The sequence below is a fragment of the Serratia marcescens genome, from assembly GCF_001902635.1.
GTDB classification, from domain to species: domain Bacteria; phylum Pseudomonadota; class Gammaproteobacteria; order Enterobacterales; family Enterobacteriaceae; genus Serratia; species Serratia marcescens_F.
Genome location: NZ_MJAO01000012.1, coordinates 1 through 56,632, shown reverse-complemented (window position 1 = coordinate 56,632; position 56,632 = coordinate 1). Strand labels below are relative to the sequence as shown.

Below are 56,632 nucleotides of genomic sequence, written 5' to 3'. Positions count from 1 at the left end.
ACGCAGAACGAACTCACCGCCGGCATGGCGGCTGAACAACCAGGAATAAAGTGCGGTACGCGCGCCGCCGACGTGAAGATAGCCGGTCGGGCTCGGTGCAAAACGGGTTTTGATTTTCATTGGGTTCACTGCCTTATTACGCAACGCGTGTCGGCGGTTGCCGACGATTGCTCGGAATTGAAAAAAGAGTGGACGACATTGTATCACCACGCGCTAATTCCTCAACGCCGACACGATATTGCGCCGGGCGATTTCGCGCGTTTTGCGGCGAGTTCCGCATAACGTTGCGCAAAGAATCGGCGCCGCTGGCGATAATTATCGCGCCCTGCCTAAATTTGCGGCGAACGATTGAAATCATTTTAAAAACCGTTGACTCACTTTGAACTATCCCTATAATGCGACTCCAACAAGACGGGGCGATTAGCTCAGTTGGTAGAGCATCTCCTTTACACGGAGGGGGTCGGCGGTTCGAGCCCGTCATCGCCCACCATCTTGTTGAGAAAAAATGAGAACGAATGAGGGTGATTAGCTCAGTTGGTAGAGCATCTCCTTTACACGGAGGGGGTCGGCGGTTCGAGCCCGTCATCACCCACCATCATTCTCTCGTTTAGCAGTAACCTGGAAGTCCTGAAGTGGGTGATTAGCTCAGTTGGTAGAGCATCTCCTTTACACGGAGGGGGTCGGCGGTTCGAGCCCGTCATCACCCACCACTTCTGCGGGTCGTTAGCTCAGTTGGTAGAGCAGTTGACTTTTAATCAATTGGTCGCAGGTTCGAATCCTGCACGACCCACCAATTCAGAGAAAAGCGCCTTTTGGCGCTTTTTTCGTTTCTGCCGTTCACTTTCCCTTCTTCTTTATTCCCCCTTCACCACCCGCTGAGATACGAATGGTTATCATTTTTGCCTGGTGAATGGTAAATTAACGAGCAAACGCCACGTGGCCAATCCGTCGTCGGATTGATATGCCTTAGTTCAAGGAAAGAAAGAGCCCGCTCATGACCCTATCCTTACGTCAGCTGTTCATTTCATTCATTGCCGCTACCACCTTGCTGCTCAGCGGCTGCGGCCCGGACGATAACACCGAAAGCCAGAAACCGGCCGCCCCCGCAGCCGACGGCAGCTGGCCGCGCACCATCGAAAGCGCCAAAGGGCCGTTTACGTTGGAAAAACCGCCGCAGCGCATCGTCTCCACCAGCGTCACCATCACCGGCACGTTGCTGGCTATCGACGCTCCGGTGGTCGCCAGCGGCGCCACCAGTCAGAATCCCCTGGTGGCCGATAAGCAAGGCTTCTTTAATCAGTGGGGCGAAGTCGCCAAACAGCGCCACGTCGAGCGGCTGTACCAGGTTGAACCCAATGCCGAAGCCGTCGCCGCCGCGGCGCCGGATCTCATCGTCGTTGCCGCCACCGGCGGTGATTCGGCGCTGAAACTCTATGACCAGCTGTCGGCCATTGCGCCGACGCTGGTGCTCGATTATGGCGACAAGAGCTGGCAACAATTGGCCAGCGATCTCGGTGAAATCACCGGTCATGAAGAAGGCGCCAAACAGGCGGAAGCACGTTTCGAACAGCGGGTGGAGCAGGTGAAGCAAGCCATTACTCTGCCGCCACAGCCGACCACCCCGTTGGTGTATGCCGACAACGGCCGTGAAGCCATGCTGTGGACACCGGGTTCCCCCCAGGGCAAACTGCTGACCCAGCTCGGCTTCCAGCTGGCCACCCCGCCGGAAAGCGCCAAAGGCAACGCCAGCATGGGTAAACGCTATGACATCACGCAGATCTCCGGCGAGAAAATGGCCGAAGGCCTGAACGGCAAAACGCTGATCCTGTTCGCCACCGACGATCGCAAAGTACAGGAGCTGCTGGCCAACCCGTTCCTCAAGCATTTGGAACCGGTGGAACAACGGCACGTCTATGCCGTCGGCAACGACACCTTCCGCCTCGACTATTACAGCGCCACCAACATGCTGAACCGGATCGAGCAACTGTTCAAAAAGCCCTGATCCCCACCGTCGGCAGGCGATAACCCTGCCGACTTTTCCAGCAACAGGGCCTTGCCATCACATTCGGGCAATTGAAATATCAATAGTTATCAATCTTATGAATGCGAAATGCCGCCGAGTCGACGGATGCAAGCAGGCGTAAACCCGTGCTACTATGGCGCCTTTCACAAACGCAAATAGCAATGAGAATAAAAATCATAAAGGAGTTACCAGTGTGAACGTACCCACTCCGACTGAGCAGACGCTTCCTTCGTCTGCGCCGCACGCAGCTTACGCCAGTGGTTTCAAACGCATTGCCGGGTTCGGCATCGGTTTGGCGCTGTTGCTGCTGTGCATCATTGCCAGCCTGATGCTGGGTTCCAAATCCATTCCCTTTCATACCGTCTGGCTCAGCCTGCAAGGTGCCGCAAGCGGTTCCGACAGCACCATCATTCTCAACGCCCGGGTGCCCCGCACCCTGGCGGGCATTTTGGCCGGCATGGCGTTAGGCGCCGCCGGCGCGCTTATTCAGGCATTGACGCGCAACCCGCTGGCCGATCCCGGCGTGCTCGGCATCAACGCCGGCGCCAGCTTCGCCGTGGTCATTGGCATCATGTTTTTCGGCGCCGCCACCACGGAAAGCTATATGGCTTTCGCCTTCGCCGGTGCCGCCATCACCACCCTGCTGGTCTACCTGATCGGCACGCTGGCGGGCGGGCGCATCAACCCGGTGCGGCTGACGCTGGCCGGCGTGGCGATCGGCGCGGTGCTGCTCGGCATCACCACCGGCCTGTCGCTGATCGATCCGCAGACTTTCGACCAACTGCGCTTCTGGCAAGCCGGCACGCTGGATATCCGCACCCTGTCCACGCTGCCGGTCACCGCCCCCGCCATTTTACTTGGCTGCCTGCTGACGCTGCTCATCGCCCGGCCGCTGAATACTATCGGCATGGGAGAAGACCTGGCTATCGCGCTCGGCGCGCGCGTGGTGCTGACCCAAGTCGTCGCAGTGATCGCCATCACGCTGCTGTGCGGCGCGGCGACCGCCACCGTCGGCCCGATCAGCTTCATCGGTCTGATGGTGCCGCATATCGCCCGTTGGTGGGTCGGCCCCGACCAGCGTTGGATCCTGCCCTACTCCATGCTGCTGGCGCCGATTTTGCTGCTGTGCGCCGACGTGGTCGGGCGTCTGTTGGCGGCCAGTGAACTGCGAGTTTCCATCGTCGCCGCCTTTATCGGCGCGCCGGTGCTGATCTGGTTGGTGCGCCGCAAGAAAACGCTGGGGGGACTATGATGAATCTGCCTCACACTCTGCATGTCGGCCGCCCGGACGGCGTGATCAACTGGCGCATGCCCTTACGCCTGCTGCTGGTCAATCTTGCGCTGCTGGCGTTGTGCCTGTCGATGGCCGTTGCCGCACTGTGCTACGGCACGTTGCAGCTCTCGTTGGAACAGGTCTTTGCCGCACTCAGCGGCGAGGCGCCGAAAAACCTGGTGACCGTAGTCACCCAATGGCGCTTACCGCGCATCGCCATGGCACTGTTATTAGGTGCCGCGCTCGGCATGAGCGGCGCCATCTTCCAGTCGATTATCCGCAATCCGCTCGGCAGCCCGGACGTGATCGGCTTTAACATGGGGGCTTACACCGGCGCGCTGATCGCCATCACCCTGTTCAACGGCGGCTATTACTACACCGCCGGCGGCGCGCTGGCCGGTGGCATTCTCTCCGCGCTGGCCATCTACCTGCTCGCCTGGCGGCAGGGTATCGCCGGCTTCCGGCTGATCATCGTCGGTATCGCCATCAGCGCGGTGTTGGTCTCCACCAATACCTGGCTAATCATCACCGCCTCGCTGGAGCGTGCCATGGACGCCGCCATGTGGCAGGCCGGCTCGCTCAACGGCATGACCTGGCAGAAAGCCCAACCCGCCACGGCGTTTATCGTTCTGGCGGCCGCGGCCGCGCTGCTGATGGGCAAACGGCTGCAGTTGCTGGAAATGGGCGATGACACGGCGCGCGCCCTGGGCGTCAACGCCGAAGGCAGCCGGCTATGGCTGATGCTGTTCGGCGTGACCCTCACCGCCGCCGTCACCGCCACCGCCGGGCCGATTTCCTTTATCGCGCTGGCGGCGCCGCAGATCGCCCGCCGCCTGGCCGGGCAATCCTCGGTCACCCTGACGTCCTCAGCGCTGATGGGCGCAACGCTGCTGCTCGGTGCTGACGTAGTGTCCCAACATCTTTTCGCGCCGCTCCAGCTGCCGGTCGGGGTCGTGACCGTCTGTATCGGCGGCCTGTACCTGATTTGGTTGCTAATTCGTGAGGCCCGCAGATAGATAATGAAGAGTGATAACACCATGAGCCACCGCTTGCACGCCTCGCACCTGAAGCTGGGCTACGACCATAAAATCATCGCCAACGACCTGAGCGTGGCGATCCCCGACGGGGCCTTCACGGTGATCGTCGGCCCGAACGCCTGCGGCAAATCGACGCTGTTGCGCGCCCTGTGTCGCCTGCTGAAACCCAGCGCCGGCGAGGTGATGCTGGACGGCAAAAACATCAGCAGTTTCGCCACCAAAGCGCTGGCGCGCGAACTCGGCCTGTTACCGCAAACCTCGATCGCGCCGGACAGCATTACCGTTGCGGATTTGGTATCGCGCGGCCGCTACCCGCACCAGAGCCTGCTGAAACAGTGGACGCTGGCCGACAAACAGGCGGTAGAAACCGCCATGGCGGCCACCAACGTCAGCCAACTGGCGGAGCGCAGCGTCGACGAGCTGTCCGGCGGGCAGCGCCAACGCGTCTGGGTAGCGATGGCGCTGGCGCAGCAGACGCCGCTGCTGCTGCTGGATGAGCCGACCACCTATCTGGACATCGCGCACCAAATCGAGCTGCTGGATCTGTTCCGCCAGCTCAACCGCGAGCGCGGTCAAACCCTCATCGCGGTACTGCACGATCTCAACCACGCCTGCCGCTATGCCGACCATATCATCGCCATGCGCGACGGCAAGATCGTGGCGGAGGGGAAACCGGCGGACATCATCACCGCCGAATTGGTGGAACGGGTGTTCGGCATGCCGTGTATGATCATCGACGATCCGCTGTCCCATACGCCGCTGGTGATCCCGCGCGGGCGCTACCACTGCGACGCGCCGCAGGCATGAAATAGGATCTTCCCATCGATGGCGGCTCTTGCCCTTCATGCAGAAATATCCGCGTGAAGAGGCCAGAGACGCCATGCGATGGCTCACCTGCCCGCGTCTCTTTAACCTGCGCCGTTTTCCCCCATGTGCTGAAGGATGAACCGGAAGTCTTTTTCAGTAATAGACAGAATGCCAAATCGCAGCTGATACCCCCAATTGCTTTGCAAGGATGTAAAATCCAGCTCTCGCAAAAATGGTGCTATCGGCAATGTCTTATGATGCACCCAGCGCACGTCTCGGCGAAAAGGGATGAACCCCTCCCCCATATCATATTGATATGGCTCTCCTTCATCGACAAAGCCGGCGGCAGTAAACGCCATCAAACCATCTCTTTTCCCATAACTGCTTGAGGGGGAATAATAGACAACGCCGTCACCGGGTTTGATTTTATTCAATGGGCCTTTCTTTCCATGACAAACCTGCATGAAACCGCCCTCAACGCCCGTTGCAACATGATCTGCCGAAGCCACTGCCAGCCAATGGTTCATGCTTCATCCTCCAAAAAACAGACTCGCAATCGATGGCCATCAACATCCTGTACGGAGAAGGTATAACCAAAATCCAACCTGACCGGTTTTTGAATAACGGTAATTTGGCGGTTAAAGCCCCACTCCCGATAGAGCGCATCCACGGAAGCCAAATCAGGCACCGAGAACACGATTTCGCCCTGAGCCTGTGGCTGGGCGGCCGTTGGTGGCACGCCAGGCTCAACGGTATGGCTGGACCATAAGCCCAGCTTAAAACCATTCTTCAGGATAAAAAGCGCAAAGGTCGGGCTTTTTTCCACGGGTTCCAGGTTAAGCAAAGAAGAATAGAAATCAGCACTCTTCATGACGTTGGCGACATACAGGATTGAAATTTCAGCGGTTAACATGGCTCTTCCTCCTTAAGTGGATTACCGCTTACTCTGGCAGCAAGCGGTGACAGTTTTTGTCAGCAGAGCGCTCAAATACCGCCAGCCCCATTACTTCTCCAGCGACACCTGTTTGAAGATGTGCTTGCCGAACGGGTCGACCTCGTAACCTTTCACTTCCTTGCGCACCGGTTCGAAGAGGGTCGAATGCGCGATCATCAGCGCCGGCATCTGATCGTGCATCATCACCTGCGCCTGCTGGTACATCGCCACCCGCTTGGCGTGATCGTTCTCTTCACGCGCCTGCAGGATCAGTTGGTCGAACGGTTTGTAGCACCATTTCGCCGAGTTGGAGCCACCGAGCGAAGCGCAGGTGAACAGTGGGCCGAAGAAGTTGTCCGGATCGCCATTGGCGGTGGTCCAGCCCATCAGCGCAGTCTGGTGCTCGCCGTTTTTAATCCGCTGCAAATATTCGCCCCACTCGAAGGTGACGATTTTGGCACGCACGCCGATGTTGGCCCAATCGGCCTGGATCATCTCCGCCATGCGTTTGGCGTTGGGGTTATAGGGTCGCTGCACCGGCATCGCCCACAGATCGATGTCGAACCCCTGCCCCAGCCCGGCTTCCTGCAACAGCTGTTTCGCCCGCTCCGGCGAATACGGGTAGTCTTCAAGCTGCGCGTTGCTGCCCCACTGGGTCGGCGGCAGCAGGTTCTTGGCCGGCTGGCCGGCGCCGTGGAACACCGCGTCGATAATCGCCGGCTTGTTGACCGCCAGTGCCAACGCCTGGCGTACCTTGACGTTATCCAACGGTTTTTTCTGGGTGTTGAACGCCAGGAAGCCGATATTCAAGCCGGATTTTTCCATCACCTGAATGTTGCCGTCCTGGCGCATCCGCGCCAGATCCGCCGGGTTGGGGAACGGCATCACCTGGCACTCGTTCTTTTGCAGCTTGGCGTAACGCACCGTCGCATCCGGCGTGATCGAAAACACCAGCCGGTCGATCTGCGGTTTGCCTTCCCAGTAACGATCGAACGCCTTATAGAGGATTTTCGCGTCCTTCTGGTACTGCACCAGCTGGAACGGCCCGGTGCCGATCGGATCGTTGTCCACCCGCTGCGGCGTGCCGGCTTTCAGCATCGCGTCGGCATATTCCGCTGAAAAAATAGTGGCAAAATACATGCCCAGATCGGCGACGAACGGCGCCTCGGCGCGGGAGAGCTCAAAGCGCACGGTGTGCTCGTCCACCTTGACGATCCGGTCGATCAGCGTGCCGAACTCCATCGACTCGAAGTTGGTGTAGGCGCCGTTGGAAACCTTGTGATACGGGTTGTTGGCGTCCTTCTGCCGCATAAACGAGAAGATGACGTCATCGGCGTTGAAATCGCGGGTAGGCGTGAAATATTTATTGCTCTGGAATGCCACACCCTTGCGCAGATGGAAGGTATAGCGCTTGCCGTCTTCACTCACTTCCCAGCTTTCTGCCAGGCTGGGTTGCAGCTCGACGGTGCCGGGTTTGAAGTCCACCAGCCGGTTGTAGATCGCCGCCGAACTGGCGTCTACCGTGGTGCCGGAGGTGAACAGCTGCGGGTTGAAACCTTCCGGCGAGCCTTCGGAACAGTAGACCAGCGTATTGGCCCGCGCGCCGCCGGCAATCGCCAACGCCAGCAGCCCGATCGTTATTGCTTTTCTTTTCATTGTGCTATCCCCAGTGGTGAAAAAACAGCCCAACGGATAGCAATAAATCATGCAGTTAGCGATGTAAAGGACAAAATCCGCGCATAAAAGCGGGCAGGCGCGCAAGCGGCCTGCCCCGGTGAAACGGCACGATGATGATGAAATTAAATCATCTGGCTGAAGTTCATCTGCGCCATCAGCTTATAGTTGTCGGCATAGTCGACCGGGATGGCCACCACTACCGGCCCCTGGATCGCCATCGCCTTGCGCAGCATCGGCCGCAGATCCTCCACCGACTGCACGGCGAAACCCACCGCGCCGCAGGATTCCGCGTAGGCCTTGAAGTCAATCGGCCCAAACTCCACGCCGGATTTGCGCCGGTATTTGTTCACTTCCTGCATCTCCACCATGTTGTAGGCGTTATCGACCCAAATCACGTGCACGATGTTGTTTTTCAGCCGCACCGCAGTCTCCAACTCCATGCTCGACTGCATGAACCCGCCGTCGCCGGAGATCGACACCACCTTGTCGCCCGGGCGTACCAACGCCGCGCCGATAGCCCACGGCAACGCCACCCCCATGGTTTGCTGGCCGTTGGAGATCAACAGCTGGCGGGCACGGAAGCTGTAAAGATAGCGGGCGATCCAGATGTGGAAGCTGCCCATGTCCACGCACAGGGTTACGTCGTCGCTGACGATATCCTGCAGCTCCTTGACGATGCGCAGCGGGTGGATCGGCATGCCGCCGCGGCGCGCGGCGCGCTCCGCCAGTTCAGTACGCTGGCGGCCGAGATCGGTGAGGATCAGTTCCACCTCCGGCGGCACGCATACCGCCTCATTGAACGTTTCGGTCATCATGTTCAGCGTGGCGCTGATGTTGCCCACCAGCTCGACGTCCGGCCGATAGCAGGTATCGATATCCGCCGGCAGCACGTCGATGTGCACCAGCTTCAGCCGCCCGTGGCTGTTCCACATGCAGGGATCGTATTCGATCGGATCATAGCCGACGCTCACTACCAGATCGGCCTTCTGCAACAGCTGATCGGCCGGCTGGTTGTTGAACAGGCCGACGCGGCCGGCAAAACGGGCGAAGTGGTTGACGTCGATCACCCCCGCCGCCTGATAGGTGCCGACCACCGGCATATGGGTACGGTACAGCAGATGGCGCACCGCCTCGCTGTTCTCAGGCCGGCTGGCCTGCAAGCCGAGCAGCAATACCGGGCATTTGGCCTGCCGGATCAGTTTCACCGCTGCCTGAATGTCGTCCGCCGCCGCGGCGCCCATGCGCGGCAAGCGGCAACCGGCCAGCACCGGCGCGCTAACCGGTTCATTGACGATATCCATCGGCAGGCTGACGAACGATGCTCCCGGCCGACCAAACTCGGCGCGGCGAAAGGCGTTGGCGATCACCTCGGAAATCGCCGAACCGGCATGCACTTCGGCGCAATACTTGGTCACCGGCCGGAACATGCTGACGGTATCCATGCTCTGGTGCGTCTGCTTCAGGCTGTCGGCGCGCTTCACCGCCCCGCCGAAGGCCACCACCGCGTCCCCTTCCGACGTGGCGGTGGCCAGCCCGGTGATCAGGTTGGAGCTGCCCGGCCCGGAGGTGACCAGCGCCACCCCGGCCTTGCCGGTCAGGCGGCCGACCGCCGCCGCCATAAAGGCCGCGTTGGCCTCATGCCGCACCACCACCGTTTCGATCGACGGCGCGTCCTCCAGCGAGTCGAACACCCGGTCGATCTTGGCGCCCGGAATGCCGAAAACGTGTTTGACGCCCTGCGCTTCCAGATTTTTCACCACCAAATCGGCGCCGCATTGCCAATCATTGCCTGTTTTTTCCTGTGCCATGGTTCCACCTCCTAAGAAAACGATCGCCGGGGTTAGCCCTCGGCGGAACGAATCGCGCGATCCAAATCCTCTGGGCAGAGGTTGGCGCGCAAGAAATCCGCATCATGCGGCAACTGAAGATTGAGACGAGTGATGACGCCGAACTGCAGACGGCCATGATCGAGCTGGTAGTCCAGCACGTGGCCGCCGCCGCTGCGGTCGTCGGTAACGAAGTGTTCGTGGTAACCGGCCACGCCGATGCCCTGCATATAGTCCGGCGAGCGGAAGCCGACCAGCGTGCCGCGCCGCTGGTGGAACGAGAACGTCGGCTGCTCGGCTATCGCCTCCAGCATCGGGCGGTAAGGCCGCTCCTGGCGCGGCACGGTGCGGGTTTCCACATGGCTGAACTCGCCATCGACCCGCACCGCGCAAAACAGATTCGGCGAGGCGACCTGCTCGTCGATGCACTGGTGCAGCTGCGCCTTGGTGATCGGCCGCTCGAACTGCTGGCTGACGCTGGGCTGGAAAAAGGTGACGACGGCGAAGGGGGTTTTCTGTTGCAGGCCGGCTGGGCGGGCGCTGCCGTCGGCGCGCAGCTGGTGTATTTCCTGGTCGAAAGCGATCAGTTCGCCGTCCAGATGATTGAAGGTGCCGAGGCCGAAATCGCCGTGCTTGAGCAGTTCGGCAATGGTGGTCTCCCCTTCATAGACCCCATCGATGAGCGCACTCATCAGCGAGATTTGATAGATTTCGCCCTCCCCGGCGTTGATCGACTGCCTGGCGAAACCCTGCGCCAAATGGCGCGCACAGGAACACCCGTGTTTTTCGTACATGACTGACTCCTCCACCAGCGCGGAACTGCGGTTCCGCGCGTTCAAAAGGCTCACCGCCGGTGAGCCAAGATGCCGCCCAGGGCGCGTTCATCAGTTGGAACGATTCAGCCTGAAGCGACAAAAAAACCGGCACGGCTGGCCGGCCGATAACCAGGCATCAGATCAGAATGACGTAAAGTAAAGGCTTACTAATCATTGAGACTGAACCAGTTATCAAATTGAACGGTTAATCTGGTGTTGGAGCGACAATCAACTCCGCAGGCGGCTCGCGCGGCCTGGGAAAAACATCTGCTATTTGGTGCTAAAGGCCGCGAGGTTTATGCGTTTTCTCTCTATACGGCCAGGATGAGGCGGCGTTGAAGCCCGTCGTCAACCCGCAGTCAGAGTAGCCGCCGCGCCGTCGGCAGAGAAGCAGGTATTCATAAGAAACGCTTTTGCATATAATGCAAAAATGAATGACGCCCGTTATGTTGAACATCTGCCGATCTTTCTCGACGTGGCCCGCTTGGGCAGCTTTTCCGCCGCCGCGCGCCGGCTGGGCATGGTGCCCTCCTCGCTGGTGCGCCACATCGACGCGCTGGAAAGCGCGCTCGGCGCCGCGCTGTTCGTCCGCTCCACCCGCGGCCTGTTGCTGACCGACGCCGGTGAGCTGCTGCTGACGCGTGCCGCCACGCTGATGACGGACATTACCGGCATTCGCGCCGAGCTGAACGCGCTGAACGAAACGCCGCAGGGCACGCTGCGCATCAGCTGCCTACCGACCTTCGGCAAAACCTATGTACTGCCGCTGCTGCCAACGCTGGCGGAACGCTATCCGCAGCTGTCGGTCGACCTCGATCTGACCGAACGCCAGACCGATCCGACACAGGAACGGCTGGACGCCGCCATCCGCATCGGCGAGCAGAAGGACAGCTCACTGTACGCCAGCCGCATCGCCACCCAACGCTGGGTGATGTGCGCCAGCCCCGCCTACGTTGCCCGCTATGGCCTGCCGCCCGATCTGGAGGCGCTGCCACAGCATCGGCTGATCGCCCGCTACCACAAACAGCAGCCGGCCTGCTGGGCGCAGATCCTCGACGCGGCGCTGATGAGCCGCTGCACCATGGCGCTGCGCTGTGACGACTTTACCGCGCAGCGTCAGGCGGCGCTGCTCGGCCTCGGCATCGCCTTTCTGCCCAACTGGGTGGTGGGGCCAGACGTACAGGGTGGGCGACTGGTGCAAATGCTGGAAGATCCGCGCCATGAGCAGCAAGGCATCTATCTGCTGCGACCGATGGCGAAGGTGTCCGCCCGGCTGGCGGCCTTCACCGCCCTGCTGCAGCAAACCATCGGTCAGCCGCCCAGCTGGGCGTAATGCGGTGTCACCCGGCCGTGCAGCGCCGGGTTGTCGCTCTCGTCCTTGAGCTCGACGCCGGTCAATCGCCGCCGGAACGCCTGCTCCAACAACCAGGCCAGGCGAAACGCCGCCTGCGGGTAATCCAGTCCCTCAGGCCGCACGTTGGAGATACAGTTGCGCTCGGCGTCCGTTCTGCCCGCGCTCGGCCCCCAGGTCAAATAGACGCCCAGGCTATCCGGCGACGACAGCCCCGGCCGCTCGCCGATCAGGACAGCCACCGCCTGGGCTTGCAGGCATTCGCCGATCTCATCCCCCAGCGCCACCCGCGCCTGATGCGCCAGCACTACCGGCGCGACGGCCAGTCCCAGCGTCGCGAGATAAGGCCGCAGCGCCTGCAGCAGCGGCAGCGCCTGGCGGTGCACCGCTTTAGAAGAGAGGCCGTCCGCCACCACCAGCAGCAGATCGATGCGGCGCGGCGGCAGAGCGAGCAGCTGGCGGCGGCTGTCCGTCGCCAGTCGCCGCCCCAGATCCGGCCGACGCAGATAGGCGGCACGATCGGCGGCCTGGCTGTGCACCGCCCGCGTGGGCCAACCGACATCGTGCAGATCCGCCGCCAGCCGTTCGCTGTCGAAAGGCTGATGCACCGCGTCGCGCGCCTGGGCATGGGCCAGGCCGAAGCGCAGTAGCTCGTCGGTCGGCAGGCTGGCGCCGGTGCGCCCCAGCGCGATGCGCGCATCGGTAAAGGCGCGCAGCGCGTCCCAGCTGTTGACGTGAACCGGTTTGCTCATGTGCGTTCTCCCTGTAGCGCCAGCAACAGCGGATGATTGGCGGCGGCGTCACGCAGCCGCCCACGTTCGTCGGTAATGTTCATCGCCGCCAGCCAGGCGGCGAACTCCGGCGCGTGCTTCAGCCCCAGCAGCTCGCGGATATAGAGCGCGTCATGGAACGAGGTGCTTTGGTAGTTGAGCATGATGTCGTCTGCGCCCGGCACGCCGATCAGGAACGTCAGCCCGGCGGCGGCCAACAGCGTCAGCAGCGTGTCCATGTCGTCCTGATCGGCTTCGGCATGGTTGGTATAGCAGACGTCGCAGCCCAGCGGCAGGCCGAGCAACTTGCCGCAGAAGTGGTCCTCCAACCCGGCGCGGATAATTTGCTTGCCGTCATACAGGTATTCGGGGCCGATAAACCCCACCACGGTGTTGATCAGCAGCGGCGAGAAATGGCGTGCCACCGCATAGGCGCGCGCCTCGCAGGTTTGCTGATCGACGCCGTGATGGGCGTTGGCCGACAGGCAGCTGCCCTGCCCGGTTTCGAAATACATCACGTTGTCGCCCAGCGTGCCGCGCTTGAGGCTTAGCGCCGCCTGCTGCGCCTCCGCCAGCAGCGCCAAACTGATGCCGAAGCCGCGGTTGGCGGCCTCGGTACCGGCGATCGACTGAAACACCAGATCCACCGGCGCGCCGCGCTCCATCAGCCGCAGCGTGTTGGTCACGTGGGTCAGCACGCAGGATTGGGTGGGAATGGCGAAGCGCTGGATCACGTCGTCCAGCATGTAATTGAGCTTTTCCAGCAGCGGCAGGCTGTCGCTGGCCGGATTGATGCCGACCACTGCGTCGCCGCTGCCGTACAGCAGACCGTCCAGCATGCTGGCGGCGATGCCCTGCAGGCTATCGGTCGGGTGATTGGGCTGCAACCGCACGCTGAGATGGCCCGGCAGGCCGATAGTATTGCGAAAGCGCGTCACCACCCGACACTTCTTCGCCACCAGGATCAGATCCTGATTACGCATGAGCTTGCTCACCGCCGCCGCCATCTCCGGCGTAATGCCGGCGGCCACCCGCGCCAGCATGGCGCTGTCCGCGTGCTCGCTCAGCAGCCAATCGCGAAAATCGCCGACCGTGAGATGCGAGATCGGTTCAAAGGCGGCGGCGTCGTGGCTATCGATAATCAGCCGCGTCACCTCATCCTGCTCGTAAGGCACCAACGCCTGCTGCAGGAACGCCTTGAGCGGCAGATCGGCCAACGCGATACGTGCCGCCATGCGCTCTTCGGCGCTTTGCGCCGCCACCTCTGCCAGATAATCGCCGGAACGCGCCGGCGAGGCTTTTGCCATCAGTTGGCGCAGATCGCCGAAGCGATAGCCACGTTGGCCCAGCGTTGCCTGATACATAGCTCCCCTCCCTTACCCTGAGTGACGAGATAAAAACCCTGCACCAAGTGTAGCCAGCGGAGAAATAAAATTGATTTAAACGCGATCGCCGCCATTTCGCCCGCTGCCGCTTCGGGTTACAGTAGCCGCGAAAAAAGGAGGGGTGATGGAACCGCAACGGCAAATTATCGACTGGCTGCAACAAGATAACCAACGCATGACCGCCCTGCGCACCGTGCGCCGGCTCGGCCTGAATGACTGGTGCCTGGGCGCCGGCTTTGTGCGCAATCTGGTGTGGGATCGGCGCCACGGCTATGTAGACACCACGCCGCTCAACGACATCGACGTGATCCATTTCGATCCGCAACGGCCGGACGCCGAGCGCGACCGCATGCTGGAGGCGCGGCTGCAACAGTGGCTGCCGCAACCGTGGTCGGTCAAGAACCAGGCGCGCATGCACCTGCGCGGCGGCCGGGCGCCCTACCGCGACAGCGAAGAAGCCATCAGCTTCTGGACCGAAGTGGAAACGGCGATCGGCGCACGCCTGAACGCCGACGACAGCATCACGCTGGTCGCCCCCTTCGGCCTCGCGGCGCTGTTCAACGACACCATCACCTACAACGCCAAGAACGGCGATCGGCCCACCTATGAACAGCGCGTGCTCGATAAAGGCTGGTTGCAACGCTGGCCACGTCTGCGGCAGGTAAAGATTTAGCCGCCGCTGCCGATACCCTAAGCAGCGATAGCCAGACTCAGGGAGAGCATTCATGTCGACTACCATTACCATGATCGTACCGATCAAAAATACCGTTCCCGGCGTCAGCAACGTCTTCAGCGCGCCGGGCCATCAGGGTGCATTGCTGATGGCCAAACCGGTCAACAACCAGCCGGAAGGCGACAAGGCGAAGAAGAACGGAGGCGTCAACGGCAATGACGAACCGGCTAACCCCAACGAAAGCCGCGCTTCGGCCCGCATCAAAGCGCTGAACCAGCAAATTCAGTCTCTGCAGCAAAAACTGGTGGAGCTGAAGGACTCCGGCGCCGATCCCAAAGAGATTGAAAAGCAGCAGCAGCAGATCGAAGCGATGATCAGGATGCTGCAGGCCGAGATCGCACGCATCCAGAGAGAAGAGATGGAAAAGCAGCAGCAAAAGCAAATGGAAAAAGCCGCGGCGCTATCCGGCGACGGCGTAAACCGCCCGACGCCGCTCAACGCGGTGGACGTCTATATCTGAGTCAATATTCCGCGTTTTCCTGCCGGCGCTGGTGCAGCAGCGCCGCCTGCTGCCGCGCCACCTGCCAGATGGCCTCCGCCGCCGGCGTCAGCGAGCGGTTCTTGCGCCGCACCAGCATCAACGCGCGGTTGATCTCCGGCTCCAGCCGTCGCACCCTGAGGCGCCCCCCTTCCGGCAATGGCAGCGCCAACGCCGGGAAAATGCTGATACCAATCCCCTCTGCCACCATCGGGAACAGCGTGGCCGGATGGCCGATTTCCTGCACCACCTGCGCCTCGACGCCCTGCTGCCTCAGCGCGCTGTCGATCAACGGCCGGCTGCCCGACGCATAATCCTGCAATACCAGGCGGCAGCCGTTCAACGCCGACCAACGTACCGCCCGCTGCGCAGCGAACGGATGATCGTCGCGGCACAGCAGCAGGAACGGTTCATGCAGCACCGCTTCGCACTCCAAATCCACCGCCTGCACCGGATCGACCACGATGCCAAAATCCACCTCGGCATTGCGCACACTATGCAGCACCTGCTGCTGCGCCTGATCGCGCAGCATGATGCGGATCTCCGGGTATTGGCGTTCGCCGGCGGCGATGCACTGCGGCATCAGGTGGGCGGAAATGGTCTGGCTGGTCGCCACCCGCACCGTGCCGCTGCGCTGTACGCCAAAGCTGCGCGCATCCAGCAACGCGGCCTGCAGCTCATCCAGCAACCGTTCGACCCGGTTGGCCAGCCGCAGGCCGGCGTCGGTCAGCACCACTTCACGCGTGGTGCGATCCAACAGGCGTACGCCAACCTCCGCCTCCAGCTCTTTCACGCTGTGGCTGACCGCCGATTGCGTCAGGCCGATCGCCTCGCCGGCGCGGCTGAAACTGCCGTGGCGGGCGACAGCGACAAACACCCGCAGCTGTTTGAATGAGTAATTCATGTGTTTTATTCATAGATGAATTAAATAAATCAATTTAATTATTATATGCCCGCGCGGGAGAATAGCCCCATCGATTTTCTACCCTGAGCGCATCGCCATGAGATTTCTGCCCGATCGTTTTACCCTGACGCTGATCGCCACCGTGCTGCTGGCCTCGTTCCTGCCGGCGCGCGGCGAGTTCGTCGGCTGGCTCAACCGCCGCCATCGCCCTGCTGTTCTTCATGCACGGCGCCAAGCTGTCGCGCGAGGCCATCCTGGCCGGCAGCAATAACTGGCGGCTGCATTTATGGGTAATGTTCAGCACCTTCATCATTTTTCCGGCGCTGGGGATACTGTTCGCCTGGTGGGCGCCGATCGACGTCAGCCCCGAGCTGTACGCCGGTTTCATCTACCTGTGCATCCTGCCCGCCACCGTACAGTCGGCCATCGCCTTCACTTCGCTGGCGGGCGGCAACGTGGCGGCGGCGGTGTGCAGCGCTTCCGCCTCCAGCCTGCTCGGGATCTTCGTGTCGCCACTGCTGGTCGGCCTGCTGATGAATGTGCATGGTGATACCGGCAGCCTGCGGCAGGTCGGCTCGATCGTGCTGCAGCTGCTGGTGCCGTTCGTCGCCGGCCACCTGCTGCGGCCGCTGATCGGCGGCTGGATCGAGCGCCATCGCCCGCTTATCGGCAAAACCGACCAAACCTCGATTCTGCTGGTGGTGTACGCCGCCTTCAGCGAAGCGGTCACGCACGGCATCTGGCATCAGGTGGGGATCGGTTCGCTGGCGTTTATCGTCGGCGGCAGCATCGTGCTGCTGGCGATCGTACTGGTGGTGAACACCTACATGGCGCGCTGGTTGGGATTCAGCAAGGCGGACGAGATCACCATCGTGTTCTGCGGCTCGAAGAAAAGCCTGGCGAACGGCATTCCAATGGCCAATATCCTGTTCCCGGCGGCGACGGTGGGGATCATGGTGCTGCCGCTGATGGTGTTTCATCAGGTGCAGTTGATGACCTGTGCGGTACTGGCGAAAAGGTATCAACGCAAGCAGCAAGCGCAGCAGGTGCGGCTCAACGCGCAGGCATCGCGCGGGTAAAAAAAACGGGCCGGAGCCCGTCAGATCAGCTTTTCTTCAGCGGCTTGACCAGGTGGTCAAGCCCTTCGATTTTAATCGCCAGCGTCATCTCCATCAGCATGCCGAGCTTGCCTTTGGGGAATTCGCCCTTGCGGGCGAACCACAGCAGGTACTCTTCGGGCAAGTCGATCAGCACCCGCCCTTGGTACTTGCCGAACGGCATCACGGTATTGGCGATCTCCAGCAGGTTTTCCTTTTCCATCAGTCACCCAGCAAGCGGATCATCTCCGCTTCGTCGATCACCGCAATGCCCAGCTCCTGCGCTTTCGCCAGCTTGGAGCCGGCCGCTTCGCCGGCGATCACCAGATCGGTTTTCTTCGACACGCTGCCGCTGACCTTAGCACCCAGCGCCGTCAGGCGATCTTTGGCCTCGTCGCGCGACAGTTGGCTCAGCGAGCCGGTCAGTACCACGGTTTTGCCGGCGAACGGGCTGTCTATCTCCTCCGCGACCACCACCACCGGCGCCGGCCAGTGGATGCCGATCTCGGCGCCCACCAGCTCGTTGATCACCTGCTGATTGAGCGCTTCATCGAGGAAGTTGCGGGTGTGTTTGGCCACCACTTCGCCGACGTCCGGTACCTCTTTCAGCGCCTCGATATCGGCGGCGAACAGTTTCTCCAGCGAACCAAAATGCGCCGCCAGGTTGGCGGCGGTCGCCTCGCCGACCTCGCGAATGCCGAGCGCGAACAGGAAGCGGGCGAAGGTGGTCTGCTTGGATTTTTCCAACGCGTTGACCAGATTCTGCGCCGATTTCGGCCCCATGCGATCCAGGCCAGTCAGAATGCCGGCGGACAGGCGGAACAAATCGGCCGGGTTCTTCACGTACTCTTTGTCCACCAACTGCTCGATGATCTTGTCGCCCATGCCTTCGACGTCCAGCGCACGGCGGGAAACGAAGTGCTTCAACGCCTCTTTGCGCTGCGCGCCGCAGATCAGCCCGCCGGTGCAGCGCGCTACCGCCTCACCTTCCACGCGCTCAACGTCGGAGCCGCACACCGGGCAGTGCAGCGGGAACACCACTTCGCGCGCATCCTGCGGCCGGCGGTCTTCCAGCACCCCCACCACCTGCGGGATCACGTCGCCGGCGCGGCGCACGATCACCGTATCGCCGATGCGCAGCCCCAGCCGCTCAATTTCATCGGCGTTGTGCAGCGTGGCGTTGCTGACGGTTACCCCGGCCACCAGCACCGGCTCCAGGCGCGCCACCGGCGTAATCGCGCCGGTGCGACCAACCTGAAACTCCACTTCGCGCACCACGGTGATCTGCTCCTGCGCCGGGAATTTGAACGCCGTCGCCCAGCGCGGCGCACGCGCCACGAAGCCCAGCGTTTCCTGCAGATCGATATCGTCGATCTTAATCACCACGCCATCGATGTCGAAACCGAGCTGCGCGCGGTCCTGTTCGACCTGGTGATAAAACGCCAGCACGTCTTCGCTGCCGGTGCAGCGCTGGGCGCGATCGCTGACCGGCAAACCCCAGGCTTTGAACTGCATCAGGCGCTCAAAGTGGCTGCGCGGCAGTTCGCCGCCTTCCAGCAGGCCGACGCCATAGCAGAAAAAGGTCAGCGGGCGTTTGGCGGTAATGCGCGGATCGAGCTGGCGCAGCGAGCCGGCGGCGGCGTTGCGCGGATTGGCGAACACCTTGCCGTCTTTGCGCCGTGCTTCTTCGTTCATCTGTTCAAAACCGGCCTGCGGCATGAACACTTCGCCGCGCACTTCCAGCCGACGCGGGATGTTGTCGCCGGTCAGGCGCAGCGGAATGGCGCGGATGGTGCGCACGTTGGTGGTGATGTTCTCGCCGGTGGTACCGTCGCCGCGCGTCGCCGCGCGCACCAGTTCGCCGTCTTCGTACAGCAGGCTGACCGCCAGGCCGTCCAGCTTCAGTTCGCAGCAGAAGGTCAGCGGATCGCTGCTCTTGAGCCGATCTTGCACGCGCTTGTAAAACGCCAGGAAGCTTTCTTCGTCGAACACGTTGTCCAGCGACAGCATCGGCACTTCGTGGCGCACCTGATCGAACGCCGCCAAGGGCGCTGCGCCCACGCGCTGGGTCGGCGAATCGGCGGTGATCAAATCCGGGTGGGCAATCTCCAGCTCGCGCAGTTCGCGCATCAGGCGATCGTATTCCGCATCCGGCACTTCCGGCGCATCCAGCACATGATACTGGTATTCATGATGGCGCAATGTGGCTCGTAGTTGATTGATTTGTTGGATTATCGATTCCATGGCTCACCATCAAAGATAAAAAACCCCCGGCTAGCGGGGGCTTTGTTGTTACGGATGTTCAGTGCGCGCGGCAACCGGTCAGGCGTTGTTTTCCAACACTTCACGGATACGCGCTTTGTAGGTTTCCAGCTTTTGCGGCGTCATCATGCGACGCTCGTCATCCAGCACCACGCCGCCCACGTCGTCGGCGATGCGCTGCGCCGATTGTAGCATCAGCTTGAAGTTCTGATTGGCGTCGCCGTAAGACGGCACCATCATGAACATCGACACGCCCGGCGTGGAGAAGTCGGACATCATGTCAGGATCGAACGACCCCGGCTTGACCATGTTCGCCAGGCTGAACAGCACCGGGCCGCTGCCGGCCGGGCTGATATGGCGGTGGAAGATGCCCATCTCGCCAAACTGGAAGCCCGACTGCAACACGCTCTGCAGCAGTACTTCGCCGCCGATCACGCCGCCCTGATGGGCCGCGACGTGCAGCACCAGCACGGTCTCTTTCAGTTTAGCCGGAATTGGCGCAACGGCAGGTTGTTGTGGCTGCGGCGCAGCTTCCTGCGCCGGTTTCACTTCCGGCGATTGCTGCACAGGAGCGGCCTCAGCGTGGAACGCCGGTTCCGCAACCTGCGGCGCCTCATGTTCATGCGGCAGATCGTCAACGCGCGGCTCGCGGCGTGCGGCCGGTTGAGGGTGCTGCGGCTCGGCCTCTTCGTCCTGCGCGTAGTTGTTCAGCAGGATATCATCATACTCCGGCCGCTGGGACAGCGGGGGCGGCGTCTGATGAGCGGCCGGCTGAACGGCGCGGGGCGCCGGCGCAGCCGCCGGAGCGGGCTTCGGCGCGGCCACGGGTTCTTCGCGCGCGGCATCGAAATGGCCGAATGACGGCTCGTCTTGCGGGTGAGCGGCGCGCACGCGCACCTCACCGACGCCTTCTTCGAGATCGTCGTTCGGAGTTTGTTCACGTTCCTTTTGGGAACGTTTGGCTGGGCGATCGCGGAAAAGCGCTGAGCGTTCTTTGCGACTGGTCCACAGACCGTGCAATAACAGCGCTATTATGGCGATCGCGCCAACAACGATTAATATCAGACGCAAATCCTGCATCATTGCTATCTCTGTTGTTCCAATACATTGCCACCGCGGCAAACATTCACTCTTTAACTCTATTTGCCCGCGCACACAAGTGCAAGTCCGTGCTGAACTTTATGCCAATAAAGATGATTATACTGCCTTTTTTTGTTGGTTTTTCAGCCAACCCTACCCTAGCCAGTGGAAAATCATCCCTATATGATAATGATGCCTGTTCAGACAACGAGATAACTTAAGATATGTCCTATACGCAGTCCCCTTCCCGCTCCACCAGCGGCATTCACTATTTCGCCGAAGGCTGGCGCCTGATTTCGCGCCCGGGGATTAAACGCTATGTGGTCCTGCCGTTGCTGGTCAACGTGCTGCTGATGGGCTCCGCTTTCTGGTGGCTGTTCAGCCGGCTCGGCGACTGGATCCCGACGATGATGAGCCACGTTCCCGACTGGCTGCAATGGTTGAGCTACCTGCTGTGGCCGCTGGCGGTCATTTCGGTGCTGCTGGTGTTCAGCTATCTGTTCAGCACCATCACCAACCTGATCGCCGCGCCGTTCTGCGGCCTGCTGGCCGAACAGCTCGAAGGCAGCCTGACCGGCAAACCGCTGCCGGACACCGGCATCCTCGGTATCGTTAAAGACCTGCCGCGCATCATGGCACGCGAATGGCGCAAACTGATGTATTACCTGCCGCGCGCCCTGTTGCTGTTGGCGCTCTACTTCGTGCCCGGCATCGGCCAGACGGTGGCGCCGGTGCTGTGGTTCCTGTTCAGCGCCTGGATGCTGGCGATCCAGTATTGCGACTACCCGTTCGACAACCACAAGGTGAGCTTCGCCGACATGCGCCGCGCATTGCGTCAGCACAAAACCGACAACCTGCAGTTCGGCGCGCTGGTCAGCCTGTTCACCATGATCCCAATCCTCAATCTGGTGATCCTGCCGGTCGCCGTTTGCGGTGCCACTGCGATGTGGGTCGATCGCTATCGCTCGCAATTCGTCCGCTAGCTGCCGATTTCCCCGGCCAATAACGCATGATTTTTAGACAGGGCGCGCATTTCGCGCCCTTATCATTGTGCTTAAAACTTATTTCCTAATAACATATAGATATACCAATTCTTTACTTCCCTGCCGGTACTGTTAGCGTATGCTTTCGATGTTCCCCACATTTTCATAGAGTTAAAGGACGGGCTATGAGCAAGATATATGAAGACAACTCATTAACAATCGGCCATACGCCGCTGGTTCGTCTGAACCGTATCGGCAACGGACGCATTCTGGCCAAGGTTGAATCACGCAACCCGAGCTTCAGCGTCAAATGCCGCATCGGTGCCAATATGATTTGGGATGCGGAACAACGTGGCGTGCTGACCGCCGGCAAGGAATTGGTGGAGCCGACCAGCGGCAACACCGGCATCGCGCTGGCCTTCGTCGCCGCCGCTCGCGGTTACAAGCTGACGCTGACCATGCCGGAAACCATGAGCATCGAACGCCGCAAACTGCTCAAGGCGCTGGGCGCCAACCTGGTGCTGACCGAAGGGGCGAAAGGCATGAAAGGCGCCATCGCCAAGGCGGAAGAGATCGTCGCAACCGATCCGAACCGCTATCTGATCCTGCAGCAGTTCAGCAACCCGGCCAACCCGGCGATCCATGAAAAAACCACCGGCCCGGAAATCTGGGAAGACACCGACGGCGAAGTCGACGTGTTCATCTCCGGCGTCGGCACCGGCGGCACGCTGACTGGCGTCAGCCGCTACATCAAGAACACCAAAGGCAAGGCCATCACCACCGTGGCGGTCGAGCCGACCGACTCGCCGGTCATCAGCCAGGCGCTGGCCGGTGAAGAGCTGAAACCGGGCCCGCATAAGATTCAGGGCATCGGCGCCGGTTTCATTCCGGGCAACCTCGATCTGGACCTGGTGGATCGCGTCGAGAAGATCACCAACGACGAAGCCATCAGCATGGCGCGTCGCCTGATGGATGAAGAAGGCATCCTGGCGGGCATCTCCTCCGGCGCGGCGGTCGTGGCGGCAGTGAAACTGGCCGAAGAACCGGCGTTCGCCGACAAGACCATCGTGGTGATCCTGCCCTCTTCCGGTGAGCGTTATCTGAGCACTGCGCTGTTCGCCGATCTGTTTACCGAGCAGGAATTGCAGCAGTAATTTCGACACTGCACAAATCGCTAAAAAAGCACCCTACGGGGTGCTTTTTTGTGGACTGGATCAAACTTTATAGCAGTCCAAGATTGCTTTTGCCCGTCGGCTTTAGTATTTAACGGTGCATTATTTCGATGCGCAAAATTAATCACCCTCAGAGCCCGGTCTAGGCTGAATCGATTTACTCATCTGTCGCCGAAGCATCAAATCGGGCATAATGGGGAGCAGATTGGAACGACGTCAAAAGCCGAGTTTTTTGATCTGAAGTGCCTAACGCGTCGTTTTCTGTTGCATCAACGTTCGCCCCTGTCCATAGTCAGGCGCTATAACCAGGTAAGCTAAAGTCAGGCCCCTGGGCTAAACTTTAGCTCCACAACATTAATCCAATAAGTTGGGGAAACATCAATGTTCCAGCAAGAAGTTACTATTACCGCTCCGAATGGTCTGCATACTCGCCCTGCCGCTCAGTTCGTAAAAGAAGCTAAAGGCTTCGCGTCTGATATCACCGTGACCTCCAACGGCAAAAGCGCCAGCGCCAAAAGCCTGTTCAAACTGCAAACTCTGGGGCTGACTCAAGGGACCGTAGTGACCATCTCAGCTGAAGGTGAAGACGATCAGAAAGCCGTTGAGCACTTGGTAAAACTGATGGCAGAGCTTGAGTAATCGGCCCGTCTTTTTAGTTAACACCAGTCAAGAGTAAGGTAGGGTTATGATTTCAGGCATTTTAGTATCACCGGGCATCGCTTTTGGTAAGGCTCTCTTGCTGAAAGAAGACGAAATTGTCATCAACCGGAAGAAAATCTCTGCTGACCAAGTAGAGCAGGAAGTCTCGCGTTTTCTGGCCGGCCGCGCGAAAGCGTCCGAACAGCTGGAAGCGATCAAGACCAAAGCTGGCGAAACCTTCGGCGAAGAGAAGGAAGCTATCTTCGAAGGCCACATCATGTTGCTGGAAGACGAAGAGCTTGAGCAGGAAATCATAGCCCTAATCAAAGATGAGCTGTCCTCCGCAGACGCCGCCGCCTACACCGTGATCGAAGGTCAGGCGAAGGCGTTGGAAGAGCTGGACGACGAATACCTGAAAGAACGCGCCGCCGACGTACGCGACATCGGTAAACGCCTGCTGCAGAACATTCTGGGCATGCCGATCGTCGATCTGGGCTCCATTCAGGACGAAGTGATCCTGGTGGCCACCGATCTGACCCCGTCCGAAACCGCGCAGCTGAACCTGGACAAAGTGCTGGGCTTCATCACCGATCTCGGCGGCCGCACGTCCCACACCTCCATCATGGCGCGCTCTCTGGAGCTGCCGGCGATCGTCGGTACCAGCGACGTGACCAAGCAGGTGAAAAACGACGACTACCTGATTCTGGACGCGGTTAACAACCAGATTTACGTTAACCCTACCGCTGACGTTATCGATCAGCTGAAAGCCGCCCAGAACCAATACATCACCGAGAAAAACGATCTGGCCAAGCTGAAGGACCTGCCGGCGATTACGCTGGACGGCCATCAGGTTGAAGTCTGCGCCAACATCGGCACCGTGCGCGACGTCGCGGGTGCAGAGCGCAACGGCGCGGAAGGCGTCGGCCTGTATCGTACCGAATTCCTGTTCATGGACCGCGACTCACTGCCGACCGAAGACGAGCAGTTCCAGGCTTATAAAGCCGTGGCGGAAGCTATGGGCTCGCAGGCCGTGATCGTCCGCACCATGGACATCGGCGGCGACAAAGACCTGCCGTACATGAACCTGCCGAAGGAAGAGAACCCGTTCCTCGGCTGGCGCGCCATCCGCATCGCGATGGATCGCCGCGAAATCCTGCACGCTCAGTTGCGCGCCATCCTGCGCGCCTCGGCGTTCGGCAAACTGCGCATCATGTTCCCGATGATCATCTCCGTGGAAGAAGTGCGCGATCTGAAAGGCGAAATCGAGACGCTGAAGGCGCAGCTGCGCGAAGAAGGCAAGGCGTTTGACGAGAGCATCGAAGTGGGCGTGATGGTGGAAACACCGGCTGCGGCGGTCATCGCTCACCATCTGGCGAAAGAAGTCGACTTCTTTAGTATTGGGACAAACGATCTAACCCAGTATACTCTGGCGGTAGATCGCGGCAACGAGCTGATTTCTCATCTCTATAACCCGATGTCCCCATCAGTGCTTGGCCTGATCAAACAGGTTATTGATGCATCTCACGCGGAAGGCAAGTGGACCGGCATGTGCGGCGAACTGGCTGGCGATGAGCGTGCTACACTGTTGTTATTGGGCATGGGGCTGGATGAGTTCAGCATGAGTGCGATTTCAATCCCGCGCATCAAGAAAATTATTCGCAACACGAATTTCGAAGATGTGAAGGCGTTGGCAGCGCAGGCCTTGGCACAGCCAACGGCACAAGACCTGATGAATTGCGTCAATAAATTCATCGAAGAAAAAACGCTCTGCTAAACTTCCACGACACTGGAACGCCGCCCAATTTAATGCTTAGGAGAAGATCATGGGTTTGTTCGATAAACTGAAATCTCTGGTTTCTGATGACAAGAAAGACACGGGCACTATCGAGATCGTCGCTCCCCTTTCTGGCGAAATCGTCAATATCGAAGATGTGCCGGACGTAGTGTTCGCTGAAAAAATCGTTGGCGACGGCATCGCCATCAAACCAGCCGGCAACAAAATGGTTGCTCCGGTTGACGGCACCATCGGTAAAATTTTCGAAACCAACCATGCTTTCTCTATCGAATCCGACAGCGGCATTGAGCTGTTCGTCCACTTCGGCATCGATACCGTAGAACTGAAAGGCGAAGGCTTCAAGCGCATCGCCGAAGAAGGTCAGCGCGTCAAGAAAGGTGATGTCGTTATCGAGTTCAACCTGCCACTGCTGGAAGAGAAAGCCAAGTCTACCCTGACGCCGGTCGTTATCTCCAACATGGACGAGATCAAAGAGCTGATCAAACTGTCCGGCAGCGTGACCGTTGGCGAAACCCCGATCATCCGCATCAAGAAGTAATCGCGAATGAGCAAGAAAAACGGCGCCCGCGGCGCCGTTTTTTTTATCCCCTTCGTCTTTCGAACCGCAGCGTTGTTGGCCGCACGTGCTCACCCCGGTCACTTACCGGAGTAAGCTCCCGGGGATTTCCCCGCTTGCCGCCTGGCTGCAATTCGAAATCCTTTGGGTATACCGCGGATAATAGACGTTCTCGGCGCAGGCAGTTTGAACATGGACAGCGCGCAACCTTCGGAACGTACACGCAGTACGTGACGAAGGCGAGCACTGCCCTAGTTCAAAATGGCAAGTAAGATAGTCTATTATTGCCAGCGCGGCACACGCAGGGTAATGACCAACCCCTCTTTGTCGCCGTTACGCGCCTCAACCTGGCCGCCATGCGCCAGCACCACCTTGCGAGCGATCGCCAGCCCCAGGCCGTAGCCCTTGCCCGACAGCGCCGATTTCACACGCACGAACGGATCGAAGATGCTCGACAGCTTCGCCTCCTCGACGCCCGGCCCCTGATCGCTGACCGCGATCTGGAACTGGTTGTCGACGCGCGTCAGCGCCACCGTCACCCGCTGGCCGTGGCTGGAAAAGCGCAGCGCATTGCGCACGATGTTGTCCACCGCGCGCCGCATCAGCTCCGCGTTGCCCTTGACGGTGAACTCCACGTCCGACTCGGCCTGCAGCACGATCTCCACGCCGGGCACCTGCGCCTCGTAGCGCGCATCGCTCACCACCGCGTCCACCAGCCCGTACAGATCGAAATACTCTTCGTCCGGCAGGCTGCTGTGTTCGGCACGCGACAGCGCCAGCAATTCGCCGATCATTTTGTCGAGCCGCCCCGACTCGTGCTCGATGCGTTTCAGCGAGGTTTCGACATTACCGGCATTCTGCCGCGCCAGGCCGATCGCCAACTGCAGGCGCGCCAACGGCGAGCGCAGTTCGTGCGAAACGTCGTGCAGCAGCTGTTCACGAGCGCTGACCAGCAGCTCCAGCCGTTCGACCATGGTATCGAAATCGCGCGCTACGTCGGACAGCTCATCATGACGGCGCCGCATGTGCGGGAACAACCGCACCGACAGATCGCCCTGCGCCACCCGATCCAGGCCGCCGCGCAGTTGACGCATCGGCCGGGCCAGGCTCCAGGCCAGCACGGCGCTGAACAGCAAACCGCCCAGCCCGCCGACCCATAGCATCGGCGCCGGAATATTAAAGAAGTGCGAACGCCGCTCCGGCCGATACTCTTCCCTCAACCCGCGCACGTTATAACTCAGCCAGTAGCCCTGCCCTTCCCCGGTCTGAACCCAGGCGGAAATCTCTTTCGGCATCCGCCGCCCTTCAAATATCGGTTCTTCAGGCGCGGGCGGCGGCGGTTGCGTCATCGGCGTTACGGACAACAGGCGTCGGTCGTCTTCAGGCCAGTCGCGCATCAGGGCTTCCAGCGCCGGCATGCCACCGCTGCGCAACTGGGTGGCGGCGGAGGTCAGTTGCAGACCGATCACCCGCCGCGCCATGGCGTTTTCCGGCGGCACATAGCGGTTGCCATATAAAGAAAACGCCACCCACAGCGCCTGCGTCATGATGAGGAAGGTCAGCCAAAAGCCGAGCAAAATTTTCCAGAACAATCTTCCGCGCATGTCAGGTTACCGAATGCGATAGCCGATACTGCGCACCGTTTCGATGCTCAGCGTATTGCCGGCCAGCGCGCTCAGCTTCTGGCGGATATTGCTGATGTGCACGTCCACGCTGCGGTCATAGGCCTCGCGCGGGCGCCCCAATCCCTTCTCGGACAGTTCGTCCTTCGACACCACGCGATCCGGCGCGCGCAGCAACAACTCCAGCAAATTGAATTCCGACGCGGTCAGATCAAACGCCTTACCGCGCCATTCGCTGCTGCGGGTTGAGGGATTCAGCGTCAGCTCACCAAAGCTGATAGCGGCCTCATCGTCCGCCTCTGCCGGCCGCTCTTCGAAGCGGCGCAGCACCGCGCGCAGGCGCGCCACCAATTCGCGCGGGTAACACGGCTTGGGCATGTAATCGTCGGCGCCCATCTCCAGGCCAATCACCCGATCGATATTGTCGCCTTTGGCGGTCAGCATGATGATCGGCAACCGGCTCTTTTTACGCACGTCGCGCAGCACGTCGATGCCGCTCATATCCGGCAGCATGATGTCGAGGATCATCGCGGTATAGTCGCCCGACAACGCGCCTTCCACCCCGGCCTTGCCGGTCAGCACCAGCGTGGCGTCAAAGCCTTCGCCCGTCAGGTACTCGCTCAGCATGGTGCCAAGCTCCAGGTCATCGTCGACCAGTAAAATTTTCATGCCTTGCTCCTTCACCGATTTTCGCTATTTTCCCGCCAATTCAGTCGGCCCGCAGCCGGTTTTACTCAATCCTTACACATCGTTCTCAGCGTCTCGTCACCGTTATTGTGGCCGCTGTCGCGCTATTTCTCTACTTCAGTCAGGGAAACAAAGCGCGGGCAGCGCCAGCCGCCACGCATTCGGAGCAGATGTGCCGTCGGTCAAAAGGGAAATGGGAAAGGCTTTCCCGGTGGAGCGTGCCACCGGGAGAGATTGCTCAGTCGAACACGCCAGTAGAGAGGTAACGATCGCCGCGATCGCAAACGATCGCCACCACAACGCTGCCGGGGTGGGCCGCCGCGACGCGCAAGGCGCCGGCCACCGCGCCGCCGGAGCTGACGCCGCAGAAGATACCTTCACGCTGCGCCAGCTGGCGCATGGTCTGCTCGGCATCGCGCTGCTCGATATCCAGCACGTGATCCACCAGCTCCGGGCGGAAAATACCCGGCAAGTAAGCGGGCGCCCAACGGCGAATGCCGGGGATGCTGCTGCCTTCCGCCGGCTGCAGGCCGATGATCTGCACCTGTGGATTCTGGCTCTTCAGATAACCGCCTACGCCGGTAATGGTACCGGTGGTACCCATGCTGGAAACGAAGTGCGTGATGCGGCCTTCGGTCTGACGCCAGATCTCCGGGCCGGTAGTGGTGAAGTGGGCGTAGGGATTATCGAGATTGTTGAACTGATCCAGCACCTTGCCCTGCCCCTGGCGCTGCATCTCCAGCGCCAGATCGCGCGCCCCTTCCATCCCCTGCTCACGGCTGACCAGGATCAGCTCGGCGCCATAGGCGCGCATCGCCGCCTGCCGCTCCAGACTCATGTTCTCCGGCATCAGCAGCTTCAGCGTATAGCCTTTCAGCGCGGCGATCATCGCCAGCGCAATGCCGGTGTTGCCGCTGGTGGCTTCGATCAACACGTCGCCGGGCTTGATCTCACCGCGCAGCTCCGCCTGCTGGATCATCGCCAACGCGGCGCGATCTTTCACCGATCCCGCCGGGTTGTTGCCTTCCAGTTTGACCCATACTTCGCTGCCCGCCTGGGCGGCCAGCCGTTGCAGTTTTACCAGCGGGGTGTTCCCGATGCATTGTTCGAGCGTAGTCACGATCTTTGCCTGTGTGTTGGTGTGCGTAAAGTAAAAAGGCAACCCGGGGGTTGCCTTGAATAAAAGGGCAGCTAAAACCTATCAGGCGCTTTTGGCTAACGCAACAGGTTGCAGCAGTTGATCGCCGGCATACAGCCGTGCATTGAGGCTACCGACGTAATAGCGGCCACCGCGCACCGGCGTTGGATTGCCTTCCGGCAACACCACGCCGATCGGCTCCTGATGCCAGCCGATTGGCTGCACCGTCAGCTGCCAGAAGTGGCCACGCGGGCTGACTTCCAGCACCTGCACCGGCAGCGGGCAGCGCTCGCTGCTCTCGGTCGCCACTTCCATTTCCCACGGACGCAGGAACAGATCGACACTGCCCTGGTGCATCGGCTGGAACGACAGCGGCCACTGGTGCGCGCCGACGAACAGCTGAGAGCCACGGATCTCGCCGTTCAGGCGGTTCACTTCCCCCATGAACTCCAGCACGAAGCGGCTGGCCGGCTCGCGCATGATCTCTTCCGGCGAGCCGACCTGTTCGATATTGCCCTGGCTCATCACCACGATGCGGTCGGCCACTTCCATCGCCTCTTCCTGATCGTGGGTGACGAACACACTGGTGAACTTCAGCTCTTCGTGCAGCTGACGCAGCCAGCGGCGCAGCTCTTTGCGCACCTGCGCATCCAGCGCGCCGAACGGCTCGTCCAACAGCAGAATTTGCGGCTCCACCGCCAACGCGCGCGCCAGCGCCACCCGCTGTTTCTGGCCGCCGGAAAGCTGCGACGGATAGCGGTTGGCCAAGTGGCCCAACTGCACCATTTCCAGCAGCTGGGTGACTTTCTGTTTGATTGCCGCGGCATTCGGGCGCTCGCGCCGCGGCAGCACGGTCAGGCCGAAAGCGATGTTGTCGAACACCGTCATGTGGCGGAACAGCGCATAGTGTTGAAATACGAAGCCCACGCGCCTGTCGCGCGCGTGCATGTGGCTGACATCGGTGCCGTGGAAGCCCAGCTTGCCACCGCTCTGGCTTTCCAGCCCGGCGATGATGCGCAGCAGCGTGGTCTTACCGGAACCGGACGGCCCGAGCAACGCCACCATCTCGCCGGAAGCAATATCGAGCGAGATATCGTTCAATACCTTGGTGCGGCCGAAGGACTTGTTGATGCCGTTAATCTCAATGCTCATGATTTTCCTCCCGCTCGAGACGCGCGTTTTGACGTTCCAGACGCCACTGCAGCGCGCTCTTCAAAAATAGGGTAACGATCGCCATCAGGGTCAACAGGGCGGCGGCGGTAAAGGAGCCGACGGTGTTGTAATCCTGCTGCAACAGCTCGACCTGCAACGGCAGGCTGTAGGTTTCGCCGCGAATCGAACCGGACACCACAGACACCGCGCCGAACTCGCCGATGGCGCGCGCGTTGGTCAGCACCACGCCGTACAGCAGTGCCCAGCGAATGTTGGGCAACGTCACGCGGCGGAACATCTGCCAACCGGACGCCCCCAGCAGAATGGCGGCCTCGTCTTCCTGGCTGCCCTGGCTGAGCATCATCGGCACCAGCTCGCGCACCACGAAGGGGCAGGTAACGAAAATGGTCACCAGCACCATGCCCGGCCAGGAGAACATGATCTGGATGTTATGCGCATCCAGCCAGCCGCCCAGCAGGCCGTTGCTGCCGTAAAACAGCAGGTAAATCAGCCCCGCCACCACCGGTGAAACGGCAAACGGGATATCGATCAGCGTCAGCAGCAGCTGGCGGCCGGGGAAGGTGAAGCGCGTCACCAACCACGCCAGCAACGTGCCGAAAATCAGGTTGAACGGCACGGTGATCAGCGCGATCAGCACCGTCAGCCAGATGGCGTGCAGCATGTCCGGATCGAGCAAATTGCTCCACATCGCGCCGAATCCTTTGGAGAAGGCCTCGGCAAAAATCGATATCATCGGCACCACCAGCAGCAGCACCGAGAACAGCGCGCCGATGGCGATCAGCGTCCACTTGCCCCAGTTGACGCGCGGGCGTTCGGCGCCGTTGAAGGCGGAAATATCAGCCATCAGTGCCCTCCTCCCAAACGTCTGCCGAAGCGGCTTTGCAATACGTTAATGCTGAACAGCAACAGCAGCGACGCCGCCAGGATCACCGAGGCGATGGCGCTGGCCGCCGGGTAGTCGAATTCCTGTAAACGCACGAAAATCATCAGCGAGGTCACTTCCGTCTTCCAGGCGATATTGCCGGCGATGAAAATCACCGCGCCGAACTCGCCCAAGCTGCGGGTAAAGGAGATGGCGGTGCCGGCCAGCAGCGCCGGCGCCACCTCGGGCAGCACCACACGACGGAAGCTCTGCCAGCGCGTTGCGCCCAGCGTCTCTGCCGCCTCTTCGTATTCCGGCCCCAGCTCTTCCAGAACCGGCTGCACGGTGCGCACCACGAACGGCAGGCTGGTGAACGCCATCGCCACTGCGATCCCAAGCCAGGTAAAGGTGACCTTGATGTCGAAGTGCGCCAGCCATTGGCCGTACCAGCCGGTGGTGGAAAACAGCCCCGCCAGCGTCAGACCTGCCACCGCCGTCGGCAGCGCGAACGGCAAATCGATCAGGCCGTCCAGCAGCGAACGGCCCGGGAAGCGGTAACGCGTCAGGATCCAGGCCATCAGCATGCCGAACACCGCGTTGAACAGGCTGGCGACGCCGGCCGCCAGCAGCGTCACTTGGTACGCCGCCACCACCTGCGGGTTGGAAATCACTTCCCAATATTGCGCCAGACTCATCTGCGCCAGCTGCATCACCAACGCGGTAAGCGGCAGCAGCAGGATCAAACAGGTATAAAACAGGCTGCTGCCGAGGCTGAGGCCAAATCCGGGCAACACCCGCTTACTGGACGACAACGCCAACATTTACTTGCGCCCTGCCGCTAACAGCTGATCCAGCTCGCCGCCGGTAGCGAAGTGAGTTTTCATCACCTGCGGCCAGCCGCCGAACCGATCTTCCACCCGGAACAGTTGGGTATCAGGGAACTGCCCCTTCGCCGCCGCCATCGCTTTCTGGTCATACACGCGGTAGTAGAAGCTGGTGATCACCTGCTGTGCCGCCGGGGTGTAGAGATAGTTCAGATAGGCTTTGGCCGCCTGTTCGGTGCCGTTGCGCTCCACATTCTTGTCGACCCAGGCCACCGGGAACTCCGCCAGAATATCGACCGGCGGCACGATCACGTCGTACTTGTCTTCGCCGTACTGCTTGCGGATATTGTTCACTTCGGACTCGAAGCTGATCAGCACGTCGCCCAAACCGCGCTCGACGAAGGTGGTGGTCGCGCCACGGCCACCGGTGTCGAACACCAGCACGTTTTTCAGGAAGCGAGTCATGAAGGCGCGAGTCTTGGCGGGATCGTTGCCGTCGGCCTGGCTGGCGGCGCCCCAGGCGGCCAGATAGGTATAACGGCCATTGCCGGAGGTTTTCGGGTTCGGGAACACCAGCTTCACGTCGTCACGCACCAGATCGTTCCAGGTGTGAATCCCCTTCGGGTTATCCTTGCGCACCAGAAACGCCATGGTGGAATAGAACGGCGAACTGTTGTTCGGCAGGCGCGCCTGCCAGTCCGCCGGGATCAGCTGCCCGCGATCGTGCAGGATCTGCACATCAGTCACCTGGTTGTACGTCACCACGTCGGCGCGCAGGCCCTGCAGGATCGCCAGCGCCTGCTTGGACGAGCCGGCGTGCGATTGTTTGATGGTCAGCTTGTCGTTCGGATGCTGCTGATTCCACTGCTGTTCAAAGCCGGGGTTCAGCGCGACGAACAATTCACGGGAAACGTCATAAGAGCTGTTCAGCAATTCCGCCGCCGACGCGGCGCCGCTCGCCAACAGCGCAGCCGCCAGCCAACCTTTCAGCATGAGATTTTTAACCCGGTTTTGTTTCATTCTGCACCTTATCGCTGAGTCATTCCTTCAGGCTTTCGCCTTATTGACGACCAGTGTATTTATAACTCGGTGCGGAGCTGTAACGCTTTTATATACCGTTTAGTGATTTACAAGCATCAAACGCTATAAGGCAGGGAAAGTGCGGCGTTTTCGGGGTGGGGAAACCTGCCGAAGCCGGGCACGCCGGCTTCGGCAGCGGCGTCAAAGTGACAGCAGACGCGTCAACGATGGCGCAAAGTAGTAGCTGCCGGTAACCGCACGGCTGAAACGCAGCATCGCGTCGCGTTTGCCGTCCAGATCGCCGAACATGCTCAGCAGCTGCTGTTCGATATTGTGCAAGCGCGCGCAATACGCGATGAAGAACAGGCCGTGCTTGCCGCTGGCGGTGCCGTAAGGCAGACTCTGGCGCAGAATTTTCAGGCCTTTGCCGTTCTCTTTCAGATCGACGCGGCTGACGTGCGAGGTGTCCGGGCGCTGGTCCGCCGGCAGCTCTTCGCTGTCGTGCTTGGTGCGGCCGATGATCTGCTCCTGCTGTTCGGTGGTAAAGCGCTGCCACTGGCGCAGGTTGTGCTCGTAGCGTTGCACCAGAACGTAGCTGCCGCCAGCGTCCTCTTCGCCTTCGGCGATCGTCGCCACTGCCGGGCGCTGGTCGCCCTGCGGGTTTTCGGTGCCGTCGATGAAACCGCTCAGATCGCGCTCTTCCACCCAGCGGAAACCGTGGGTTTCTTCTTCAATCTTGATAACGTTGCCGAACGCCGCCAGCGCGGCCTGCGCCAGCGTGAAGTTGACGTCGTGGCGCAGCGACTGAATATGGATCAGCATATCGCGCTGGGTGGCCGGCGCCAGCCCTTTACCGAGCGGCGTGAACGGCTTCAGCTCTTTCGCACCCTGGCCGTTGGAAAGATCGTGCCAGACGTCATAGCCGAAAGCGATCACCGCGCCGAGGCGCGCATCGGGGAACTGTTGCTGCAGCTCGCTCAACGTCTGACAAAACTGTTTGCAGCCCTGGCGCAAATCGGCGAATTCGCCCTGTACGGTGGCTTCCATAAAGATGGCGAAGCGGCAGTGCTCCAGCAGAATACCGCTCTGAACCTGTGTCATGTTGTTATCCTCAATACCAGAATTCGGCAACAGGTAAGGTATGGCGGGCTAGGCTCGGGTTCCCTGTTACAAACACGCACTATCATACCGCAAGCACGGGGGATTGCCTTGCAGCAGCGCAAAGAAAATAGGGTTAATGGTTTGAAAAGGCGGGCACCGCACACCGGTGCCCGTCGAAAGCCTTATTGCTGTGGCTTGGCGTGCCAGATGATTTTGCTGACCGTCCAGCTTTTCAGGGTGTCGTCCGGTGGAATGATGTCCTGCGCCCCGGCCCACTTGCCGCTGAAGATGTAGGTGACGTACTTGCTCTGCTCCGCCACGCACTCCACTTTGCCGGCGTCTTCGCCGCTGCCCGGCTTACAGGCGCCGAACGCCTTGCTGTACATGTCGCCGAACGGCGTGCCGAGCTTGTTGCCCCATTCCGTCGCCACTTTCTGATCCATTACGTCCACCCGCTGCACGTGCCCTTTCGGCTCGCCGGTGATCACCAGCTTCACTTCGTCGCCGGACAGCGCCTGGTAATAAGAGACGATCTGGCCGTTGCTGGTCGCCATGCCGCCACGCAGGCGGTAGTTGCCGTCCAGCCCGTCGTTAATGGCGCTTTCCGACATCGGCGTGCCGGCGTTGAGCTTGCCGACGCCCTTGGCACCGACCTCCAGACTGCTGCCGAACCAGTTGAACGGCGACAGGCTGGACCAGGAGAAATTGGACATGCTCGAACAGCCGGTCAGTACCAGCGGAAGCCCTAACAACAGGGGGCGAATATTCATCTCTAGCTCCTTAAACATCAATGGCACGGGGCGGTAGCCGCCCCTGCCGCACTCGGCGTTTTGCTGCGTGCCAGCCTCTCACAACGGCCCGCACTACGCCAACGGTTGCCTGCTTGGAGTGCGGAAAATGCGAAAAGTGCCGCACTTCTCGGCAATTAGTCGGCCTGTTCCGCCGGCGAGAAACAGGCTTTCAGGCGTGCATTCAGCAGCAGATAGCTCAGCGCCAGCGCGTCGAACAGCGCCAACGCCAGTTCCAGCCCCGGCGCATCGCCGTCCTGGCGCCACAGGCTGAACAGCGAGCCGCCGAGCGATGCCAGAATAGAGACGATCAGCACCCAGCGCCAGCCGCGCCACAGCCACGCCCATTGGTGGCGACGGCCGCTCAGCAAAAATGCCAGCGCCGCCGGCAGGCCGAGCAACATACCGTACCAAAAGCGCTGAGTATCAGGATAGAACAGCGCCAGCAAGCTTTCGCCCTGCTCGCGCGAAGCGCCGGCCATCACGAACAGCAGCCAGGTGCGCGCCTGCAAAATCAGCACGGCCCAAAATCCCAGCGGCAGCCGCAGCGCGCCGTGCGGGTCGTAATCGTCCGGGGAAAACCGGTGTGGAAATGGCTTCAACTGTCGTTCCTTGCCCAAATGATGACTCCCCTACAGATGGGCGCCGCCGGCGGCAATTTCAATGCGTCGGCTTAAGAAGCTCTTAAGATCGGCGTGTTTTAATCTTTATCACTCAGCAAGCAGCCCGATATCAACGGGATGCGATTTTCGATAACGATGATAAGGAAGCACAACATGAAAAAACTGACTCTGGCCGCTCTGATCGCGCTGTGCAGCGCACCGGTACTGGCGCAACAAGGCGGGTTCCTCGATCCGGCCGCACCGCAGGCTCAAACGCAAACCACCGTACAAGGCGGTTTCTCCGGCCCCAGCGCGGCGCAGACCACCGTGGACAAGGTGAAATCGCTGAGCGACGACACCTGGGTGATGCTGCAGGGCAATATCGAGCAGCGCATCGGCGACGAAACCTATACCTTCCGCGACGCTACCGGCACCCTGACGGTGGATATCGACCGCAAGCGCTGGAACGGCCAAACCGTGACGCCAAAAGACAAGGTGCAGCTGGAAGGTAAAGTGGATAAAGGCTGGAACAGCGTGGAAGTGGACGTGAAAACCGTCAAAAAGCTGCCGTAATGCGGCACGGCGGGCGGTGCAGTTTTACCGCCCGCCGCGGCAAACTCAATATTCCTGATCTTCGATCAGCCGTTTTCCCATGCTGGTGATGCCCTGGATTTCGTAGCCGAGCTTCTCGTACATCTCAACCACCGTGTCGTTGTCTTCACGCACCATAATCTGGATCTTCGGGCAACCGCGAGCGATCAACTTCTTCTCCAAACGATTGATCAACGCATTGGCGATACCGCGCCCGCGATAATCGGGGTGCACCCCGAGGTAATACGCCGAACCGCGGTGACCATCATAGCCACCCATCACCGAACCGACCACTTCACCGCCGACTTCCGCCACCAGGAACAACTCCGGGTCGTGGTTCAGCTTGCGCTCGATGTCCATTTCCGGATCGTTCCAGGGCCGCAGCAGATCGCAGCGCTCCCACAGGGTAATGACTTCTTCAAAGTCGTCTTGTCGAAATACGCGAATTTCCATCGATGTTGGCCGCTGTTAATTAAGGTGTTTATCTGATTATCGCGTGATTATTCGCTGACGCAATATCAAACTGCGATTTACCACGCTATTTACCCAGAAATCGCCGGTAACAGGCGTAATAAATGGAAATAGTTATCGGGTCGATTAATGATTATCAATACGATATAACGTCGCGAAATAGAATCGTCGATGGAGCGTTGCGTAATGAAAAAGCAGGGTAAACAATTCCTCAATTTTAAGCCGCTTGCCGTTTCCCCGACGCGACGCCAACTTTTGCTCTCCGGCCTGGCAGTGGCGCTGTTCGGTGTAAAAAGCCAAAACGCCAGGGCAGAAGGCATGCTGCGCAACAATCAACACAGCAAACCGGCGGCGAAACCGAGCGGCAGCAAGAAGCTGGTGATGATCGATCCCGGCCACGGTGGCATCGACTCCGGCGCGGTCGGCCACGAAGGTTCGCAGGAAAAACACATCGTGCTGGAAATCGCCAACCACGTGCGCCGTTTCCTGCATGAACATGACCACGTCGAGGCGCGCCTGACGCGCGAAGAAGACGAGTTCATTCCGCTGTTCCAGCGGGTAGAGATCGCCCATCAACACCAGGCCGACCTGTTCATTTCGATTCACGCCGACGGCTTTACCAGCCCATCGGCCTCCGGCGCTTCGGTGTTCGCCCTGTCCAACCGCGGCGCCAGCAGCGCCATGGCGCGTTATCTGTCTAATCGTGAAAACGCCGCCGACGACGTGGCGGGCGGCAAGTACAAGGATCAGGACAACTACCTGCAGCAGGTACTGTTCGATCTGGTGCAAACCGACACCATCAACAACAGCCTGACGCTCGGCCGCCACGTACTCGGCCAAATTCGCCCGGTGCACCACCTGCACAGCGACAGCACCGAACAGGCGGCGTTCGCGGTGTTGAAATCGCCGTCCATTCCCTCGGTGCTGGTGGAAACGTCGTTCATCACCAACCCGAACGAAGAGCGGTTGCTGGGCACCACCGCGTTTCGCGAGAAAATCGCCCGCGCCATCGCGGACGGCATCGTTAATTTCTTCGACTATTTCGACGCTCACCAGCGCAAACCCCGCTGATGCCGCGGGCGGCGAATAAGAGTATACTCAGCGCCTTGTTCAGCCAGACGCTATAAAGACCCCGCATGAGTTTACCTAACATCGCTGAAGTAAAATCCTTCCTGCTGGCGCTGCAGGATCATATCTGCGCGCAGCTCGCCCAGGCCGACGGCGGCGCCGTGTTCACCGAAGACCAATGGACGCGTGAAGAAGGCGGCGGTGGCCGCAGCCGCGTGCTGACCAACGGCGCGGTGTTCGAACAAGCGGGGGTCAACTTCTCGCACGTTTCCGGCGCGACTCTGCCGGCCTCGGCCACCGCACACCGTCCGGAACTGGCCGGGCGCAGCTTCCAGGCGATGGGCGTCTCATTGGTTATCCACCCGCTCAGCCCCTACGTGCCCACCAGCCACGCCAACGTGCGCTTCTTCATCGCCGAAAAACCGGGCGAAGCGCCGGTGTGGTGGTTCGGCGGCGGCTTTGATCTGACGCCGTTCTACGGCTTTGCAGAGGATGCCGTGCACTGGCACCGCACCGCGGCCGAGCTGTGCGCGCCGTTCGGCGACGAGGTCTATCCGAAATACAAACAATGGTGCGACGATTACTTCTTCATCAAGCACCGCAACGAAGCACGCGGCATCGGCGGCCTGTTCTACGACGATCTGAACACCCCGGACTTCGACCATTGCTTCGCCTTCACCCGCGCGGTGGGCCAGGGCTTCCTCGACGCCTATCTGCCGATCGTCGAAAAACGCAAGGCCTTGACCTGGGGCGAGCGCGAGCGCCAGTTCCAGCTGTATCGCCGCGGCCGCTACGTGGAGTTCAACCTGGTGTGGGATCGCGGCACGCTGTTCGGGCTGCAAACCGGCGGGCGCACCGAGTCCATTCTGATGTCGATGCCGCCGCTGGTGCGTTGGGAATATAACTACCAGCCGGACGCCGACAGCCCGGAAGCGGCGCTGGCGCGCGATTTCCTGCCGGTGCGCGACTGGCTGCAGGGGCCGAAATGATGCAGATTTGGGTCGATGCGGACGCCTGTCCGAACGTGATCAAAGAGGTGCTGTTCCGCGCCGCCGATCGTACCGCCATCACCGTGACGCTGGTGGCGAATCAGCCATTGCGCACGCCGCCGTCGAAGTACATCCGTTCGCTGCAGGTGGCGGCCGGCTTCGACGTGGCCGACAACGAGATCGTGCGCCGCTGCGAAGCGGGCGATCTGGTGATCACCGCCGACATCCCGTTGGCGGCGGAGGTGATAGAGAAAGGCGCAGTGGCGCTGAACCCGCGCGGCGAACGCTACACGCCTGACACCATCCGCGAGCGCCTCAACATGCGCGATTTTATGGATACCCTGCGCGCCAGCGGCATCCAGACCGGCGGCCCGAACGCGCTGAACCAGCGCGACCGCCAGCAGTTCGCCAACGAGCTGGACAAATGGCTACTGCAGGCGAAACGGGCGCAGTGACTGCGCCCTGCTCTGCTGCAGTTTAGAAGCGTACCTCCCCGCCGAAGATATAGGTGCGCCCACGGGCAGTGTTGGTCGGCGTCTCATACTGCGACTGCGACGGCAGCGAGTTCATCTTGTTCAGCGCGTCCGAATAGTCTCTGTCCATCAGGTTTTGCACGCTGAGCTTCAGCAGCAGATTGCGATTCACCTGATAGGTGCCGTACAGATCGATAATGGTCGGAATATGCGGCGCCGGCTCTTTCAGCAACTGCTCATTCTCATCGTAATCAGAGTCCGGCGACAGACGCACCGATTTACCGGTGTATTTCACCACCCCGCCCAGCGTCAACGTCTCGTCCAGCAGACGCACCCCGCTGTCCAGCGTGAAGTAGAATTCCGGCAGTTCGCTGACATCGCCCGCGCCGAACACGTTGCTGGCCTGGTTAGTCGGCTGGGAAGTATGCTCCTTGCTTAACGACAGCTTGGTGAAGGCGAAACCGGCGTCGTACAGCGCTTCGAGCTCCACCCCGCGCATTTTGACCGGATCGGGGGCGTTGCTGTACATGGTCATGCTGACGTTGACGTCCGCGTTATCCCACTCTTCCTGCGTCGCCTGCGAACGGTTGCACTTCTGGCGGTTTTTACACACCAGGTAGGTTTGGCTGGATATGTAGTTTTTGATCCTGGTTTCGAAATAGACCGCTTTCAGTTGGAAGCTATCCTGCTTGAACAACAGATCGTGGGCATTGGCGTTGAACCCGCCCTGCCAGGTCTCCGCTTTTTCGCCTTTCAGGAACGGGTTCATCGACTGGCCGCCGCTGTTGGCGAAGAACACCTCCTGGATATTCGGCCCGCGCATCGACTTGCTGTAGCTGACGAACGGCTGCAGCCACGGCGTCACCTGCGCCGACAGCATGACCGACGGGTTGAAACCCTGTTCGTTGCGGTTGATAGTGCCGGCGCCCTGCGGGAAGCACTCTACGCGCTCGTCACAGGCCGGCTTATAGCCGGAGAGGCGATAGGCGGTGTAGTTCAGATCGAAATTCCCCTGCCAGATGCCGTAGTTGGCCTGCAGACCGCTGTACAGGCTGGAGATATCCTGCTTGCCCGACATCCCCACCGGCGAACTTTCCGCCTGATTGTCATCCGTCACCAAACCGGAGGCCTTTTTCTTATACTCGTTGCGCACCAGCTTGCCGCCGTAGCTGAAGGCAAAATCGATATCCTGCAGGCTGAAACGGCTGGTGTTGTTGATATCCAGCGCATCGGAGATGTTTTTCGCCGTGCTGTCGCTGAACCCCGCCATGTTATTGGACATGAACTGCTGCTCACCGCGGCTGGTGCTGGCGGTCAGTTTGAAATCGATCAGCTCCGAGAACGGCGCGTAGTGGTATTTGAGGTAAAAATCGTCGCTGTCGATGTGGCGGCGGGTGATTTTATTCTGGTAGCTGCGCGCCGACAGTTCGATGCTGTTGAAGGCATCCGGCTTGATGTCCACCTTGAACAGCTGGGATTTCGGGTTCTGGCGGTAGGTTTTATCGACGTTGAACATCTCGCTGTCGAAACCGGCACCGTTTTTGTAGTTGGAGGTGATGGCGCTGCCGCTGATCGCCGCCATCGCCCCTAGGCTGCCGCCGTCGGCAAAGGCGGCGGTTTTGGCGCCCACGGCGATCATGCCGCTGCGGCCGATGCCGTTATTGCCCACCGAGAATTTGGTGCGCACGCCGAACGGATTATCGGAAAACACTACGTCGTCCACGCCGATAGTGCGGAAGTTGGCGCTGCCCGCCAACGCGTTCACCCCGTCGGAACCGGTGGCGTTGCCGCGCGCCACGTCGACGCCGACGATAAAGTTAGGATCGATCAGCGCCCCGAACTGGCTGGTGGGCAATCCCCCGTGCGCCGCGTCGCTCGGCGAGTTGCCGTAGTAGTTTTGCGTAATGCCGTCGACCATGGTGTTGACCCGGCCGAAGCCGCTCAGGCCGCGGATATTGACGCTGACCGATCCCTGGCCGGGATCGATCTGGGTATAGGTGCCCGGCATGCTGCGCAGGATGCTGTCCACCGACTCCAGATTTTTGTTTTCGTCGCGCGAGCTGAACGCACCCGGCCTGGCCAACGCGTCTTTTTCGCTGCTCTTGCCGCTGTCGGCGGCCGAGACGTTGAGCGGGCTGAACGCCACGCTGCCTTTATTATTTTCCGCCTGTTCCTGCGCGGCCGCAGCCTGCCCGTACAGCGCCAGTCCCGCGCCGATCAGGCTCGCTATCATTTTGATTTTCATATATCCCCAGAAATAGCCAATAAGGTTTGATGGCCGACAATGCCCAGCAAAAAGCCCGCCGAAAGCGCGGTAAAAGGTTGTTATTGTTTTATTGCGCCGCAGCGTGCTGCGGCGTAAAGATTATTTCTGCGCCTGCCGGTCCACCGCCAGAATGAAGGCGTACTCCAGCGCGCCGTTTTCCAGCCGCGCCAGGCGGCCCGATTTGCCGCCGTGGCCGGCGGTCATGTCGGTGGAGAGCAGCAGCAGCGAATCGCCCTGCTTGAAGCGCCGCAGTTTCGCCACCCATTTGGCCGGCTCCCAATACTGCACCTGCGAGTCGTACAAACCGCTGGTGACCAGCAGGTTCGGGTAACGCTGCTTGCGCACGTTGTCGTACGGGCTGTAGGACTTCATCAGCGCATAGGCGGCCGGCTGGTGCGGGTTGCCCCACTCCTCGTATTCGCCGGTGGTGAGCGGAATGCTGTCGTCCAGCATGGTGGTCACCACGTCGACGAACGGCACCTGTGCCACTACCGCGTTGTACAGCTGCGGCGCCTGGTTGATCACCGCCCCCATCAGCAAGCCGCCGGCGCTACCACCCATGGCGTAGATGCGCCCCGGCTGACCGTAGCCGTCTTTGATCAACGCCTGGGTGGCGTCGATGAAGTCGTTGAAGCTGTTCGGTTTGTGCGTCAGCTTGCCCTGTTTATACCAGCTCTGCCCCAGCTCACCGCCGCCGCGCACGTGGATCAGCGCATAGACGAAGCCGCGATCCAGCAGGCTGATGCGGTTGGCGCTGAACGCCGGATCCATGCTCATGCCGTAAGCCCCGTAGCCGTACACCAGCAGCGGGTTATGCCCGTTTTTGAACAGCGATGTGCGGTAGACCAGCGACACCGGCACCTTCACGCCGTCGCGCGCCGTTACCCAGATGCGCTCGCTGTGATACAGGCTGGGATCGACGCCTTTCACCTCCTGCTGCTTCAGCAGGGTGCGCTCACCCTTATTCAGATCCCACTCATAGGTGCGGGTCGGCGTGGTCATCGCCGAATAGCCGTAGCGCAGACGATCGCTGTCCGGCTCCGGGTTATAGCCCAGCCAGGCCATGTAGCTGGCGTCGTCGAACGGGATGGCCCGCTCGGTTTTACCGTCCCAGCTGATTTGCCGCAGCTGCACCAGCCCGTTGGCGCGCTCCTGCACCACCAGCCAGTCGCGGAACAGGCTGAAGCTCTCCACCTCGTGCTGCGCCTGCGGTGCGATCAGCGTCTGCCAAGGCTTACCTACTGCCGCCGTGCGGTACAGGCCAAAGTTCGGATCCTGATAGTTGGAACGCAGATAGAACTCGCCGCGATAGTGATCGAGGTAATACTCTCGGCCGTTCTGCCGGGCGGCGAACAGCTGCGGCTCACGCTGCGGCTGGTTGGCGTCGATCAGACGCACTTCGGAGGTGGTGTTGCCGCTGATGGTCAGAATCAGGTAATCACGCGAAGACGAGCGGCCGAGGCTGAGGTAGAACGCCGGATCGTTTTCCTGGTACACCAGCTTATCTTCCGCCGCCGGTGTCCCGTACTGATGGCGGTAGACCTGGTAGGGCAACAGCGTTTGAGGGTGGTTGCGCACGTAGAACAGGGTTTGGTTGTCATTGGCCCACACCATGTTACCGGAGGTGTTTTCCAGCGTTTCCGGCGACCAGCGTTCGCTGCCTAACTCGCGCAGGGAGATGCGGTATTGGCGGCGGCCCTGCAGATCTTCGGCCACCGCCAGGCGGCGGTTGTCCTGGCTGACGTCCATCGCCCCCAGGCGATAATAGGCATGGCCGGCCGCGCGCTGATTGGCATCCAGCAAGGTTTGCCACGGCGCGTCGGCGGTGAGCGCCTGGCGCTGATACAGCGCGAAATCTTTACCGGCGGCGTAGCTTTCCTGATAGCGATAGCCGTTGAGCTGATACGGCACCGAACGATCGTCAGGGTTCATGCGGCCCAGCATCTCCTGATACAGCGTGGCGCGCAGCTTCTGGTATGGCGCCATCATCTGCTCGGTGTAGCGGTTCTCCGCCTTCAGGTAGTCCAGCACCTTCTGCTCTTTTCGGCCGTCGTCGCGCAGCCAGTAGTAATCGTCAGTGCGCGTCTCGCCGTGCGCCGTCAGCGCTTTCGGCGCGCGTTCCGCCAACGGCGGCTGCGGTTGCGCCAGCGCGGCGCCGGCAACGCCTAAAGAAAGCCAGAGCGCGGCCGCGATGCGACGGCGCGGGGTGAATAACAGCGGATTCATAATCCCTCACGAAGTTTGAAGAGGCGGACGACGGCGATGCGGCGTCTGCGGGCATTAACGGCGGGCATTCAACTCCGCCAGATTGAAATCGATCGGCATCGTCACCTTGACGGCCCCCTGCTGCAGCATCTCCGGCGGCGGCGGCGGCAACGGCTGGGCGCGCGACACCACCGCCACCGCTTCCCGGTCCAACGACGCCGTGCCGGAGCGCACCTGCAGGGTCACGTTCGACACCCGCCCCTGCGCGTCGACGCTAAAACTGACCTGCGGCATACCGCTGCGCCGGCGGCTGCGGGCATCCAAAGGGTAATCCTTGATGCGGTTCAGTTTGCCCTTCACCAAGCTCTCCCACGACAGTTTGGCCTGCGCGTTGCTGTTGGCGTCGCTGTTGATCGGTGCGGCTGTCTGGTGGGAGAGCGTCTGCGCCTGCGGCGCAGCAGCGCTGGACGCGGCGGCATTGCGCGTCTCTTTGGCCTGTTCCTGCGGCTTCGGCTGCGCTTTTTGCGGGGGGCGGTGTTCGGCGCGCTTCTTCTCTGCCGTCACGATTTTCGCTTTCTCGGCGCGTGCCAGCTTGGGCAGATCCGGCTGTTGCTGCTGCTCCGCCGGCTGCGCCGCAGCGGATTCCGCCTGCTGTACGCCCAGCGGCAGCGGCTTGCTTTCCGGCGCTTCAATCTGCGCCGCCCAACTCATCATCACCGCCGGCGGTGGCAGCACCACCGGCTCCAGCGCCGTCTGCGGCCAGTAAAACAGCAGCACCAACGCCGCGTGCGCCGCCAGGGCGAGCAGCAGGCCGCGCGCCCAGCGCGGCTGCGGCAGTTCAAAGGCTGGGAGGGAGTAAGACTGACTTAACATAGGGGCATTAGCTTGTTTAATTGCGAATGATTGCAGATCACATTTACTAATGATAATCATTTGCAACTATAATTAACAACCCTTTTCACTGTCTTAACGTATTCATTTCACTGATGGTGTGATCCACAGGTAGTCCGCAGTGTTCACCTCGACCTGTACGCCCGGCTCCGCCAGCATCAATACCGTCGGTACTGCCGCCGGCTGCAGATCCCGCACGTGCAGCGGCACGCCCACCGATTTGGCGGCGTGATAGCCACCGGCGATCAACAGTGCGGGCGTGGGCGCCGTCAGCAGGCGTTCTGCCATGCGCCGGTCGCGCTGCTGCTGGATCGCCAACATCGCATGCAGCTGGTCGGCCTCAATCTTGCCGCCGTGCGACGTGCGGATGGTCTCTTCCAGCGCCTTGCGCACCGCCGGCTGTGCCGATAGCTGCCCCGCCGGGAATTGCGGCTGCTGATAGAACGCCGCAATCTCGCTGCGGTCCAGGTTGGCCGACCACAGCGGGTAAGGCGCGCGCATCGCCGCCATCGTCACCCCACCATACAGTTCCCACTTCCAGCCTGGCTGCCAGGCGATCAACTCCGCTACGCGGCCGTCACGCACCGTCGGATCGCTCTGCAACCACTGCTTGACCTTGTCGACCTGCACCTGTTGGTTCGGGTTGATCATCTCCATCAGCACGCTGCCCTGCGGCCGCCGCAGCGGCAGCTGCTGCACCAGCCATTGCTCAATCTGATGGTGGTAAGGATTGTCGTGCTTTTCCCCGACGATCAGCCGCGGCTGCTGCGCCAATCGCGTCAACAGCTGCTCCGGCGTCAGAATCGCGCCGCTGTGCAGATCGGTGATACTCCCCAGACTCGCGACGTCGTTGGCCGGCGTCTTCACCGGCGTTTGGCTGCAGGCGCCGAGCGCCAACGCCGCCAATAAAATCAGGTATCTCATCATGTTGCCCCATTATCGAAAATGGCGACATTATAGATAATAATTATCATTTGCATATAGATCCGGCTTAACGATTTTTTTACACGGCAATCGCCGGCTGCGCATTGCGTTGAAAAAGCATTGCAGGTATAACCAATAGCCATTCAGATATTTAGACGTCTATACGGATAGATTATTATGCAACCATCGGCACCCGCCGCAGGACAGTTCAAACGCAGCATGAAGGCCCGGCATCTGGTGATGCTGTCGCTGGGCGGCGTGATCGGCACCGGGCTGTTTTTCAACACCGGCTACATCATCTCTACCACCGGGGCGCTCGGCACGCTGCTGGCCTACCTGATCGGCGCGCTGGTGGTGTATCTGGTGATGCTGTGCCTGGGTGAGCTGTCGGTGGCGATGCCGGAAACCGGCGCCTTTCACGTCTATGCTTCGCGCTATCTGGGGCCGGCCACCGGCTATACCGTCGCCTGGCTGTATTGGCTGACCTGGACGGTGGCGCTCGGCTCCAGCCTGACCGCCGCCGGATTCTGCATGCAGTATTGGTTTCCGCAGTCGCCGGTGTGGCTGTGGTGCCTGATCTTCTGCGCGGCCATTTTCCTGCTCAACGTGGTGACCACCCGCTTTTTCGCCGAAAGCGAATTCTGGTTTTCGCTGATCAAAGTGGTGACCATTCTGGCGTTTATCATTCTGGGCGGCGCTGCCATGTTCGGCCTGCTGCCGATGAAAGACGGCACTCCGGCACCGTTCCTGCACAATCTGACCGCTTCCGGCTGGCTGCCACACGGCACGCTGCCGATCCTGATGACCATGGTGGCGGTGAACTTTGCCTTCTCCGGCACGGAGCTGATCGGCATCGCCGCCGGCGAAACCGAAAACCCGGAAAAAGTCGTGCCGCTGGCGATCCGCACTACGGTGATCCGCCTGATGCTGTTCTTTATCGGCACGGTCTTCGTGCTGGCGGCGTTGATCCCGATGGATCAGGCGGGGATCGTCAAAAGCCCGTTCGTGCTGGTGTTTGAACGCATCGGCGTGCCTTACGCCGCCGATATCTTCAACTTCGTGATCCTGACCGCCATCCTGTCGGCGGCCAACTCCGGCCTGTACGCCTCGGGGCGCATGCTGTGGTCGCTGGCGCACCAGCGCACCCTGCCGGCCTACTTTGCCCGCGTCAATGGGCGTGGCATTCCGATCAACGCCCTGACCTTCAGCATGCTCGGCGGCGTGCTGGCGTTGCTGACCAGCGTGATCGCACCGGACACGGTGTTTGTCGCCCTGTCGGCGATCTCCGGTTTTGCGGTGGTGGCGGTGTGGCTGAGTATCTGCGCGGCCCACTACGCTTTCCGCCGCGCCTACCTGCGCAGCGGCCAGCCGATAAGCGGCCTGAAATACCGCGCGCCCGGCTACCCGCTGACACCGATCCTCGGCTTTGTACTGTGCCTGCTGGCCTGCATCGGGCTGGCGTTCGATCCGGAGCAGCGCATTGCGCTCTACTGCGGGCTGCCGTTCGTCGCCCTGTGCTACCTCACCTATTTCCTGACCCGGCGCGCCGGGCAAAAAACCGCTTTGGGAGAACAAAATGCCGGTTAACAACCCCGTCGCTCGCCTGCTGGCCGAGCAACCGACGCTGATCCTGGATGGCGCGCTGGCCACCGAACTGGAAGCGCGCGGCTGCGATCTGACCGATCCGCTGTGGTCAGCCAAGGTGCTGATTGAAAATCCCGAACTTATCTATCAGGTGCATCTCGATTATTTCAACGCCGGCGCCCAATGCGCCATCACCGCCAGCTATCAGGCCACGCCGCAGGGCTTCTTGCGCCGCGGTCTCGATCAGGCGCAGTCACTGGCGCTGATCGCCAAAAGCGTGCAGCTGGCGCAACGGGCGCGCCGCGATTATCTGGCCGCACACCCGCAGGCGGCGCCGTTGCTGATCGCCGGCTCGGTGGGCCCGTACGGCGCCTATCTGGCCGACGGTTCGGAATACCGCGGCGACTACCGGCTGCCGCAGGATGACATGATCGCCTTCCACCGCCCGCGCATCGCCGCACTGGCCGCCGCCGGCGTCGATCTGCTGGCCTGCGAAACGCTGCCGTCGTTCGCTGAACTGCAGGCGCTGTTGACGCTGCTGCAAGACTTCCCGACGCTTGGCGCCTGGTTCGCCTTCACCCTGCGCGATAGCCAACATCTCAGCGACGGCACGCCGCTGGCGGAAGCCATGTCCGCGCTGAGCGGCAACCCGCAGGTGCTGGCCATCGGCATCAACTGCATCGCGCTGGACAAGGTCGCCCCGGCGCTGCGCCAACTGAGCGCGTTGGCCGACAAACCGCTGCTGGTCTACCCGAACTCCGGCGAGCACTACGATGCGGTAAGCAAAACCTGGCATGCCTGCGGCGGCGAACACGGCAGCCTGGTCGATCAGGCGGCGGAGTGGCGCACGCTCGGCGCACAATTGATCGGCGGCTGTTGCCGCACCACCCCGCAGGATATCCGCGCCATCGCCGCACGCTGCAAGGCATAAAAAAGCCCCCGGCGCCAACGGCGCAGGGGGCCAGTCACTCAACCGGGGCTTATAGCGGTTCGGTCTGAGCTTCCACCACCGCCAACGCCACCATGTTGACGATGCGGCGCACCGAGGCGATCGGCGTCAGGATGTGCACCGGCTTGGCGACCCCCATCAGCACCGGCCCGACGGTCACCCCTTCCGAACAGGAGACGCGCAGCAGGTTGTAGCTGATGCGCGCCGCTTCCATGTTCGGCATGATCAGCAGGTTGGCCGAGCCTTTCAGCGGGCTGTCCGGCATCAGATCGTGACGGATGCTTTCCACCAGCGCGGCGTCGCCGTGCATTTCGCCGTCGATCTCCAGCTCCGGCGCCAGCTCGTTCACCAGCTCCAGCGTTTTGCGCATTTTGCGCGCCGCCGGGCAGTCGGAAGAACCGAAACTGGAGTGAGACAGCAGCGCCACCTTCGGTTCGATGCCGAAGCGGCGCACGGTTTCCGCCGCCATCAGGGTGATCTCCGCCAGCTGTTCCGGCGTCGGGTCGTCGTTGACGTAGGTGTCGGCGATGAAGGTGTTGCCGCTCGGCAGCATCAGCGCGTTCATCGCACCGACAACGTGCGCACCTTCACGGAAGCCGAACACGTTCTTCACCACGTCGTAATGCTCATGGTAGCTGCCGATGGTGCCGCAAATCATCGCATCCGCTTCGCCGCGGTGCAGCATGATGGCGGCGATCAGCGTCGGGTTGCCGATCACCGCGCGACGCGCCTGCTCCTGCGAAACGCCACGGCGTTTCATGATCTGGTAGTACTCGCCCCAGTATTCGTTGAAGCGCGGATCCGACTCGTTGTTCACCACTTCGAAATCTTTGCCCGGCGTCAGCTGCAGGCCGAGCTTTTTCAGGCGCATCTCAATCACGCTCGGACGGCCGACCAGGATCGGGAAGGCCAGCCCCTGCGACACCAGCTCCTGCGTGGCGTGCAGCACGCGCTCTTCCTCGCCTTCCGCCAGCACCACCCGCTTCACCTCTTTACGCGCCTGCGAGAAGATCGGCTTCATGAACAGGTTGGTTTTGTAGACGAACTCCGCCAGTTTCTCCACGTAGGCGTCGAAGTCTTCGATCGGGCGCGTCGCCACGCCGGAATCCATCGCCGCCTTGGCCACCGCCGGCGCGATCTTGACGATCAGGCGCGGATCGAACGGTTTCGGAATGATGTATTCCGGCCCGAAGGAGAGATCCTGGTCGTCGTAGGCGGAAGCCACCACGTCGCTCTGCTCCGCCAGCGCCAGATCGGCGATGGCGTGCACGCAGGCCAGCTTCATCTCTTCGTTGATGGTCGTGGCGCCCACGTCCAGCGCGCCGCGGAAGATGAACGGGAAGCACAATACGTTGTTCACCTGGTTCGGGTAGTCGGAACGGCCGGTGCAGATGATGGCGTCCGGGCGCACCGCTTTCGCCAGCGGCGGCAGAATTTCCGGTTCCGGGTTGGCCAGCGCCATGATCAGTGGATCGCGCGCCATGGTTTTCACCATATCTTGCGTCAGGACGCCCGGGCCGGAACAGCCAAGGAAGATGTCGGCGTGAGGAATGGCGTCGCCCAGCGTGCGCTGACCGTTGTCCTCGATGGCATAATCGGCCTTGGTCTGCTCCATGTTGGCGTCGCGGCCTTTGTAGATCACCCCCTTGGAGTCGCAGACGGTGATGTTCTGCCGGCGCAGCCCCAGCGCTACCAGCAGGTTCAGACAGGCGATGGACGCCGCACCGGCGCCGGACACCACCAGCCGCACATCGGAAATGTTCTTCTTCACCACGCGCAGGCCGTTGAGCACCGCTGCGGTGGTGATGATCGCCGTACCGTGCTGGTCGTCGTGGAACACCGGGATCTTCATGCGCTCACGCAGTTTCTGTTCGATGTAGAAACACTCCGGCGCTTTGATGTCTTCCAGGTTGATGCCGCCGAAGGTCGGTTCCAGCGCGGCGATAATGTCGATTAACTTGTCAGGGTCACGCTCATCCACTTCGATATCAAATACATCGATACCGGAAAACTTCTTGAACAAAACGCCCTTGCCTTCCATCACCGGCTTACCGGCCAACGCGCCGATATTGCCCAGACCCAGCACCGCCGTCCCGTTGGAAATCACCGCCACCAGGTTGCCACGCGCGGTGTATTTGTAGGCCGCCAGCGGATCTTCAGCGATCTCGAGGCAAGGCGCGGCAACGCCCGGCGAATAGGCCAATGCCAGATCGCGCTGGGTCGCCAACGGTTTAGTCGGGGAAACCTGGATCTTCCCTGGGACAGGAAACTGATGGAAATCAAGGGCACTCTGTTTGAGCTGTTCGTCCATTATGGATTCCTTTGTTTTTTGCTTTTATGTTGAGGTAAGGCTTTGAGGCTGCGCCCTGCCGTGGGCCGTGGCGCCCAAGTACAATGACAGGGCGCAGCCTTGAAGTATAGTGAGAGAAACATCACAAACTTTGAAGCGGGCCATAACCTTGGCCGAAAGACCGTTTTAAAAGTAAAAAAAGAAGCCGCAGGACGAGCGAAGAGAAGCGCCGCCGTCAGTGCGGCGGCAGCGTGGCGCGCCAGGCATTGAGCGTCTCCACCTGGCCGGCGCAAATGTGTAACGAGGTTTGTAGCGCCAGGGTATAGCTTACCGCATCGCCCCAGGTTTCTCCCTGCAGCTGCGGTTGCTCGCAGGGTGCGAACACCGACTCAGGGGGCAACAGCGGCACGGCCTGCGGCGCCGGTGGCCGGGCGCAGGAGCTCAAGCACAGCGCCAGGCAGAGGCTGAGCGGCGCAGGGATCGTTTTTAATCGCTTCACGATATTTCCTCTGATAAGCCTCGTGTTGTTGGCGCAGCTGTTGTTCCTGCCGCTGCTGCGCCGCCATCAGCGCACGGTTTTGCGCGTCCTGGGTCTGCAAGGTGGCGATCAGCCCGGCCTGCTGCGCCAGGCTTTTTTGCAGTTCCGCCGTCTGTTGCCGCGCGGCCTCCAGCCGATGCGACAACAGCGAGCTGTAACCGCCAAGGCAGATGGCCGCCAGCAACAGCAGCAGCGACCCACCCTGCGCCAGCTTCTGCAACCAGCCGCTCATGCCGGGTAGTCCCGAAACGCCAGCTGGAAGTGCGGGCCGTCCTTGAGGGTTTTCCACTCGCCCCCCCATTCGACGTTGATACCGCATTCACGCGCCGCGCGCCGCACCGCCACCGCGATCTGCGCATAGTAATCCCACTCCCAAGAGACCACGCCTGCCGGCATCGCCACCACATCCACCGCATGGCCGGTCAGATGGCGACTGCGCAACGTTTGGCTGCTACCGGCGCGCACCATCTCCCGCTGGCGCGCCATGCTGCGCAACCCCTCGCTGACGGAAAACGGCACCAGCGAATAGCGCAGCGCCAGACGAATAACGCGCACCAGATCCGGATGCACGCCGCGCAGGTTCTCTTCGCTGCGGGCGGTAAAGCGAATATCTTCGATGTTATTTAACATTTTTAAACCCCGTCTTTTTGCCGATGAATTTCTTAATTAAGGCGTTGATGTAATCCGCCCCCATAAAGCCAATCAGCACGCTGGCTAAATTCGCCCACTTTAATTCCAGCCCCATCAGCGCCAGCGCATCGCGCACCGTCCAGGCCAATAACGCACACATTGCCGCATTCAATAAACGGCGCCGAATACCCACGTTGCGATAGGCGCCGTGCAATAGCGCCATAACGCCGGCCAAAATAGCGTTCAATACCGGCTGAAGATATTCACATACTCGCTGGACTATTAAGCCAACAGCGTCAGGCTCTATGCTGGACATAGCTCATCTCCTTTTTTATTTTAATTAAATGCCAATCACGGCCGGTGGGACATCGGATAATCAGAATCTAGTTAAGGATGCTATTACAAAGCAAATGAATAAATACAGACCCTATAGTCGAATTCATTCACGCTGAACGCTGATACAACAAATAAACGCCGTGCCAGACGGAGGTTAATGAAAATTCATCCTTACCATGATTTATTTCGACTTTTGTTTTCACGAAAAATAAACATTAATGACGGCGGGAAATATTTCCCCATCATAAAAACATCCACTCTGGAGAAATGCCATGTCCACACGTAAAGCCGTTATTGGGTATTACTTTATTCCGACCAATCAAATCAATAATTACACCGAGTCCGATACCTCCGTCGTGCCGTTCCCGGTTTCCAACATCACGCCGGCCAAAGCCAAACAACTGACGCACATCAACTTCTCGTTCCTGGATATCAACAGCAACCTGGAGTGCGCCTGGGATCCGGCCACCAACGACGCCAAAGCGCGCGATGTGGTCAACCGCCTGACCGCACTCAAGGCGCACAACCCCAGCCTGCGCATCATGTTCTCCATCGGCGGCTGGTACTACTCCAACGATCTGGGCGTGTCGCACGCCAACTACGTCAACGCGGTGAAAACCCCGGCGTCACGCACCAAGTTTGCCCAATCCTGCGTGCGCATCATGAAAGAGTACGGCTTCGATGGTGTGGACATCGACTGGGAGTATCCGCAGGCGGCGGAAGTGGACGGCTTCATCGCCGCTCTGCAAGAGATCCGCGCCCTGCTGAATCAGCAAACGATCGCCGACGGCCGCCAGGCGCTGCCGTATCAGTTGACCATCGCCGGCGCCGGCGGCGCCTTCTTCCTGTCACGCTATTACAGCAAGCTGGCGCAGATCGTCGCGCCGCTCGATTACATCAACCTGATGACCTACGATCTGGCCGGCCCTTGGGAGAAGATCACCAACCATCAGGCTGGGCTGTTCGGCGACGCGGCGGGGCCGACCTTCTACAACGCGCTGCGCGAAGCCAATCTGGGCTGGAGCTGGGAAGAGCTGACCCGCGCCTTCCCCAGCCCGTTCAGCCTGACGGTTGACGCCGCGGTGCAGCAACACCTGATGATGGAAGGCGTGCCAAGCGCCAAAATCGTGATGGGCGTCCCCTTCTATGGCCGCGCCTTCAAAGGCGTCAGCGGCAGTAACGGCGGCCAGTACAGCAGCCACAGCACGCCGGGTGAAGATCCGTACCCGAGCACCGACTACTGGCTGGTGGGCTGCGAGGAGTGCGTGCGCGACAAAGATCCGCGCATCGCCTCCTATCGCCAGCTGGAGCAAATGCTGCTGGGCAACTACGGCTATCAGCGGTTGTGGAATGACAAGACCAAAACCCCTTACCTGTATCATGCGCAGAAAGGGCTGTTCGTCACCTATGACGATGCCGAAAGCTTCAAATACAAAGCCAAGTACATCAAGCAGCAGCAGCTGGGCGGCGTGATGTTCTGGCATCTGGGGCAAGACAACCGCAACGGCGACCTGCTGGCCGCGCTGGATCGCTATTTCAACGCCGCGGACTACGACGACAGCCAGCTGGATATGGGCACCGGCCTGCGTTACACCGGCGTCGGCCCCGGCAACCTGCCAATCATGACCGCGCCGGCCTACGTGCCGGGCACCATCTATGCCCAGGGGGCGCTGGTGTCCTATCAGGGCTATGTCTGGCAGACCAAGTGGGGCTACATCACCTCGGCGCCCGGCTCCGACAGCGCCTGGCTGAAAGTGGGCCGCGTGGCGTAAGCCATAAAAAAACCCCGTAGCCGAATGCTGCGGGGTTTTCATTGAGTTAACCGTTTGATTTTCGCGTCCCTTCGTCTCTATTCCTTCAGTTGTGGCACCATGGATAACCGCCGTCCCGCACCACTTCGCGGCCCATCAGGCTGAAGACATCGCTTTTACGCGTCAACCGCTCATGCCACCAGTTAAACCCCGCCCCCTTGCTGGCCGGGTGCCACGCCAGCCAAATCATTTCATCGCCCTTTTGCATCTCCACCGGCACCGTTACCAGTTCGCCGCTGGCCAGCTCCTTTTCAATCAGTGACGGCGGTAGAAAAGCGTGGCCGATGCCGCGTTTGAGCAGTGCCAGGTTGCTTTCCACGTCACACACCACCAGCTGGCGCTGCAAAGGCAGCGTGCCGTGATTGCGTTTAGGCAACTCGTGGCTGCTGTCGGCGATCACCACCACGATATCGTTCAGCCGTTGCTTCTTGCACACCGGCTTTCTCTGCGCCGCAAACGGGTGCGAAGGCGATACGCACAGCACAAAATCGAGCTTGCCGAGCATCAGGGTTTTCGCCTGCACGCTGTCGGGGATTTGGCCGATGGCGATGATCAAATCCGCTCGGTTATTCTTCAGCGCATCCCAGGTGCCGTTCAGCGCTTCTCGCTGCATCGAGATATTGGCGTTCGGGCAATGCTGAATATAGTCGCGGATATCCTGAGTCAGGGTTTCCAGCGGGAAGAAGGTGTCTACCGCCAGGCGGATATTAGTGTCCTGCTTGGGGATGTTTCGCACCCGGCTTTCCAGATCCTGCACCGCATTTAATATCCAACTGCCCTCCTGCAGGAGAAATTCCCCTTCATCCGTTAGGGTAATCATGGGGCCATTGCGATGAAAAAGTTTCACGCAGAGTTTACTTTCAATATTGGAAACCCGGTAAGAAATCGCCGAAGGCGTTTTATGCAGCGCCTCCGCCGCCATAGAGAAAGATCCGGTGCTCTTGATGGTGCTGATTATTTTAATCGCGTCTAGGGATAATCTAGTCATACATATTCCTCTTTTAAATAAAACAAGAAAAATGACACTAAATTCCCAAGGTGATGGCGAACAAAAATCGATCAAGTCGAACAAGGGTACTCAAGGCAACAAGCAATATACTCTATAAAAGAGCAGGTTATCTTAAAGACTATTCATCAATACTTTATAGAAAATTCATCATAACGCCGTGAGTTTAGGCTGTGATAGTTAAATAAATTCAGCCTAACGATCAAAGATCGTCATCATAATATTTTTCGTTAATAGCCGGTGAAACATTCCGCTCTGCCACTCGCGCAGAATGATAAAAATAAGACAAGCCGATAAAAATGGTTATTTCCTATTCCGCTATTAGCCTCTCATTTTGTCGGTGAAATACGCTCAACTTACAACATAATTTCAGTCAGGAGTGACTTATGAACAAGACTTCCCGTACCCTACTCTCTCTGGGCCTGCTGAGCGCGGCCATGTTCGGCGTTTCACAACAGGCGAATGCGCACGGCTATGTCGAGTCGCCGGCCAGCCGCGCCTATCAGTGCAAACTGCAGCTCAATACGCAGTGCGGCAGCGTGCAATACGAACCGCAGAGCGTTGAAGGCCTGAAAGGCTTCCCGCAGGCCGGTCCGGCTGACGGCCACATCGCCAGCGCCGGCAACGCCACCTTCTTCGAACTGGATCAGCAAACGCCGACGCGCTGGAGCAAACTCAACCTGAAAACCGGCCCGAATTCCTTTACCTGGAAGCTGACCGCGCGTCACAGCACCACCAGCTGGCGCTATTTCATCACCAAGCCAAACTGGGACGCTTCCCAACCGCTGACCCGCGCCTCCTTTGACCTGACGCCGTTCTGCCAGTTCAACGACGGCGGCGCCATTCCTGCCGCTCAGGTCACCCACCAGTGCAACATACCGGCAGATCGCAGCGGCTCGCACGTGATCCTTGCCGTGTGGGATATAGCAGACACCGCCAACGCCTTCTATCAGGCGATCGACGTCAACCTGAGCAAATAATCGGTCAAATGAGGAGATCTTTGAGGGTTCAGCCTGGCGCTGAACCCTTCTTTCGTTTCGCCATTCACGCCTCCCCCCCTCGCGCAAGCCGCGCCCCGCCTGGGTTTATTCGGCATTCATTGTTATTATCCATCGCAACAATCAGAAAAAGCGCATTTTCATTCCCGACCCGATGGTGCAGTGTGTTCCCCCTATGATGAAAAAGGTTCTCATTTCCCTACGTTGAGCTTGGTCAAGGAGCTTATTAATGAATCAATTAGACGCACTCAAGCAGCTGACCACAGTGGTCGCCGACAGCGGCGATATCGAATCCATCCGCCAGTTCGAACCCCAGGACGCCACCACCAACCCTTCGCTGATCCTGAAAGCCGCCGCGCTGCCGCAGTACAACGCGCTGATCACCGAAGCGCTGGAGTATGCCCGCCGCCAGGGAGGCAGCAAGGAAACCCAACTGATCAACGCCAGCGATAAGCTGGCGGTCAACATCGGCGTCGAGATCCTCAAAAGCGTGCCGGGCCGTATTTCCACCGAAGTGGACGCCCGTCTGTCGTTCGATCGCGGCATGTGCGTCGCCAAAGCGCGCAAGCTGATCGCCATGTATCAGGAACAGGGCATCGACAAATCGCGCATCCTGATCAAGCTGGCCTCCACCTGGGAAGGCATCAAAGCCGCCGAGGAGCTGGAAAAAGAAGGTATCAACACCAACCTGACGCTGCTGTTCTCCTTCGCCCAAGCCCGCGCCTGCGCCGAAGCCGGCGTGTATCTGATCTCGCCGTTCGTCGGCCGCATCTATGACTGGTATCAGGCCAAACAGCCCGCCGCCGACTACGATGCCGATCGGGATCCGGGCGTGAAATCGGTGCGCACTATCTATGAATACTACAAACGCCATCGTTACCAGACGGTGATCATGGGCGCCAGCTTCCGTAAGGTTGAGCAGATTCTGGCACTGGCCGGCTGCGATCGCCTGACCATCGCGCCGAACCTGCTGGAGCAACTGAAAAACAGCGACCAGCCGGTCGAGCGCAAGCTGACCCCATCTACCGAGGGCTTCCACCAACCCGCTCCGCTGGCCGAAGCGGAATTCCGCTGGCTGCACAACCAGGACGCCATGGCGGTGGAAAAGCTCGCCGAAGGCATTCGCCTGTTCGCCGTCGACCAGCAGAAGCTGGAAGACATGTTGGCCGCTGCACTGTAATCACTCTGGAGTTTCGTT

At 60.4% G+C, this 56,632-nt stretch carries 54 protein-coding genes, 4 tRNA genes and 1 pseudogene (1 of these 59 cut by a window edge); 26 read left to right on the top strand and 33 right to left on the bottom strand.

The features are described 5' to 3' along the window. A protein-coding gene (gene gltX, locus BHU62_RS13530) for a glutamate--tRNA ligase (RefSeq protein WP_073532474.1) crosses the window boundary here: on the bottom strand, positions 1–120 show its beginning. The gene continues 1,296 nt to the left of window position 1, outside the view; the window shows 120 of its 1,416 coding nt (coding positions 1–120); it begins with the start codon at positions 118–120; its stop codon lies beyond the left edge, outside the window. Between the two features lie 294 nt (positions 121–414). Between gltX and BHU62_RS13525 the strand changes: the two genes are divergently transcribed. From BHU62_RS13525 to BHU62_RS13490, 8 genes are all read left to right on the top strand, one after another. Then, a tRNA-Val gene (locus BHU62_RS13525) sits at positions 415–490 on the top strand. Positions 491–519: 29 nt separating this feature from the next. Further along, positions 520–595: transfer RNA gene (locus BHU62_RS13520), tRNA-Val, on the top strand. Positions 596–634: 39 nt separating this feature from the next. After that, positions 635–710: transfer RNA gene (locus BHU62_RS13515), tRNA-Val, on the top strand. Positions 711–717: 7 nt separating this feature from the next. Next, a tRNA-Lys gene (locus BHU62_RS13510) sits at positions 718–793 on the top strand. 201 nt (positions 794–994) lie between these two features. Next, on the top strand, positions 995–2,002 hold the full coding sequence (gene fepB, locus BHU62_RS13505; protein WP_073532473.1) for a Fe2+-enterobactin ABC transporter substrate-binding protein: 1,008 nt from the start codon (positions 995–997) through the stop codon (positions 2,000–2,002). 214 nt (positions 2,003–2,216) lie between these two features. Beyond that, the gene (gene fepD / locus BHU62_RS13500; protein ID WP_073532472.1) at positions 2,217–3,275 is read left to right on the top strand and encodes a Fe(3+)-siderophore ABC transporter permease; all 1,059 of its coding nucleotides are present in this window, start codon (positions 2,217–2,219) and stop codon (positions 3,273–3,275) included. Beyond that, complete coding sequence (gene fepG / locus BHU62_RS13495) at positions 3,275–4,312, top strand: iron-enterobactin ABC transporter permease (protein ID WP_073532471.1); 1,038 nt, start codon at positions 3,275–3,277, stop codon at positions 4,310–4,312. Before fepD ends, fepG begins: the two co-directional genes overlap by 1 nt. Positions 4,313–4,333: 21 nt before the next feature. Next, entirely contained in the window at positions 4,334–5,140 is an 807-nt protein-coding gene (locus BHU62_RS13490; RefSeq protein WP_073532568.1) for an ABC transporter ATP-binding protein, read from the top strand. Between the two features lie 101 nt (positions 5,141–5,241). Here the strand turns inward: BHU62_RS13490 and BHU62_RS13485 are convergent, their stop codons facing one another. From BHU62_RS13485 to budA, 5 genes are all read right to left on the bottom strand, one after another. Next, the gene (locus BHU62_RS13485) at positions 5,242–5,667 is read right to left on the bottom strand and encodes an EVE domain-containing protein (RefSeq protein WP_073532470.1); all 426 of its coding nucleotides are present in this window, start codon (positions 5,665–5,667) and stop codon (positions 5,242–5,244) included. Then, positions 5,664–6,053, bottom strand: a complete 390-nt coding sequence (locus tag BHU62_RS13480; RefSeq protein WP_073532469.1) for a VOC family protein — start codon at positions 6,051–6,053, stop codon at positions 5,664–5,666. The genes BHU62_RS13485 and BHU62_RS13480 overlap by 4 nt, the downstream gene beginning before the upstream one ends. A 90-nt stretch (positions 6,054–6,143) precedes the next feature. Continuing rightward, a complete protein-coding gene (locus BHU62_RS13475) occupies positions 6,144–7,730 on the bottom strand; it encodes an ABC transporter substrate-binding protein (protein ID WP_073532468.1) in 1,587 nt (528 codons plus the stop codon). Between the two features lie 143 nt (positions 7,731–7,873). Continuing rightward, entirely contained in the window at positions 7,874–9,559 is a 1,686-nt protein-coding gene (gene alsS / locus BHU62_RS13470; RefSeq protein ID WP_073532467.1) for an acetolactate synthase AlsS, read from the bottom strand. Between the two features lie 32 nt (positions 9,560–9,591). After that, positions 9,592–10,371 (bottom strand): acetolactate decarboxylase, encoded by a 780-nt coding sequence (gene budA / locus BHU62_RS13465; protein WP_073532466.1) that lies wholly within the window; start codon positions 10,369–10,371, stop codon positions 9,592–9,594. Positions 10,372–10,822: 451 nt separating this feature from the next. Between budA and BHU62_RS13460 the strand changes: the two genes are divergently transcribed. Next, a complete protein-coding gene (locus BHU62_RS13460) occupies positions 10,823–11,725 on the top strand; it encodes a LysR family transcriptional regulator (protein WP_073532465.1) in 903 nt (300 codons plus the stop codon). Here the strand turns inward: BHU62_RS13460 and eutC are convergent. Then, positions 11,704–12,495: an ethanolamine ammonia-lyase subunit EutC gene (gene eutC, locus BHU62_RS13455; protein ID WP_073532464.1), complete on the bottom strand. Its 792-nt coding sequence runs from the start codon at positions 12,493–12,495 to the stop codon at positions 11,704–11,706. The genes BHU62_RS13460 and eutC overlap by 22 nt on opposite strands. Next, on the bottom strand, positions 12,492–13,877 hold the full coding sequence (locus BHU62_RS13450) for an ethanolamine ammonia-lyase subunit EutB (RefSeq protein ID WP_073532463.1): 1,386 nt from the start codon (positions 13,875–13,877) through the stop codon (positions 12,492–12,494). Before BHU62_RS13450 ends, eutC begins: the two co-directional genes overlap by 4 nt. Positions 13,878–14,022: 145 nt before the next feature. Here BHU62_RS13450 and BHU62_RS13445 point away from each other — a divergent pair, with 145 nt between their 5' ends. Together BHU62_RS13445 and BHU62_RS13440 are read left to right on the top strand one after the other, a co-directional pair. Continuing rightward, positions 14,023–14,571, top strand: a complete 549-nt coding sequence (locus BHU62_RS13445; RefSeq protein WP_073532462.1) for a nucleotidyltransferase family protein — start codon at positions 14,023–14,025, stop codon at positions 14,569–14,571. A gap of 52 nt (positions 14,572–14,623) precedes the next feature. Further along, on the top strand, positions 14,624–15,091 hold the full coding sequence (locus BHU62_RS13440; RefSeq protein WP_073532461.1) for a FlxA-like family protein: 468 nt from the start codon (positions 14,624–14,626) through the stop codon (positions 15,089–15,091). Position 15,092: 1 nt separating this feature from the next. Here the strand turns inward: BHU62_RS13440 and BHU62_RS13435 are convergent, their stop codons facing one another. Beyond that, on the bottom strand, positions 15,093–16,013 hold the full coding sequence (locus BHU62_RS13435) for a LysR family transcriptional regulator (protein ID WP_073532460.1): 921 nt from the start codon (positions 16,011–16,013) through the stop codon (positions 15,093–15,095). Positions 16,014–16,110: 97 nt separating this feature from the next. On the opposite strand from BHU62_RS13435, the pseudogene BHU62_RS13430 reads away from it, so the two are divergent. Next, a pseudogene (locus BHU62_RS13430) lies at positions 16,111–17,092 on the top strand (bile acid:sodium symporter family protein). A 25-nt stretch (positions 17,093–17,117) separates the two neighbouring features. Here BHU62_RS13430 and BHU62_RS13425 read toward each other — a convergent pair. From BHU62_RS13425 to zipA, 3 genes are all read right to left on the bottom strand, one after another. Beyond that, positions 17,118–17,333, bottom strand: a complete 216-nt coding sequence (locus BHU62_RS13425) for a DUF3820 family protein (protein WP_004936441.1) — start codon at positions 17,331–17,333, stop codon at positions 17,118–17,120. Continuing rightward, the gene (gene ligA, locus BHU62_RS13420) at positions 17,333–19,354 is read right to left on the bottom strand and encodes an NAD-dependent DNA ligase LigA (protein ID WP_073532459.1); all 2,022 of its coding nucleotides are present in this window, start codon (positions 19,352–19,354) and stop codon (positions 17,333–17,335) included. The genes BHU62_RS13425 and ligA overlap by 1 nt, the downstream gene beginning before the upstream one ends. Positions 19,355–19,432: 78 nt before the next feature. Continuing rightward, positions 19,433–20,455, bottom strand: a complete 1,023-nt coding sequence (zipA, locus tag BHU62_RS13415) for a cell division protein ZipA (protein WP_073532458.1) — start codon at positions 20,453–20,455, stop codon at positions 19,433–19,435. Between the two features lie 221 nt (positions 20,456–20,676). Here zipA and cysZ point away from each other — a divergent pair, with 221 nt between their 5' ends. The 5 genes from cysZ to crr all read left to right on the top strand — a co-directional run bounded on the left by cysZ (position 20,677) and on the right by crr (position 25,579). Beyond that, positions 20,677–21,435 carry a sulfate transporter CysZ gene (gene cysZ, locus BHU62_RS13410; RefSeq protein WP_073532457.1) on the top strand — a complete coding sequence of 253 codons (759 nt, stop codon included), beginning with the start codon at positions 20,677–20,679 and terminating at the stop codon, positions 21,433–21,435. A 185-nt stretch (positions 21,436–21,620) separates the two neighbouring features. After that, positions 21,621–22,589 carry a cysteine synthase A gene (gene cysK, locus BHU62_RS13405; RefSeq protein ID WP_073532456.1) on the top strand — a complete coding sequence of 323 codons (969 nt, stop codon included), beginning with the start codon at positions 21,621–21,623 and terminating at the stop codon, positions 22,587–22,589. Between the two features lie 399 nt (positions 22,590–22,988). Next, positions 22,989–23,246 (top strand): phosphocarrier protein Hpr, encoded by a 258-nt coding sequence (gene ptsH / locus BHU62_RS13400; protein ID WP_073532455.1) that lies wholly within the window; start codon positions 22,989–22,991, stop codon positions 23,244–23,246. A gap of 46 nt (positions 23,247–23,292) precedes the next feature. Next, entirely contained in the window at positions 23,293–25,020 is a 1,728-nt protein-coding gene (gene ptsI / locus BHU62_RS13395) for a phosphoenolpyruvate-protein phosphotransferase PtsI (RefSeq protein ID WP_073532454.1), read from the top strand. A 49-nt stretch (positions 25,021–25,069) separates the two neighbouring features. After that, positions 25,070–25,579, top strand: coding sequence for a PTS glucose transporter subunit IIA (crr, locus tag BHU62_RS13390; protein WP_004936467.1), 510 nt, complete (start codon positions 25,070–25,072; stop codon positions 25,577–25,579). A 299-nt stretch (positions 25,580–25,878) separates the two neighbouring features. Here the strand turns inward: crr and BHU62_RS13385 are convergent, their stop codons facing one another. The 10 genes from BHU62_RS13385 to BHU62_RS13340 all read right to left on the bottom strand — a co-directional run bounded on the left by BHU62_RS13385 (position 25,879) and on the right by BHU62_RS13340 (position 35,414). After that, on the bottom strand, positions 25,879–27,201 hold the full coding sequence (locus tag BHU62_RS13385; protein WP_073532453.1) for an ATP-binding protein: 1,323 nt from the start codon (positions 27,199–27,201) through the stop codon (positions 25,879–25,881). Positions 27,202–27,207: 6 nt separating this feature from the next. Next, on the bottom strand, positions 27,208–27,888 hold the full coding sequence (locus BHU62_RS13380; protein ID WP_073532452.1) for a response regulator transcription factor: 681 nt from the start codon (positions 27,886–27,888) through the stop codon (positions 27,208–27,210). Positions 27,889–28,144: 256 nt separating this feature from the next. Continuing rightward, entirely contained in the window at positions 28,145–29,026 is an 882-nt protein-coding gene (gene cysM / locus BHU62_RS13375) for a cysteine synthase CysM (RefSeq protein WP_073532567.1), read from the bottom strand. An 81-nt stretch (positions 29,027–29,107) separates the two neighbouring features. Then, positions 29,108–30,196 (bottom strand): sulfate/thiosulfate ABC transporter ATP-binding protein CysA, encoded by a 1,089-nt coding sequence (gene cysA / locus BHU62_RS13370; RefSeq protein WP_038881293.1) that lies wholly within the window; start codon positions 30,194–30,196, stop codon positions 29,108–29,110. Then, positions 30,186–31,061: a sulfate/thiosulfate ABC transporter permease CysW gene (cysW, locus tag BHU62_RS13365; protein ID WP_073532451.1), complete on the bottom strand. Its 876-nt coding sequence runs from the start codon at positions 31,059–31,061 to the stop codon at positions 30,186–30,188. The genes cysA and cysW overlap by 11 nt, the downstream gene beginning before the upstream one ends. Beyond that, on the bottom strand, positions 31,061–31,900 hold the full coding sequence (cysT, locus tag BHU62_RS13360) for a sulfate/thiosulfate ABC transporter permease CysT (RefSeq protein ID WP_073532450.1): 840 nt from the start codon (positions 31,898–31,900) through the stop codon (positions 31,061–31,063). The genes cysW and cysT overlap by 1 nt, the downstream gene beginning before the upstream one ends. Beyond that, complete coding sequence (locus tag BHU62_RS13355) at positions 31,901–32,923, bottom strand: sulfate ABC transporter substrate-binding protein (RefSeq protein WP_073532449.1); 1,023 nt, start codon at positions 32,921–32,923, stop codon at positions 31,901–31,903. It abuts the gene before it with no gap. A gap of 201 nt (positions 32,924–33,124) precedes the next feature. After that, positions 33,125–34,024, bottom strand: a complete 900-nt coding sequence (locus BHU62_RS13350) for a Dyp-type peroxidase (protein WP_073532448.1) — start codon at positions 34,022–34,024, stop codon at positions 33,125–33,127. Between the two features lie 182 nt (positions 34,025–34,206). Beyond that, complete coding sequence (locus BHU62_RS13345; RefSeq protein ID WP_073532447.1) at positions 34,207–34,794, bottom strand: RpoE-regulated lipoprotein; 588 nt, start codon at positions 34,792–34,794, stop codon at positions 34,207–34,209. A 155-nt stretch (positions 34,795–34,949) separates the two neighbouring features. Continuing rightward, on the bottom strand, positions 34,950–35,414 hold the full coding sequence (locus tag BHU62_RS13340; protein ID WP_073532446.1) for a DUF2919 domain-containing protein: 465 nt from the start codon (positions 35,412–35,414) through the stop codon (positions 34,950–34,952). Between the two features lie 174 nt (positions 35,415–35,588). On the opposite strand from BHU62_RS13340, the gene BHU62_RS13335 reads away from it, so the two are divergent. Then, the gene (locus tag BHU62_RS13335) at positions 35,589–35,987 is read left to right on the top strand and encodes a YgiW/YdeI family stress tolerance OB fold protein (RefSeq protein WP_073532445.1); all 399 of its coding nucleotides are present in this window, start codon (positions 35,589–35,591) and stop codon (positions 35,985–35,987) included. Between the two features lie 45 nt (positions 35,988–36,032). Here BHU62_RS13335 and BHU62_RS13330 read toward each other — a convergent pair whose 3' ends face one another. Beyond that, complete coding sequence (locus tag BHU62_RS13330) at positions 36,033–36,458, bottom strand: GNAT family acetyltransferase (RefSeq protein WP_073532444.1); 426 nt, start codon at positions 36,456–36,458, stop codon at positions 36,033–36,035. Between the two features lie 204 nt (positions 36,459–36,662). Here BHU62_RS13330 and amiA point away from each other — a divergent pair, with 204 nt between their 5' ends. The 3 genes from amiA to BHU62_RS13315 all read left to right on the top strand — a co-directional run bounded on the left by amiA (position 36,663) and on the right by BHU62_RS13315 (position 38,988). Further along, positions 36,663–37,547 (top strand): N-acetylmuramoyl-L-alanine amidase AmiA, encoded by an 885-nt coding sequence (amiA, locus tag BHU62_RS13325; protein WP_073532443.1) that lies wholly within the window; start codon positions 36,663–36,665, stop codon positions 37,545–37,547. Between the two features lie 65 nt (positions 37,548–37,612). Continuing rightward, the gene (gene hemF, locus BHU62_RS13320; RefSeq protein ID WP_073532442.1) at positions 37,613–38,533 is read left to right on the top strand and encodes an oxygen-dependent coproporphyrinogen oxidase; all 921 of its coding nucleotides are present in this window, start codon (positions 37,613–37,615) and stop codon (positions 38,531–38,533) included. Beyond that, the gene (locus BHU62_RS13315) at positions 38,533–38,988 is read left to right on the top strand and encodes a YaiI/YqxD family protein (protein WP_004936514.1); all 456 of its coding nucleotides are present in this window, start codon (positions 38,533–38,535) and stop codon (positions 38,986–38,988) included. Before hemF ends, BHU62_RS13315 begins: the two co-directional genes overlap by 1 nt. 22 nt (positions 38,989–39,010) lie before the next feature. On the opposite strand, the gene BHU62_RS13310 is transcribed toward BHU62_RS13315, so the two are convergent. From BHU62_RS13310 to BHU62_RS13295, 4 genes are all read right to left on the bottom strand, one after another. Then, entirely contained in the window at positions 39,011–41,251 is a 2,241-nt protein-coding gene (locus BHU62_RS13310; protein WP_073532441.1) for a TonB-dependent receptor domain-containing protein, read from the bottom strand. 120 nt (positions 41,252–41,371) lie between these two features. Next, positions 41,372–43,498: a S9 family peptidase gene (locus tag BHU62_RS13305; protein ID WP_078062067.1), complete on the bottom strand. Its 2,127-nt coding sequence runs from the start codon at positions 43,496–43,498 to the stop codon at positions 41,372–41,374. A gap of 54 nt (positions 43,499–43,552) precedes the next feature. Beyond that, positions 43,553–44,350 (bottom strand): TonB family protein, encoded by a 798-nt coding sequence (locus BHU62_RS13300; RefSeq protein WP_073532440.1) that lies wholly within the window; start codon positions 44,348–44,350, stop codon positions 43,553–43,555. Between the two features lie 102 nt (positions 44,351–44,452). Further along, positions 44,453–45,292, bottom strand: a complete 840-nt coding sequence (locus BHU62_RS13295; protein ID WP_073532439.1) for a ChaN family lipoprotein — start codon at positions 45,290–45,292, stop codon at positions 44,453–44,455. Between the two features lie 177 nt (positions 45,293–45,469). On the opposite strand from BHU62_RS13295, the gene mmuP reads away from it, so the two are divergent. Further along, the gene (gene mmuP, locus BHU62_RS13290) at positions 45,470–46,879 is read left to right on the top strand and encodes an S-methylmethionine permease (RefSeq protein ID WP_073532438.1); all 1,410 of its coding nucleotides are present in this window, start codon (positions 45,470–45,472) and stop codon (positions 46,877–46,879) included. Further along, entirely contained in the window at positions 46,869–47,807 is a 939-nt protein-coding gene (gene mmuM / locus BHU62_RS13285) for a homocysteine S-methyltransferase (protein WP_073532437.1), read from the top strand. The genes mmuP and mmuM overlap by 11 nt, the downstream gene beginning before the upstream one ends. Before the next feature lie 49 nt (positions 47,808–47,856). Here the strand turns inward: mmuM and maeB are convergent, their stop codons facing one another. The 5 genes from maeB to BHU62_RS13265 form a co-directional block, all read right to left on the bottom strand. Continuing rightward, on the bottom strand, positions 47,857–50,136 hold the full coding sequence (gene maeB / locus BHU62_RS13280) for an NADP-dependent oxaloacetate-decarboxylating malate dehydrogenase (protein WP_073532436.1): 2,280 nt from the start codon (positions 50,134–50,136) through the stop codon (positions 47,857–47,859). A gap of 214 nt (positions 50,137–50,350) precedes the next feature. Beyond that, positions 50,351–50,524, bottom strand: coding sequence for a hypothetical protein (locus BHU62_RS25250; RefSeq protein ID WP_019453866.1), 174 nt, complete (start codon positions 50,522–50,524; stop codon positions 50,351–50,353). Beyond that, positions 50,505–50,885: a DUF2570 family protein gene (locus tag BHU62_RS13275; protein ID WP_073532435.1), complete on the bottom strand. Its 381-nt coding sequence runs from the start codon at positions 50,883–50,885 to the stop codon at positions 50,505–50,507. The genes BHU62_RS25250 and BHU62_RS13275 overlap by 20 nt, the downstream gene beginning before the upstream one ends. Beyond that, a complete protein-coding gene (locus tag BHU62_RS13270; RefSeq protein ID WP_073532434.1) occupies positions 50,882–51,283 on the bottom strand; it encodes a M15 family metallopeptidase in 402 nt (133 codons plus the stop codon). Before BHU62_RS13270 ends, BHU62_RS13275 begins: the two co-directional genes overlap by 4 nt. After that, on the bottom strand, positions 51,273–51,599 hold the full coding sequence (locus tag BHU62_RS13265; RefSeq protein WP_004936551.1) for a phage holin, lambda family: 327 nt from the start codon (positions 51,597–51,599) through the stop codon (positions 51,273–51,275). The genes BHU62_RS13270 and BHU62_RS13265 overlap by 11 nt, the downstream gene beginning before the upstream one ends. 292 nt (positions 51,600–51,891) lie before the next feature. On the opposite strand from BHU62_RS13265, the gene BHU62_RS13260 reads away from it, so the two are divergent. Then, a complete protein-coding gene (locus tag BHU62_RS13260; protein WP_073532433.1) occupies positions 51,892–53,391 on the top strand; it encodes a glycosyl hydrolase family 18 protein in 1,500 nt (499 codons plus the stop codon). An 85-nt stretch (positions 53,392–53,476) separates the two neighbouring features. Here the strand turns inward: BHU62_RS13260 and BHU62_RS13255 are convergent, their stop codons facing one another. Continuing rightward, a complete protein-coding gene (locus BHU62_RS13255; protein WP_073532432.1) occupies positions 53,477–54,418 on the bottom strand; it encodes a LysR family transcriptional regulator in 942 nt (313 codons plus the stop codon). Positions 54,419–54,822: 404 nt separating this feature from the next. Here BHU62_RS13255 and BHU62_RS13250 point away from each other — a divergent pair, with 404 nt between their 5' ends. Continuing rightward, a complete protein-coding gene (locus BHU62_RS13250) occupies positions 54,823–55,416 on the top strand; it encodes a lytic polysaccharide monooxygenase (RefSeq protein ID WP_073532431.1) in 594 nt (197 codons plus the stop codon). A gap of 247 nt (positions 55,417–55,663) precedes the next feature. Next, positions 55,664–56,614, top strand: a complete 951-nt coding sequence (tal, locus tag BHU62_RS13245) for a transaldolase (RefSeq protein ID WP_073532430.1) — start codon at positions 55,664–55,666, stop codon at positions 56,612–56,614. The last annotated feature ends 18 nt before the right edge of the window (positions 56,615–56,632 follow it).

Coding starts and splice junctions, on each gene's coding strand:
- fepB (WP_073532473.1), top strand. CDS start 995: ATGACCCTATCCTTACGTCAGCTGTTCATTTCATTCATTGCCGCTACC.
- fepG (WP_073532471.1), top strand. CDS start 3,275: ATGAATCTGCCTCACACTCTGCATGTCGGCCGCCCGGACGGCGTGATC.
- BHU62_RS13490 (WP_073532568.1), top strand. CDS start 4,334: ATGAGCCACCGCTTGCACGCCTCGCACCTGAAGCTGGGCTACGACCAT.
- BHU62_RS13485 (WP_073532470.1), bottom strand. CDS start 5,667: ATGAACCATTGGCTGGCAGTGGCTTCGGCAGATCATGTTGCAACGGGC.
- BHU62_RS13480 (WP_073532469.1), bottom strand. CDS start 6,053: ATGTTAACCGCTGAAATTTCAATCCTGTATGTCGCCAACGTCATGAAG.
- BHU62_RS13475 (WP_073532468.1), bottom strand. CDS start 7,730: ATGAAAAGAAAAGCAATAACGATCGGGCTGCTGGCGTTGGCGATTGCC.
- alsS (WP_073532467.1), bottom strand. CDS start 9,559: ATGGCACAGGAAAAAACAGGCAATGATTGGCAATGCGGCGCCGATTTG.
- budA (WP_073532466.1), bottom strand. CDS start 10,371: ATGTACGAAAAACACGGGTGTTCCTGTGCGCGCCATTTGGCGCAGGGT.
- BHU62_RS13460 (WP_073532465.1), top strand. CDS start 10,823: ATGAATGACGCCCGTTATGTTGAACATCTGCCGATCTTTCTCGACGTG.
- eutC (WP_073532464.1), bottom strand. CDS start 12,495: ATGAGCAAACCGGTTCACGTCAACAGCTGGGACGCGCTGCGCGCCTTT.
- BHU62_RS13450 (WP_073532463.1), bottom strand. CDS start 13,877: ATGTATCAGGCAACGCTGGGCCAACGTGGCTATCGCTTCGGCGATCTG.
- BHU62_RS13445 (WP_073532462.1), top strand. CDS start 14,023: ATGGAACCGCAACGGCAAATTATCGACTGGCTGCAACAAGATAACCAA.
- BHU62_RS13440 (WP_073532461.1), top strand. CDS start 14,624: ATGTCGACTACCATTACCATGATCGTACCGATCAAAAATACCGTTCCC.
- BHU62_RS13435 (WP_073532460.1), bottom strand. CDS start 16,013: ATGAATTACTCATTCAAACAGCTGCGGGTGTTTGTCGCTGTCGCCCGC.
- BHU62_RS13425 (WP_004936441.1), bottom strand. CDS start 17,333: ATGGAAAAGGAAAACCTGCTGGAGATCGCCAATACCGTGATGCCGTTC.
- ligA (WP_073532459.1), bottom strand. CDS start 19,354: ATGGAATCGATAATCCAACAAATCAATCAACTACGAGCCACATTGCGC.
- zipA (WP_073532458.1), bottom strand. CDS start 20,455: ATGATGCAGGATTTGCGTCTGATATTAATCGTTGTTGGCGCGATCGCC.
- cysZ (WP_073532457.1), top strand. CDS start 20,677: ATGTCCTATACGCAGTCCCCTTCCCGCTCCACCAGCGGCATTCACTAT.
- cysK (WP_073532456.1), top strand. CDS start 21,621: ATGAGCAAGATATATGAAGACAACTCATTAACAATCGGCCATACGCCG.
- ptsH (WP_073532455.1), top strand. CDS start 22,989: ATGTTCCAGCAAGAAGTTACTATTACCGCTCCGAATGGTCTGCATACT.
- ptsI (WP_073532454.1), top strand. CDS start 23,293: ATGATTTCAGGCATTTTAGTATCACCGGGCATCGCTTTTGGTAAGGCT.
- crr (WP_004936467.1), top strand. CDS start 25,070: ATGGGTTTGTTCGATAAACTGAAATCTCTGGTTTCTGATGACAAGAAA.
- BHU62_RS13385 (WP_073532453.1), bottom strand. CDS start 27,201: ATGCGCGGAAGATTGTTCTGGAAAATTTTGCTCGGCTTTTGGCTGACC.
- BHU62_RS13380 (WP_073532452.1), bottom strand. CDS start 27,888: ATGAAAATTTTACTGGTCGACGATGACCTGGAGCTTGGCACCATGCTG.
- cysA (WP_038881293.1), bottom strand. CDS start 30,196: ATGAGCATTGAGATTAACGGCATCAACAAGTCCTTCGGCCGCACCAAG.
- cysW (WP_073532451.1), bottom strand. CDS start 31,061: ATGGCTGATATTTCCGCCTTCAACGGCGCCGAACGCCCGCGCGTCAAC.
- cysT (WP_073532450.1), bottom strand. CDS start 31,900: ATGTTGGCGTTGTCGTCCAGTAAGCGGGTGTTGCCCGGATTTGGCCTC.
- BHU62_RS13355 (WP_073532449.1), bottom strand. CDS start 32,923: ATGAAACAAAACCGGGTTAAAAATCTCATGCTGAAAGGTTGGCTGGCG.
- BHU62_RS13350 (WP_073532448.1), bottom strand. CDS start 34,024: ATGACACAGGTTCAGAGCGGTATTCTGCTGGAGCACTGCCGCTTCGCC.
- BHU62_RS13345 (WP_073532447.1), bottom strand. CDS start 34,794: ATGAATATTCGCCCCCTGTTGTTAGGGCTTCCGCTGGTACTGACCGGC.
- BHU62_RS13335 (WP_073532445.1), top strand. CDS start 35,589: ATGAAAAAACTGACTCTGGCCGCTCTGATCGCGCTGTGCAGCGCACCG.
- BHU62_RS13330 (WP_073532444.1), bottom strand. CDS start 36,458: ATGGAAATTCGCGTATTTCGACAAGACGACTTTGAAGAAGTCATTACC.
- amiA (WP_073532443.1), top strand. CDS start 36,663: ATGAAAAAGCAGGGTAAACAATTCCTCAATTTTAAGCCGCTTGCCGTT.
- hemF (WP_073532442.1), top strand. CDS start 37,613: ATGAGTTTACCTAACATCGCTGAAGTAAAATCCTTCCTGCTGGCGCTG.
- BHU62_RS13315 (WP_004936514.1), top strand. CDS start 38,533: ATGCAGATTTGGGTCGATGCGGACGCCTGTCCGAACGTGATCAAAGAG.
- BHU62_RS13310 (WP_073532441.1), bottom strand. CDS start 41,251: ATGAAAATCAAAATGATAGCGAGCCTGATCGGCGCGGGACTGGCGCTG.
- BHU62_RS13305 (WP_078062067.1), bottom strand. CDS start 43,498: ATGAATCCGCTGTTATTCACCCCGCGCCGTCGCATCGCGGCCGCGCTC.
- BHU62_RS13300 (WP_073532440.1), bottom strand. CDS start 44,350: ATGTTAAGTCAGTCTTACTCCCTCCCAGCCTTTGAACTGCCGCAGCCG.
- BHU62_RS13295 (WP_073532439.1), bottom strand. CDS start 45,292: ATGAGATACCTGATTTTATTGGCGGCGTTGGCGCTCGGCGCCTGCAGC.
- mmuP (WP_073532438.1), top strand. CDS start 45,470: ATGCAACCATCGGCACCCGCCGCAGGACAGTTCAAACGCAGCATGAAG.
- mmuM (WP_073532437.1), top strand. CDS start 46,869: ATGCCGGTTAACAACCCCGTCGCTCGCCTGCTGGCCGAGCAACCGACG.
- maeB (WP_073532436.1), bottom strand. CDS start 50,136: ATGGACGAACAGCTCAAACAGAGTGCCCTTGATTTCCATCAGTTTCCT.
- BHU62_RS13275 (WP_073532435.1), bottom strand. CDS start 50,885: ATGAGCGGCTGGTTGCAGAAGCTGGCGCAGGGTGGGTCGCTGCTGCTG.
- BHU62_RS13270 (WP_073532434.1), bottom strand. CDS start 51,283: ATGTTAAATAACATCGAAGATATTCGCTTTACCGCCCGCAGCGAAGAG.
- BHU62_RS13265 (WP_004936551.1), bottom strand. CDS start 51,599: ATGTCCAGCATAGAGCCTGACGCTGTTGGCTTAATAGTCCAGCGAGTA.
- BHU62_RS13260 (WP_073532433.1), top strand. CDS start 51,892: ATGTCCACACGTAAAGCCGTTATTGGGTATTACTTTATTCCGACCAAT.
- BHU62_RS13255 (WP_073532432.1), bottom strand. CDS start 54,418: ATGACTAGATTATCCCTAGACGCGATTAAAATAATCAGCACCATCAAG.
- BHU62_RS13250 (WP_073532431.1), top strand. CDS start 54,823: ATGAACAAGACTTCCCGTACCCTACTCTCTCTGGGCCTGCTGAGCGCG.
- tal (WP_073532430.1), top strand. CDS start 55,664: ATGAATCAATTAGACGCACTCAAGCAGCTGACCACAGTGGTCGCCGAC.